The organism is Alicycliphilus denitrificans K601, from assembly GCF_000204645.1.
Lineage (GTDB): Bacteria > Pseudomonadota > Gammaproteobacteria > Burkholderiales > Burkholderiaceae_C > Alicycliphilus > Alicycliphilus denitrificans.
This window is the reverse complement of record NC_015422.1, coordinates 3,780,214-3,835,029: the sequence shown is the minus strand read 5'-3', so window position 1 is coordinate 3,835,029 and position 54,816 is coordinate 3,780,214. Positions and strand designations below refer to the sequence as shown.

General features: G+C 68.8%; 51 protein-coding genes, 1 tRNA gene and 1 pseudogene (2 of these 53 cut by a window edge). 31 read left to right on the top strand and 22 right to left on the bottom strand.

The genetic code is table 11. The features are described 5' to 3' along the window. Both ALIDE2_RS18300 and ALIDE2_RS18295 read left to right on the top strand, forming a co-directional pair. Positions 1 to 99: the 3' end of a DUF47 domain-containing protein gene (locus ALIDE2_RS18300; protein WP_013518079.1), read on the top strand. The gene continues 549 nt to the left of window position 1, outside the view; 99 of the gene's 648 nt are visible here — the last part of the coding sequence; its start codon lies off the left edge, out of view; it ends in the stop codon at positions 97 to 99. 20 nt (positions 100 to 119) lie between these two features. After that, positions 120 to 1,130 carry an inorganic phosphate transporter gene (locus tag ALIDE2_RS18295; protein WP_013518080.1) on the top strand — a complete coding sequence of 337 codons (1,011 nt, stop codon included), beginning with the start codon at positions 120 to 122 and terminating at the stop codon, positions 1,128 to 1,130. Positions 1,131 to 1,183: 53 nt separating this feature from the next. On the opposite strand, the gene ALIDE2_RS18290 is transcribed toward ALIDE2_RS18295, so the two are convergent. Beyond that, entirely contained in the window at positions 1,184 to 1,630 is a 447-nt protein-coding gene (locus tag ALIDE2_RS18290; RefSeq protein WP_013518081.1) for a TM2 domain-containing protein, read from the bottom strand. 22 nt (positions 1,631 to 1,652) lie between these two features. Continuing rightward, complete coding sequence (locus ALIDE2_RS18285; RefSeq protein ID WP_041701081.1) at positions 1,653 to 2,174, bottom strand: GNAT family N-acetyltransferase; 522 nt, start codon at positions 2,172 to 2,174, stop codon at positions 1,653 to 1,655. A 122-nt stretch (positions 2,175 to 2,296) separates the two neighbouring features. Here ALIDE2_RS18285 and rpsP point away from each other — a divergent pair, with 122 nt between their 5' ends. The 7 genes from rpsP to hisC all read left to right on the top strand — a co-directional run bounded on the left by rpsP (position 2,297) and on the right by hisC (position 7,486). Beyond that, positions 2,297 to 2,551 (top strand): 30S ribosomal protein S16, encoded by a 255-nt coding sequence (gene rpsP, locus ALIDE2_RS18280; protein WP_013518083.1) that lies wholly within the window; start codon positions 2,297 to 2,299, stop codon positions 2,549 to 2,551. Positions 2,552 to 2,644: 93 nt separating this feature from the next. Next, positions 2,645 to 3,217 carry a ribosome maturation factor RimM gene (gene rimM / locus ALIDE2_RS18275; protein WP_013518084.1) on the top strand — a complete coding sequence of 191 codons (573 nt, stop codon included), beginning with the start codon at positions 2,645 to 2,647 and terminating at the stop codon, positions 3,215 to 3,217. A gap of 7 nt (positions 3,218 to 3,224) precedes the next feature. Beyond that, positions 3,225 to 3,992 carry a tRNA (guanosine(37)-N1)-methyltransferase TrmD gene (gene trmD, locus ALIDE2_RS18270; RefSeq protein ID WP_013722847.1) on the top strand — a complete coding sequence of 256 codons (768 nt, stop codon included), beginning with the start codon at positions 3,225 to 3,227 and terminating at the stop codon, positions 3,990 to 3,992. A 119-nt stretch (positions 3,993 to 4,111) separates the two neighbouring features. Next, a complete protein-coding gene (gene rplS / locus ALIDE2_RS18265) occupies positions 4,112 to 4,498 on the top strand; it encodes a 50S ribosomal protein L19 (protein WP_013518086.1) in 387 nt (128 codons plus the stop codon). 110 nt (positions 4,499 to 4,608) lie between these two features. Next, positions 4,609 to 5,292 (top strand): CoA pyrophosphatase, encoded by a 684-nt coding sequence (locus tag ALIDE2_RS18260; protein WP_013518087.1) that lies wholly within the window; start codon positions 4,609 to 4,611, stop codon positions 5,290 to 5,292. A gap of 46 nt (positions 5,293 to 5,338) precedes the next feature. Continuing rightward, a complete protein-coding gene (locus tag ALIDE2_RS18255) occupies positions 5,339 to 6,328 on the top strand; it encodes a CobD/CbiB family protein (RefSeq protein WP_013518088.1) in 990 nt (329 codons plus the stop codon). 75 nt (positions 6,329 to 6,403) lie between these two features. Further along, the gene (hisC, locus tag ALIDE2_RS18250) at positions 6,404 to 7,486 is read left to right on the top strand and encodes a histidinol-phosphate transaminase (RefSeq protein WP_013518089.1); all 1,083 of its coding nucleotides are present in this window, start codon (positions 6,404 to 6,406) and stop codon (positions 7,484 to 7,486) included. A gap of 6 nt (positions 7,487 to 7,492) precedes the next feature. Here the strand turns inward: hisC and ALIDE2_RS18245 are convergent, their stop codons facing one another. Genes ALIDE2_RS18245 through ALIDE2_RS18230 form a run of 4 tightly spaced genes read right to left on the bottom strand, consistent with a single transcriptional unit; the run spans position 7,493 to position 11,795 of the window. Then, positions 7,493 to 9,151, bottom strand: a complete 1,659-nt coding sequence (locus ALIDE2_RS18245; RefSeq protein ID WP_013722846.1) for a SulP family inorganic anion transporter — start codon at positions 9,149 to 9,151, stop codon at positions 7,493 to 7,495. A 14-nt stretch (positions 9,152 to 9,165) separates the two neighbouring features. Continuing rightward, positions 9,166 to 10,137, bottom strand: coding sequence for a ribosome small subunit-dependent GTPase A (rsgA, locus tag ALIDE2_RS18240; protein ID WP_013518091.1), 972 nt, complete (start codon positions 10,135 to 10,137; stop codon positions 9,166 to 9,168). A gap of 9 nt (positions 10,138 to 10,146) precedes the next feature. Further along, positions 10,147 to 10,485 (bottom strand): 4a-hydroxytetrahydrobiopterin dehydratase, encoded by a 339-nt coding sequence (locus ALIDE2_RS18235; RefSeq protein ID WP_013722845.1) that lies wholly within the window; start codon positions 10,483 to 10,485, stop codon positions 10,147 to 10,149. Next, a complete protein-coding gene (locus ALIDE2_RS18230; RefSeq protein ID WP_041701080.1) occupies positions 10,482 to 11,795 on the bottom strand; it encodes a M48 family metallopeptidase in 1,314 nt (437 codons plus the stop codon). The genes ALIDE2_RS18235 and ALIDE2_RS18230 overlap by 4 nt, the downstream gene beginning before the upstream one ends. 31 nt (positions 11,796 to 11,826) lie before the next feature. Between ALIDE2_RS18230 and orn the strand changes: the two genes are divergently transcribed. The 6 genes from orn (at position 11,827) to ALIDE2_RS18205 (ending at position 19,275) form a co-directional block, all read left to right on the top strand. Beyond that, positions 11,827 to 12,405 (top strand): oligoribonuclease, encoded by a 579-nt coding sequence (orn, locus tag ALIDE2_RS18225; RefSeq protein ID WP_041701628.1) that lies wholly within the window; start codon positions 11,827 to 11,829, stop codon positions 12,403 to 12,405. Positions 12,406 to 12,528: 123 nt separating this feature from the next. Next, positions 12,529 to 13,662, top strand: coding sequence for a branched-chain amino acid ABC transporter substrate-binding protein (locus ALIDE2_RS18220; protein ID WP_013722844.1), 1,134 nt, complete (start codon positions 12,529 to 12,531; stop codon positions 13,660 to 13,662). A 266-nt stretch (positions 13,663 to 13,928) separates the two neighbouring features. Beyond that, positions 13,929 to 15,701 (top strand): DEAD/DEAH box helicase, encoded by a 1,773-nt coding sequence (locus ALIDE2_RS18215; protein ID WP_013722843.1) that lies wholly within the window; start codon positions 13,929 to 13,931, stop codon positions 15,699 to 15,701. Positions 15,702 to 15,821: 120 nt separating this feature from the next. Then, the gene (locus tag ALIDE2_RS18210; RefSeq protein ID WP_013722842.1) at positions 15,822 to 17,285 is read left to right on the top strand and encodes a sensor domain-containing diguanylate cyclase; all 1,464 of its coding nucleotides are present in this window, start codon (positions 15,822 to 15,824) and stop codon (positions 17,283 to 17,285) included. A gap of 55 nt (positions 17,286 to 17,340) precedes the next feature. Next, a protein-coding gene (locus tag ALIDE2_RS24655) for an IS5 family transposase (protein WP_085945353.1) occupies positions 17,341 to 18,152 on the top strand; the annotation gives its coding sequence in 2 pieces (ribosomal slippage) (positions 17,341 to 17,677 and positions 17,677 to 18,152; 813 coding nt in all). A 196-nt stretch (positions 18,153 to 18,348) separates the two neighbouring features. Next, positions 18,349 to 19,275 (top strand): LysR family transcriptional regulator, encoded by a 927-nt coding sequence (locus tag ALIDE2_RS18205; protein WP_013722840.1) that lies wholly within the window; start codon positions 18,349 to 18,351, stop codon positions 19,273 to 19,275. On the opposite strand, the gene ALIDE2_RS18200 is transcribed toward ALIDE2_RS18205, so the two are convergent. Genes ALIDE2_RS18200 through ALIDE2_RS18185 form a run of 4 tightly spaced genes read right to left on the bottom strand, consistent with a single transcriptional unit; the run spans position 19,242 to position 21,812 of the window. Then, the gene (locus tag ALIDE2_RS18200; protein WP_013722839.1) at positions 19,242 to 20,135 is read right to left on the bottom strand and encodes an MBL fold metallo-hydrolase; all 894 of its coding nucleotides are present in this window, start codon (positions 20,133 to 20,135) and stop codon (positions 19,242 to 19,244) included. The two genes, ALIDE2_RS18205 and ALIDE2_RS18200, sit on opposite strands and share 34 nt — an antisense overlap. A gap of 13 nt (positions 20,136 to 20,148) precedes the next feature. Continuing rightward, positions 20,149 to 20,427 carry a muconolactone Delta-isomerase gene (catC, locus tag ALIDE2_RS18195; protein ID WP_013722838.1) on the bottom strand — a complete coding sequence of 93 codons (279 nt, stop codon included), beginning with the start codon at positions 20,425 to 20,427 and terminating at the stop codon, positions 20,149 to 20,151. Positions 20,428 to 20,472: 45 nt separating this feature from the next. Next, positions 20,473 to 21,126: a 3-oxoacid CoA-transferase subunit B gene (locus ALIDE2_RS18190; protein ID WP_013722837.1), complete on the bottom strand. Its 654-nt coding sequence runs from the start codon at positions 21,124 to 21,126 to the stop codon at positions 20,473 to 20,475. After that, complete coding sequence (locus ALIDE2_RS18185; RefSeq protein ID WP_013722836.1) at positions 21,123 to 21,812, bottom strand: 3-oxoacid CoA-transferase subunit A; 690 nt, start codon at positions 21,810 to 21,812, stop codon at positions 21,123 to 21,125. The genes ALIDE2_RS18190 and ALIDE2_RS18185 overlap by 4 nt, the downstream gene beginning before the upstream one ends. Positions 21,813 to 22,040: 228 nt before the next feature. Here ALIDE2_RS18185 and ALIDE2_RS18180 point away from each other — a divergent pair, with 228 nt between their 5' ends. Continuing rightward, entirely contained in the window at positions 22,041 to 23,024 is a 984-nt protein-coding gene (locus tag ALIDE2_RS18180) for a Bug family tripartite tricarboxylate transporter substrate binding protein (protein ID WP_013722835.1), read from the top strand. A 38-nt stretch (positions 23,025 to 23,062) separates the two neighbouring features. After that, on the top strand, positions 23,063 to 23,359 hold the full coding sequence (locus ALIDE2_RS18175) for a YciI family protein (protein ID WP_013722834.1): 297 nt from the start codon (positions 23,063 to 23,065) through the stop codon (positions 23,357 to 23,359). Positions 23,360 to 23,390: 31 nt separating this feature from the next. Here the strand turns inward: ALIDE2_RS18175 and ALIDE2_RS24650 are convergent. The 5 genes from ALIDE2_RS24650 to ALIDE2_RS18150 form a co-directional block, all read right to left on the bottom strand. Then, positions 23,391 to 24,202, bottom strand: a protein-coding gene (locus tag ALIDE2_RS24650) for an IS5 family transposase (protein WP_085945353.1) whose coding sequence is annotated in 2 segments (ribosomal slippage) — positions 23,391 to 23,866 and positions 23,866 to 24,202 — 813 coding nt in all. Because the reading frame shifts where the segments join, the coding sequence is not laid out codon by codon here. Between the two features lie 71 nt (positions 24,203 to 24,273). After that, complete coding sequence (locus tag ALIDE2_RS18165; protein WP_013722832.1) at positions 24,274 to 25,506, bottom strand: multidrug effflux MFS transporter; 1,233 nt, start codon at positions 25,504 to 25,506, stop codon at positions 24,274 to 24,276. A 187-nt stretch (positions 25,507 to 25,693) separates the two neighbouring features. After that, positions 25,694 to 26,179, bottom strand: coding sequence for a copper chaperone PCu(A)C (locus ALIDE2_RS18160; protein WP_013722831.1), 486 nt, complete (start codon positions 26,177 to 26,179; stop codon positions 25,694 to 25,696). A gap of 79 nt (positions 26,180 to 26,258) precedes the next feature. Beyond that, positions 26,259 to 26,618 (bottom strand): DUF2946 family protein, encoded by a 360-nt coding sequence (locus ALIDE2_RS18155; protein ID WP_013722830.1) that lies wholly within the window; start codon positions 26,616 to 26,618, stop codon positions 26,259 to 26,261. 35 nt (positions 26,619 to 26,653) lie between these two features. Continuing rightward, positions 26,654 to 27,385 (bottom strand): Crp/Fnr family transcriptional regulator, encoded by a 732-nt coding sequence (locus ALIDE2_RS18150; RefSeq protein ID WP_013722829.1) that lies wholly within the window; start codon positions 27,383 to 27,385, stop codon positions 26,654 to 26,656. A gap of 75 nt (positions 27,386 to 27,460) precedes the next feature. On the opposite strand from ALIDE2_RS18150, the gene ALIDE2_RS18145 reads away from it, so the two are divergent. From ALIDE2_RS18145 to ALIDE2_RS18095, 11 genes and pseudogenes are all read left to right on the top strand, one after another. Continuing rightward, positions 27,461 to 29,614, top strand: coding sequence for a TonB-dependent receptor family protein (locus ALIDE2_RS18145; RefSeq protein ID WP_013722828.1), 2,154 nt, complete (start codon positions 27,461 to 27,463; stop codon positions 29,612 to 29,614). Between the two features lies 1 nt (position 29,615). Further along, positions 29,616 to 30,632: an ABC transporter substrate-binding protein gene (locus ALIDE2_RS18140; RefSeq protein WP_013518103.1), complete on the top strand. Its 1,017-nt coding sequence runs from the start codon at positions 29,616 to 29,618 to the stop codon at positions 30,630 to 30,632. Then, positions 30,629 to 31,435, top strand: coding sequence for an ABC transporter permease (locus ALIDE2_RS18135; protein WP_013722827.1), 807 nt, complete (start codon positions 30,629 to 30,631; stop codon positions 31,433 to 31,435). The genes ALIDE2_RS18140 and ALIDE2_RS18135 overlap by 4 nt, the downstream gene beginning before the upstream one ends. A gap of 19 nt (positions 31,436 to 31,454) precedes the next feature. After that, positions 31,455 to 32,315 (top strand): ABC transporter ATP-binding protein, encoded by an 861-nt coding sequence (locus tag ALIDE2_RS18130; protein WP_013722826.1) that lies wholly within the window; start codon positions 31,455 to 31,457, stop codon positions 32,313 to 32,315. A gap of 67 nt (positions 32,316 to 32,382) precedes the next feature. Beyond that, complete coding sequence (locus tag ALIDE2_RS18125) at positions 32,383 to 33,606, top strand: NnrS family protein (RefSeq protein ID WP_193353128.1); 1,224 nt, start codon at positions 32,383 to 32,385, stop codon at positions 33,604 to 33,606. 319 nt (positions 33,607 to 33,925) lie between these two features. Continuing rightward, a complete protein-coding gene (locus ALIDE2_RS18120) occupies positions 33,926 to 35,881 on the top strand; it encodes a TonB-dependent receptor plug domain-containing protein (RefSeq protein WP_013722824.1) in 1,956 nt (651 codons plus the stop codon). A 51-nt stretch (positions 35,882 to 35,932) separates the two neighbouring features. Continuing rightward, positions 35,933 to 40,000 (top strand): cobaltochelatase subunit CobN, encoded by a 4,068-nt coding sequence (cobN, locus tag ALIDE2_RS18115; protein WP_013722823.1) that lies wholly within the window; start codon positions 35,933 to 35,935, stop codon positions 39,998 to 40,000. Between the two features lie 36 nt (positions 40,001 to 40,036). Next, a pseudogene (locus ALIDE2_RS25805) lies at positions 40,037 to 40,429 on the top strand (TonB-dependent receptor plug domain-containing protein); the annotation flags it as partial. 196 nt (positions 40,430 to 40,625) lie between these two features. Then, positions 40,626 to 41,486, top strand: coding sequence for a hypothetical protein (locus ALIDE2_RS18105; RefSeq protein ID WP_238530049.1), 861 nt, complete (start codon positions 40,626 to 40,628; stop codon positions 41,484 to 41,486). 62 nt (positions 41,487 to 41,548) lie between these two features. Further along, complete coding sequence (locus ALIDE2_RS18100) at positions 41,549 to 42,085, top strand: MotA/TolQ/ExbB proton channel family protein (protein ID WP_013722821.1); 537 nt, start codon at positions 41,549 to 41,551, stop codon at positions 42,083 to 42,085. Then, positions 42,082 to 42,405 carry a DUF2149 domain-containing protein gene (locus tag ALIDE2_RS18095; protein WP_013722820.1) on the top strand — a complete coding sequence of 108 codons (324 nt, stop codon included), beginning with the start codon at positions 42,082 to 42,084 and terminating at the stop codon, positions 42,403 to 42,405. Before ALIDE2_RS18100 ends, ALIDE2_RS18095 begins: the two co-directional genes overlap by 4 nt. A gap of 176 nt (positions 42,406 to 42,581) precedes the next feature. Here ALIDE2_RS18095 and ALIDE2_RS18090 read toward each other — a convergent pair. Next, positions 42,582 to 42,657 (bottom strand) — tRNA-Lys (locus ALIDE2_RS18090). Positions 42,658 to 42,741: 84 nt separating this feature from the next. Next, on the bottom strand, positions 42,742 to 43,719 hold the full coding sequence (locus ALIDE2_RS18085) for a GMP reductase (protein ID WP_013518166.1): 978 nt from the start codon (positions 43,717 to 43,719) through the stop codon (positions 42,742 to 42,744). Between the two features lie 201 nt (positions 43,720 to 43,920). Between ALIDE2_RS18085 and ALIDE2_RS18080 the strand changes: the two genes are divergently transcribed. Further along, a complete protein-coding gene (locus ALIDE2_RS18080) occupies positions 43,921 to 46,311 on the top strand; it encodes a UvrD-helicase domain-containing protein (RefSeq protein ID WP_013722819.1) in 2,391 nt (796 codons plus the stop codon). A gap of 21 nt (positions 46,312 to 46,332) precedes the next feature. Here the strand turns inward: ALIDE2_RS18080 and ALIDE2_RS18075 are convergent, their stop codons facing one another. Then, positions 46,333 to 48,282 (bottom strand): PhoX family protein, encoded by a 1,950-nt coding sequence (locus ALIDE2_RS18075; protein WP_013722818.1) that lies wholly within the window; start codon positions 48,280 to 48,282, stop codon positions 46,333 to 46,335. A gap of 267 nt (positions 48,283 to 48,549) precedes the next feature. Between ALIDE2_RS18075 and ALIDE2_RS18070 the strand changes: the two genes are divergently transcribed. Further along, positions 48,550 to 50,166, top strand: coding sequence for a GGDEF domain-containing protein (locus tag ALIDE2_RS18070; protein ID WP_013722817.1), 1,617 nt, complete (start codon positions 48,550 to 48,552; stop codon positions 50,164 to 50,166). 12 nt (positions 50,167 to 50,178) lie between these two features. Here the strand turns inward: ALIDE2_RS18070 and ALIDE2_RS18065 are convergent, their stop codons facing one another. From ALIDE2_RS18065 to ALIDE2_RS18050, 4 genes are all read right to left on the bottom strand, one after another. After that, entirely contained in the window at positions 50,179 to 51,000 is an 822-nt protein-coding gene (locus ALIDE2_RS18065; RefSeq protein WP_013518170.1) for a BPSS1780 family membrane protein, read from the bottom strand. A gap of 46 nt (positions 51,001 to 51,046) precedes the next feature. Further along, on the bottom strand, positions 51,047 to 51,997 hold the full coding sequence (locus ALIDE2_RS18060) for a homoserine kinase (RefSeq protein WP_013518171.1): 951 nt from the start codon (positions 51,995 to 51,997) through the stop codon (positions 51,047 to 51,049). 77 nt (positions 51,998 to 52,074) lie between these two features. Beyond that, positions 52,075 to 52,440 carry a hypothetical protein gene (locus ALIDE2_RS18055; protein WP_013518172.1) on the bottom strand — a complete coding sequence of 122 codons (366 nt, stop codon included), beginning with the start codon at positions 52,438 to 52,440 and terminating at the stop codon, positions 52,075 to 52,077. A gap of 31 nt (positions 52,441 to 52,471) precedes the next feature. Continuing rightward, positions 52,472 to 52,894, bottom strand: coding sequence for a hypothetical protein (locus ALIDE2_RS18050; RefSeq protein WP_013722816.1), 423 nt, complete (start codon positions 52,892 to 52,894; stop codon positions 52,472 to 52,474). A gap of 81 nt (positions 52,895 to 52,975) precedes the next feature. On the opposite strand from ALIDE2_RS18050, the gene polA reads away from it, so the two are divergent. After that, positions 52,976 to 54,816 carry the 5' portion of a DNA polymerase I gene (gene polA / locus ALIDE2_RS18045; protein WP_013722815.1) on the top strand. 925 nt of this gene lie beyond the right edge of the window, so the window shows 1,841 of its 2,766 coding nt (coding positions 1-1,841); its start codon is at positions 52,976 to 52,978; its stop codon lies off the right edge, out of view.

Below are 54,816 nucleotides of genomic sequence, written 5' to 3'. Positions count from 1 at the left end.
ATCAAGCTCAAGGCCATCTACGAACTGCTGGAGACCATCACCGACAAGTGCGAGGACGTGGCCAACCTGATCGAGGGCGTGATCCTCGAGAACTCCTGAGCCCCGCTCAAAGTCTCGCCATGGAAACGGTACAAACCGCCCTGTGGGTCGTGGTCGTGCTGGTGGCTCTGGCCATCCTGTTCGACTTCATGAACGGATTTCATGATGCGGCCAACTCGATCGCCACCGTGGTCTCCACGGGGGTGCTCAAGCCCACGCAGGCCGTCGTCTTCGCGGCCTTTTTCAACTTCGTCGCCATCTTCATCTTCCACCTGAGCGTGGCCGCCACCGTGGGCAAGGGCATCGCCGACCCCGGCGTGGTGGACACCCACGTCGTCTTCGGCGCGCTGGTGGGGGCGATCACCTGGAACGTCATCACCTGGTACTACGGCATCCCCAGCAGTTCGTCGCATGCGCTCATCGGCGGCATCGTCGGCTCGGTGGTGGCCAAGTCCGGCACGGGTGCCCTGGTGGCCAGCGGCATCTTCAAGACGGTGGCCTTCATCTTCATCTCGCCCATCCTGGGTTTCGTGCTGGGCTCGCTGATGATGGTGTGCGTGGCCTGGCTGTTCAGGCGCACGCGTCCCAGCAAGGTGGACAAGTGGTTCCGCCGCCTGCAGCTCGTTTCCGCGGGCGCCTACAGCCTGGGCCATGGCGGTAACGACGCGCAGAAGACCATCGGCATCATCTGGCTGCTGCTGATCGCCACGGGCTACGCCTCGGCCAGCGACACCTCGCCGCCCGTCTGGACCATCGTTTCGTGCTATGCGGCCATCGGCCTGGGCACCATGTTCGGCGGCTGGCGCATCGTCAAGACCATGGGCCAGAAGATCACCAAGCTCAAGCCCGTCGGGGGCTTCTGCGCCGAATCGGGCGGGGCGCTGACGCTGTTCTTCGCCACCATGCTCGGCGTGCCGGTCTCCACCACCCACACCATCACCGGCGCCATCGTGGGCGTGGGCTCCACCCAGCGCGCCAGCGCCGTGCGCTGGGGCGTGGCGGGCAACATCGTCTGGGCCTGGATCCTGACCATACCGGCCAGCGCCTTCGTGGCCGCCGTCGCGTACTGGGTCAGCCTGCAGCTTTTCTGAGTGCTATCGACAAGATAGTTGAAAGTGCTTGCGGGGCGTGTCCTGGGGCGATTTCATTGCGAAATCTTGCGCGCCTCCTCGACCTGGTATTCGAAGTAGCGCTGGAGGCTGAACGCAATGCTCGCCAGCAGCACGGCCGCGCCCACCAGCAGCGACACGGTGACGGCGAACACCGTGAACCAGTTGGTCCGGCCGGCCGGGGAGTCGGGGGCCGCGGCCTTGTTGAAGCGGGCGTTCCACTTCTCGGGGGGCATCAGCCCGTAGACGATGGCGCACAGCGCGCAGCCGGCGATGGTGAAGCCCAGCAGCGGGATCAGCATCCAACTGAGCTGGTCGTCCTGCCCCCATTGCTGCACGCGCTCGATGCCGTACAGCCCCAGCGCCGTCGGCACGGGCAGCAGCCAGCCGAGCATGTCGCCAAAGCCGTACAGGTAGAAGCGGTGCAGTCCCAGGGGGCCGCCCAGGAAGGCGAGCCAGGCGGCAATGGTCTTGTTCTTCATGGCGGGGATTATTGGCGCGGCATCATTCGGGCGCGGTGGTATCGCCCGCGCCCAGGGGTTTCTCCATGAGCACGATGTCGCGCCAGGCGCCGAACTTCCAGCCCACGGAGCGCATCACGCCCACCTCGGTGAAGCCTGCGGCGCGGTGCACGGCGATGGAGCCGGCGTTGGCCGAGTCGCCGATCACGGCCAGCAGCTTGCGCACCCCTGCGGCCTGCGCATGCTCCGCCAGCGCATCGAGCAGCAGGCGGCCCAGCCCGCGGCCGCGCGCGTGGTCGGCCACGTAGATCGAATCCTCGGCCGAGTAGCGGTAGGCTGGCCGGGGCTTGAACCAGTTGCAGTAGGCAAAGCCCGTTACCCGCCCGTCCTCCTCGGCCACCAGGTAGGGCAGGCCCCGGGCCAGCACGTCGGCGCGGCGCGCGGCCATGTCCTGGATGCCGGGCGGATCGATCTCGAACGTGCCCGTGCCGTGCAGCACGTGGTGGGCGTAGATGGCGGTGATGGCGGCAAGGTCGTCGTCCCGGCTGGCGCGTATCGTAGGCATTTGCATGGATGTGGGTATAATTGCAGGCTTTGCTGCGTGTCGCTGGCCGGGTGGCCAAGTCGCGTGTCTCAAACGCCGCAAAACGAATGCAGCATCCGCTGCGACCACCCGAAGGATTCATTATGGTCGTGATTCGACTCTCCCGCGGCGGCTCCAAGGGCCGTCCGTTCTTCAACATCGTCGTTGCCGACAAGCGTGTGCGCCGCGACGGCCGCTTCATCGAGCGCCTGGGCTTCTACAACCCCTCGGCCAAGGGCGGCGAAGAGAGCCTGCGCATCGCCCAGGACCGCCTGACGTACTGGAAGAGCGTGGGCGCGCAAAGCTCCCCCACCGTGGACCGCCTGGTCAAGCAAGCCGCCGCTAAGCAGGCCGCCTGATCCGTCCCACACTCCCGAAAGGGCGGGCTCCGTTGGTGCAGCTGACGGACCCCGCCTTTTTTCGTGCCCGACACCCATCGCCCCGCCACTGCCATGCCTCAGCCGCCCGCCCTGGAACCCGCCGAACTGCCTTCCGACGCCGTGGAGGTGGGCCGCATCGCCGACGCCTGGGGCGTGAAGGGCTGGTTCAAGGTGCTGCCCTACAGCAGCGACCCCGAGGCGCTGTTCGCCTCCAGGTCCTGGTTCCTGCAGCCGGCGCAGAAGGGCGGCAAGAGCTTTTTTTCCGGCACCGTGCTGCTGCCCATCCGCCAGGCGCGCACGCATTCCGACGCGGTCGTGGCCTGGGCCCATGGCGTGGATGACCGCGACGCGGCCGAGGCGCTGCGCGGCGCGCGCATCTTCGTGCCGCGCGAGAGCTTTCCCGCCACGTCCGACGACGAGTACTACTGGGTGGACCTCATCGGCCTGGCCGTGGTCAACCGCGAGGGCATTGCGCTCGGCACGGTGAGCGAGCTGCTGCCCACCGGCCCACAGACCACGCTGGTGCTGTCCTACGAGCACGAGGGCAAGCCGCGCGAGCGCATGATCCCCTTCGTGTCCGCCTACGTGGACAAGGTCGATCTGGCGGGGCGCCGCATCACCGTGGACTGGCAGCCTGACTACTGAACGCGCCATGCGCTTCGACGTCATCACCCTGTTCCCCGAACTGTTCGCGCCGTTCCTCGCCTGCGGCGTGACGCGGCGCGCCTATGCCTCCGGGCAGGTTCAAGTCCACCTGTGGAACCCGCGCGACCATGCCGAGGGCAACTACCGCCGCGTGGACGACCGCCCCTTCGGCGGTGGCCCGGGCATGGTCATGATGGCCGAGCCCCTGGCGCGCTGCCTGGCGGCGATCCGCGCCGACAGGGCAGAAGCTGAGGGCGCGCAGGCGCCGCTGGTGCTGTTCTCGCCCGTGGGCCGCAGGCTGGACCATGCGGCGGTGCAGGGCTGGTCCGCCGGCGTTGGCGCCGTCCTGCTGTGCGGGCGCTACGAGGGCGTGGACCAGCGCTTCATCGACGCCCATGTCGACGTGCAGGTCAGCCTGGGGGACTTCGTTCTCTCGGGCGGCGAGATCGCGGCCATGGCCCTGCTCGACGCCGTGGCGCGCCTGCAGCCGGGCGTGCTGCACGACGATGACAGCCACCAGCTCGACAGCTTCAACCCGGCGCTCGACGGCCTGCTGGACTGCCCCCACTACACCCGGCCCGAGCAATGGCAGGGCCTCGGCGTGCCCGCGCCCCTGTTGTCGGGCCACCATGCGCAGATAGAGCGCTGGCGCCGCGACCAGCGCCTTCTGGTCACGGCGCGCCACCGCCCGGACCTGCTGGAGGCCGCGCGCGCGCGTGGCCAGATCACGCGCGCCGACGAAGAGCTCTTGGCGCGAAGCCGGGCATTGCTATAATCGTTGGTTCTCGATCCTCTGGCCGGCCGCTACGGGTGCATGACACCGCAGTAGCCATGAGGCGCCAATAGGGGCGCCCTGCCAATCCTGGCGCGGACATGATCGCTGGAAACCCAACCATGAATCTGATTCAAATCCTCGAGCAGGAAGAAATCGCCCGCCTGAACAAGGCCATCCCCGAATTCGCGCCCGGCGACACCGTCATCGTGAGCGTGAACGTGGTCGAAGGCAGCCGCAAGCGCGTGCAGGCCTACGAAGGCGTGGTGATCGCCAAGCGCAACCGGGGCCTGAACAGCGGCTTCACCGTGCGCAAGATCTCCAGCGGCGAAGGCGTGGAGCGCACGTTCCAGACCTACAGCCCGCTGATCGCCAAGATCGAAGTCAAGCGCCGCGGCGACGTACGCCGCGCCAAGCTGTACTACCTGCGCGAGCGCAGCGGAAAGTCGGCGCGCATCAAGGAAAAGCTGCCGTCCCGCGTCAAGGTGGCGGCTGCAGACGCAGCGTAATCACGCCACGCCGCGAAGCCGCTACAGTGCGCAAGCCTGTAGCGGTTTTTTTATTGCCCTTGCCATCCGTGAGCTCCTTCCATCCTTCCGGTACCGATGCGGCGGCCGTTATGTCGTCGCTGTCCTCGCTGCCCGACTTCGATCCGCGCGCGGCGCCCCTGGTGGGGGTGGACGACCATCTGCCGGCCGTGCCGCCCGCGGCGCAAAGCCCCGATGCGCTGCGCCGGCGCTTCGCCGCTCCGCCGCCCTGGAACCCGGAGATCGTGCGCGAGAGAAAGTTCGTCGAGCGCAAGCCCGCGCATGCCGCCGTGCTCCTGCCCATCGTGCTGCGCGAGCGGCCCACGGTGCTGCTGACCGAGCGCACGGACCATCTCTCCACGCACAAGGGCCAGGTCGCCTTCCCCGGCGGGCGCAGCGACCCCGAGGACCGGGACGCCGCCGCCACCGCCCTGCGCGAGGCGCACGAGGAAGTGGGGCTGGAATCCAGCCGGGTCGAGGTGCTGGGCAGCCTGCCCATCTACGTGACGGGCTCCTCCTTCATCGTCACGCCGGTGGTGGGGCTGGTGCAGCCGGGCTTTGCGCTGCAGCCCAACCCCCACGAGGTGGCCGACGTGTTCGAGGTGCCGCTGGCCTTCCTGCTTGACCCCGCGCACCACGAGCGCCATGCGTTCGAGTGGCAGGGCCTGCGGCGCGAGTGGTTCGCCATGCCCTACCAGGACGGCGACCGCCAGCGCTACATCTGGGGCGCGACTGCGGCCATGCTGCGCAATTTCTACCGCTTCATGGCAGCGTGAGCGCAATGGCGGCGGCCCTGTAACAAGCGCCGCTATCATTGCCGCCATGAGTTTCTTCGCCATCCTGTTCGCCTTGCTGATCGAGCAGGCGCGCCCGTTGGCCCGCAGCAACCCCATCCATGCCGGCCTGCGTGCCTGGGCGCTGTCGGTGAGCCGCAATTTCGACGCCGGCCAGGCGCAGCATGGCTGGGTCGCATGGGCGCTGGCCGTGCTGGTGCCCCCGCTCTTCGTGCTGGCCGTGCACTGGGCGCTGCTGCACTTCATCGGCTGGCCGCTGGCGCTGGCGTGGAACGTGGCCGTGCTCTACATCACGCTGGGCTTTCGCCAGTTCAGCCACCATTTCACGGGCATACGCGACGCGCTGGAGGATGGCGACGCGGCCGAGGCGCGCGCGCGCCTGGCGCGCTGGAGACAGGTGGACGCGAGCGAGCTGCCGCGCAGCGAGATCGTGCGCCATGTGCTCGAGTATTCGGTGATCGCGGCGCATCGCCACGTGTTCGGCGTGCTGGCGTGGTATTCGGTGCTGGCGGCGCTGGGCCTGGGGCCGACGGGCGCGGTGCTGTACCGGCTGGCCGAGTTCGTCTCGCGCTACTGGGGGTCGCGCTCGCGCGTGGTCACGTCCCACCCGCCCAGCCCGTCGCTGCAGCGCGCATCGGAGCGCGCCTGGACCGTGATCGACTGGCTGCCCGCGCGCCTGACGGCCCTGAGCTTCGCGGTCGTCGGCAGCTTCGAGGAGGCCATCGAGGGCTGGCGCTTCCATGCCCAGCGTTTTCCCAACGACAACGACGGCGTGGTGCTGGCCGCCACCGCCGGCGCCATCAACGTGCGCTTAGGGGGCGAGGCGCTGCGCAGCCGCAGCGATGCCGCCGCACCCCAGGGCCTGGAGGTGGACGCCGACATCGGCGACAGCGTCAGCACCCCCGGCCGAGAGCCCGAGGTGGGCCACCTGCGCAGCGTGGTCGGCCTGGTGTGGCGATCGGTGGTGGTGTGGATGCTGCTCCTGGCGCTGCTGACCCTGGCGCGGTTGCTGGGCTAGAAAATTCAAGTCAAATAGGCATCCAGCGCTTGAATGGAAAGCGCTGGCAGCTATCGAATCAGGAGTCATCCCCTCATGACCGTGCCCTCGCTGTGCAGCCCCGTCGTGGGGCGGCTCGAACCCTACGTGCCCGGCGAGCAGCCGCGCATCGCGGGCCTCGTGAAGCTCAACACCAACGAGAACCCCTATCCTCCGTCGCCGCGCGCCGTGGCCGCCATCGAGGCCGCCGCGCGCGAGGGGCTGCAGCTCTACCCCGACCCGCAGTCGCTCGCGCTGCGCGAGACCATCGCGGCGCATCATGGGCTGGAGGCAGGCCAGGTGTTCGTGGGCAACGGCTCCGACGAGGTGCTTGCGCATGCGTTCTTCGCGTTCTTCCAGCACGCAGGTCAGCCGCTCCTGATGCCCGATATCACCTACAGCTTCTATCGCGTCTACTGCCGCCTGTGGGGCATCGCACCCGAACTGCAGCCGCTGGACGAAGGCCTGGCCATCGACGTGGAGCGCATCGCCGCGCGCGCCGCCGAAGGAGCGTGCGCGGGCATCGTGCTTGCCAACCCCAATGCGCCCACGGGCATGGGCCTGCCGCTTTCGCAGATCGAGCGGCTGCTGGCGGCCTGCCCGCAACGCGTGGTGCTGGTTGATGAGGCCTACGTCGATTTCGGCGGCGAGAGCGCCGTGAGCCTCGTCCCACGCTACCCGAACCTGCTGGTGGTGCACACGCTCTCCAAGTCGCGCTCGCTCGCGGGCCTGCGCGTGGGCGCGGCGTTCGGCCAGCGGCCGCTGATCGACGCGCTGGAGCGTGTGAAGGACAGCTTCAACTCCTACCCGCTCGACCGCCTGGCTCAGGCTGGTGCGCGCGCCGCCTATGAAGACGTGGCGTATTTCGACGAGACCCGCCGCGCCGTGATGCACAGCCGCGAGGGCCTTGCGCTCGCGCTCGAAGACCTGGGTTTCGAGGTACTGCCCTCCCAGGCCAACTTCCTCTTCGTGCGCCACCCTGCGCACGATGGAGCCCGGCTGGCAGCGGCATTGCGAGAGCGCGCGGTGCTGGTGCGCCACTTCGCGCGGCCCGAGCGCATCGCGCAGTACCTGCGCATCAGCGTGGGCACGCCCGCGCAGTGCGATGCGCTGGTGCGGGCGTTGCAGGCGATTGTTTAGCCCGGCTCACGCTACCGCGGCCGCCGCCGCGCTGGCCACGTCGGGCTGCAGGTCGGGCCGCAGCCGCTCGTAGAGCCCGGTGCGGCGCGCGATGTCGAGCGGCTGGCTGATCAGGCCGGAGACGATCAGGCGCACGCCGCGCGTGGCGCAGGCGTGGCTCAGGTGCTCCAGCGCCTCGGCACCGGTCGAATCGACGTAGATCACGTTCTTCAGGTCCAGCACCAGCGCCCTGGCGGGCAGGTGGTCTTCCATGGCTTCGAGCAGCTTGGTCGCGCCGAAGAAGAGTGCGCCGTACAGCCGCCAGACCTGCACCTGCCCGTCGTGCCCGGCCAGCACGGGCATGTCGGCGGCGTCGATGCGCTCGGCCCGCGACAGGCTGGAGATGCGGTAGATGAAGGTCAGGCAGGCGGCGAAGATGCCGAACTCCACCGCCACCGTCAGGTCGAAGATCACCGTCAGCAGGAACACGGACACCAGCGTCACGCGGTAAGGCAGGCGGTAGGTCTTGAGCCGTGTGAACTCGCGCCACTCGCCCATGTTCCAGGCGACGAACATCAGGATCGCCGCCAGCGTGGCCAGTGGAATCGACGCGGCCAGCGGAGCGGCCGCCAGCATCACCAGCAGCAGCGCCAGCGCATGCACCATGCCGGCGACGGGGCTGGTGGCGCCGCTTTTCACGTTGGTCACCGTGCGCGCGATGGTGCCGGTGGCGGGCATGCCGCCGAAGAACGGCGTGACGAAGTTGGCGATGCCCTGCGCCATCAGCTCCTGGTTCGGGTCGTGGCGGTCGCCCACCATGCCGTCGGCCACGCGGGCGCACAGCAGCGACTCGATCGAACCCAATAGTGCCAGCGTGATCGTCGGCATCAGCAGATGGCGCGCCGATTCCCAGCTGAAATCGGGCAGCGTGAACGCGGGCAGCCCGGCCGGAATGCCACCGAAGCGGCTGCCGATGGTCTCGACCGGCATGCCCGAGAGCGCCACCACGGCGGTCGCCAGCACCAGCGCGACGATGGAACCGGGTACGCGCGCGAGCGTGCCGGCCCAGGGATGGCGCCATGCGGACAGCCAGCGCTGCCAGCCCACGACCAGCGCCAGCGACACCGCTGACACGCCGGCGGCCCAGGGGTTGAGGGTGGATAGGTGCTGGTACAGCGCGCCGAGCATGCCGAAGAAGTCGCCCGGCATCTTCTCGATGGCGAGGCCCAGGAAGTCCTTGACCTGCGACAGCGCGATCAGCACCGCGATGCCGTTGGTGAAGCCAATGACCACGGCCACCGGGATGAAGCGCACCAGCGTGCCGAGCTGCAGCACGCCCATCAGGAACAGCAGCACGCCCGACAGCGCGGTGGCGATGATGAGGTTGGCGACGCCGTACTGCTGCACGATGCCGTAGACGATCACGATGAACGCCCCCGCCGGCCCGCCGATCTGCACCTTGCTGCCGCCGAGCGCGGAGATCAGAAAGCCCGCGATGATCGCGGTGAAGAGGCCCGCCTCGGGCGGCAGGCCAGACGCGATGGCGAAGGCCATCGCCAGCGGCAGTGCGACGACGGCGACTGTCAGGCCTGCGCCGAAGTCCTGCATGAAGCGGGCGCGGTCATAGCCGCGCAGTGCGTCCGCCAGGCGCGGGCGGAAGGAGAGCATCCGGGTGGGTGATGCCATCAAAGTACCTTGCGTCAATAGCGCGGCGCTTCGCTCAGCTCGGCGAACAGCTCGCCGTAGATCCTGTAGCGGCTTGCGCTGATGGTGCCGGGGCTGTCGTCCGTCTCGACCTGCGCCCGCACCGCGCAGCCCGGCTCGTGCAGGTGCGTGCAGTTGTAGAACCGGCATTCACCCGCGTGCGCGGCGATGTCGGGCATGCAGCGCGCGAGGTCGGCGGGCGCGAGGTGGCGCAGCCCGAATTCCTGGAAGCCCGGCGAGTCGATGAGCGCCGTGGTGCGCGCCTCGTCGATCCAGTACAGCTGGGTGCTGGTCGTGGTGTGCCGGCCCGAGTTGAGCGCCTGCGAGATCTCGCCCGTCTGCGCCTTTGCGTGTGGCACCAGCAGGTTCACCAGGGTGCTCTTGCCCGAGCCCGAGGGGCCCAGCACCAGCGTGGTCTTGCCCGCCAGCAGCGGCAGCAGCGCGTCGCGGTCCACCGGGCCCGATTCGGTGAGCGATAGCGGCAGCACGCGGTAGTGGTGTTTGGTGTCCTGCTCGCCGCCCATGTGGCGGTAGGGCCACAGGCGCTCCCAGGCGCGCGCGAAGGGCTCGACAAGGTCGCTCTTGTTGAGCGCGATCAGCGGCGTGATCTGCGCGGCCTCGGCCGCGATCAGCGCGCGCGCGAGCTGGCTCTCGGAGAACACAGGCTCGGCTGCGATCAGGATCAGCACCTGGTCCAGGTTGGCGGCGAAGGACTTGGTGCGCACCTCGTCCTGGCGGTAGAACAGGTTGCGCCGCTCCTGCACGCGCTCGATCGTGCCCTCGTCGCCCTGGCCGCGCCCCTGGCCTGGCGCGGCCGGCTGCCACAGCACGCGGTCGCCAACCACGGCCTGGCTCTTCTTGCCGCGCGGGTGGCAGATGCGGCGCTGGCCGTCGGCGCTCTCCACCACGCAGTGGCGGCCGTGGCTGGCCACGACCAGGCCTTCCAGGCGTGCGCCCGCCTCAGCCATGGCGGCGGCTCATGGGGCCAGCAGGGCATCGATGCGCGCGGCGCAGTCGATGTCTGTGGCCGAGATGCCGCCCACGTCGTGCGTGTTCAGGCGCACCACGCAGCGGCCATAGTGCACCGACAGGTCGGGATGGTGGTCCTGGGCGTGGGCGATGAAGGCCACGGCGTTCACGAAGGCCATGGTCTCGTGGTAGTCGGCGAAGCGGTAGGTCTTCTCGATCGCCACGTCGGCGCCGTCGCCGCAGAGCATCCAGCCCTGCAGTTCGGCCAGTCTTGCTACAACTTCGGTAGCTGTCAGGGCACGCCTGGTATGCCCGGACCAGTCTTTTTTAGGAAACATCGATGTCATGGCTGCATGGTCACGGGCAGACGCGCCAGGCGCTCCGTGGCGGGTGGGTGGGAGTAGTAGAAGCGCGCGTACACCGGGTCTGGCGTGAGCGTGGAGGCGTTGTCCTGGTAGAGCTTGAGCAGCGCCGAGGCCAGGTCCGCCCCGTTGGCCTGGGCCGCGGCGTAGGCGTCGGCCTGGAACTCGTGGCGGCGCGAGATCCGCGCCAGCAGCGGCGTGAGGAACACCGTGAACACGGGCGCGGCCAGCAGGAACAGCAGCAGCGCCAGGCCGTCGTTGGGCGCAGAGCCCGGCACGCCTGGCAGCATCAGGTTGGGCTGCACGCCCAGCCCCGTGTAGAACCAGCCGCGCGCCGACAGCCAGCCCAGCAGCGCGAAGCCCGCCAGGCTGATGGCGAACATGCCGGCCAGGCGGCGCGCGATGTGCTTGTGCTTGAAATGGCCCAGCTCGTGCGCGAGCACGGCCTCGACCTCGCCCGGGGCCAGCTGCTTGAGCAGCGTGTCGTAGAAAACCACGCGCTTGGCCGCGCCGAAACCCGTGAAATAGGCGTTGGCGTGCGCGCTCCTGCGGCTGCCGTCCATCACGAACAGGCCCTTGGCCGCGAAGCCGCAGCGCTGCATGAGGGCCGTCACGCGCGCCTTGAGGGATTCGTCCCCCAGCGGCTGGAACTTGTTGAACAGCGGCGCGATGAAGATCGGGAAGACCACCATCAGCAGCAGGTTAAAGCCCATCCACGCGCCCCAGGCCCAGAGCCACCATAGCCGGCCCGCCGCGCCCATGAGCCAGAGCATGAGCGCGGCGATCGGCAGGCCGATCACGGCGCCCAGCAGCGTGGACTTGAGCAGGTCGGCCAGCCACAGGCGCGGCGTCATCTGGTTGAAGCCGAAGCGCTGCTCCAGGCGGAAGGTTTGGTACAGCTGGGCCGGCAGGTCGATGGCGCCGCTGACGAGCGCGAAGGCGGCCAGCAGCGCCAGCTGCTGCACCATGCCGCCGCCCAGCCAAGCCAGCAGGGCCTGGTTCAGCGCGTCCAGCCCGCCCAGCAGCGTCCAGCCCAGCACCGCGGCGGTGGCCAGGGCCATCTCCAGCAGGCCGAAGCGCGCCTTGGCGATGGTGTAGTCGGCGGCCTTCTGGTGCGCGGCCAGGGTGATGCGGCCGGCGAAGGCCGCGGGCACGGCGCCGCGGTGGCGCGCCACATGGCGGATCTGGCGCGAGGCCAGCCACAGGCGCAGCGCCAGGCCCGCCAGCAGCAGGGTGGCGAATACCAGCGTCGTCAGGGTCGAGGGCGTGAGCAAGGGTGCGGGGGAGGGCGGCATGAACGCGGAAGTTTACGGCGACAATTCCGGCATGTCCGAAACTGCCACACCCAACGCTCCCGTACTTGCCAAATCCGACCAGAACCTCGTCTGGCTCGACTGCGAAATGAGCGGACTCAACCCCGAAACCGAACGCCTGCTGGAGATCGCCGTGGTCGTCACCGGCCCGGGCCTTGAACCGCGCGTCGAAGGCCCGGTGCTCGTCATCCACCAGCCCGACACCGTGCTCGACGCCATGGATGCCTGGAACAAGGGCACGCACGGCAGGAGCGGCCTCATCGACAAGGTGCGCGCCTCCACTCTCACCGAGGCCGATGCCGAGCAGCAGATCATCGACTTCCTGTCGCGCTACGTGCCCAAGGGCAAGGTGCCCATGTGCGGCAACAGCATCGGCCAGGACCGGCGCTTCCTCGTTAAGTACATGCCCAGGCTGGAGGCGTTCTTCCACTACCGCAACGTGGACGTGAGCACGCTCAAGGAACTGGCCAGGCGCTGGAAGCCCGAGGCCTACGACTCCTTCAAGAAGGCGCAGCGCCACACGGCCCTGGCCGACGTGCACGAATCCATCGATGAGCTGGTGCATTACCGCCAGCACCTGCTGGCGTTGTAAGAGCGAGTTCCCCGGGGAGATAATCCGCCGCTGTCTGTACCCAGACTTCCCGCCCACGGGGGCAGGGCGACCGGCCCGGCATCCCGAGGCATTCCTTGCGTAGTCTCAATCGGAGCATCCGCCATGCAATTCCCCTCCCTGAAATCCACCCTCGTGGCCGCCGCGGCCCTGGCTTGCGCCGCAGGCGCCCTGGCCCAGGAGCAGATCGTCAAGATCGGCCACAGCGGCCCCCTGTCGGGCCCCAACACCTTCGCGGGCCGCGACAACGACAACGGCGTGCGCCTGGCCATCGAGGAGCTGAACGCGCGCAAGATCAGCGTGGGCGGCAAGACGCTGAAGTTCGAACTGGTGTCCGAGGACGACCAGTGCGACGCCAAGACCGGCGTGGCCGTGGCGCAGAAGTTCGTCGATTCCGGTGTGCGCTACGTGATGGGGCCGTACTGCTCGGGCGTGACGATCCCCGCATCGCGCGAGTACGACAAGGGCGGCGTGATGGTGTCCACCGTGGGCACCAACCCCAAGATCACGCAGGCGGGCTACAAGAACCTGTTCCGCATCGTCGCCAGCGACGTGCAGGCAGGCGCCAGCATGGCCACCTACGCCGCCAACGTGCTCAAGGCCAAGAAGGTCGCCGTGATCGACGACCGCACGGCCTTCGGCCAGGGCTTGGCCGACGAGTTCGCCAAGGAGGCGCAGAAGCTCGGCATGACCGTGGCGGGGCGCGAGTTCACCACCGACAAGGCCACCGACTTCATGGCCATCCTCACCAACATCAAGGCCAAGCAGCCCGAGGCCATCTTCTACGGCGGCTACGCCCCGCAGGCCGCGCCTATGGCGCGCCAGATCAAGCAGCTGGGCATCAACGCCAAGCTGCTCGGCGGCGACACGCTGTGCAGCCCCGAGATGCCCAAGCTGGGCGGCGACGCCGTCAACGGCGTGGTCTACTGCGCCTATGCCGGCATGCTGATGGAAAGCGACGCCGGCGCCCGCGCCTTCCAGGACAAGTTCAAGAAGCGCTTCAACCAGGCTCCCGACGTGTATGGCCCGTTCTACTACGACCAGGTCATGAACATCGGCGAAGCCATGCAGAGGAGCGGCTCGATCGACGTCAACAAGGTCGGCGCCTACATGCACCAGCACACCTACAAGGGCGTGATGGGCGAGTACGCGTACGACGACAAGGGCAACCGCGTGAAGGCGCCCGTGGTCGTCATGACCTTCGAGGGCGGCAAGGCCAAGCCCTTGGCGAGTTACTGAGCGACGTGCACGGCTTGCGGGAAAACCCCAGCCGTGCCATAATCTGCCGCTTGCACCGTCACCAGGCGGTGCAATTTTTTTGTGCATCTCCCTTCACACACCGGGCACAGCACGCCAGCGTAGTCTGAAATACGCGGCGCCTTGCATCCATTGCCCACCCAGGCCGTCCGCTGCGGCCCTTGGTTTCGTTTGATGGTTGATGTTTTGTAACCATCGAGCGAAGCCTGCCCAGGTAGCGCCTGCGGCCGTCTTCGTGTGAGCAAACCATGACTGAAAACATGCAGCTGCAGGGCGATTGCGCGCCTGCCGATTCCTCCTTGCCTTCCTCCAACCCTGTGGCCGCGGCCGCGCTGCCCGAAGGCTTCGTGCGCCTGGGCCTGGCGCCCGAACTGGTGCAGGCTGTGGCAGACCTGGGTTACACCCAGCCCACGGCCGTGCAGGAAAAGGCCATTCCCCTGGCCATGGGCGCGGCCGACGTGGCGGGCCGCTTCATCGACCTGATGGTCTCCAGCCAGACCGGCAGCGGCAAGACCGCGGCCTTCCTGCTGCCCGTGCTGCACACGCTGATACAGCAGCAGGCCGATGCCGATGCCGCCGCGCGCGCCGAATTCGAGCGTGCCGCCGCCGATGCCGCCGCGCGCGGCGAGGCCCCTCCGAAGCGCTCCAAGCGCAAGAACCCCACGCATCCGCGCAACTTCAAGGCCGCCACGCCCGGCGCCCTGGTGCTGTGCCCCACGCGCGAGCTGGCGCAGCAGGTGGCGCACGACGCCATCGAGCTGGTCAAGCACTGCAAGGGCTTGCGCATCGCCAACGTGGTGGGCGGCATGCCCTACCAGCTGCAGATCGCCAGGCTCCAGAACGCCAACCTGGTCGTCGCCACGCCGGGGCGCCTGCTCGACCTGCAGCGCTCCATGCAGATCAAGCTCGACCAGGTGCAGTTCCTGGTGGTGGACGAGGCCGACCGCATGCTGGACCTGGGCTTCTCCGACGACCTGGCCGAGATCAACCAGCTCACGAGCGAGCGCAAGCAGACCATGATGTTCAGCGCCACCTTCGCGCCGCGCATCCAGCAACTGGCCATGCGCGTGATGCATGAGGGCGGCGCTAGCGTGAAGAAGGTGCAGATCGACACGCCGCAGGAGAAGCACGCCAACATCAAGCAGATGCTGTACTGGGCCGACAACGCCCAGCACAAGAGGAAGCTGCTGGACCACTGGCTGCGCGACGCCTCTATCGGCCAGGCCATCGTGTTCGCCAGCACCCAGGTGGAGTGCGACGGCCTGGCCAACGACCTGCAGCAGGACGGCTTCTCGGCCGTGGCCCTGCACGGCGCACTGAGCCAGGGCCTGCGCAACCGCCGCCTGATGGCGCTGCGCAACGGCCAGGTACAGATCCTGGTGGCCACCGACGTGGCCGCGCGCGGCATCGACGTGCCCAGCATCACCCACGTGTTCAACTTTGGCCTGCCCATGAAGGCCGAGGACTACACCCACCGCATCGGCCGTACGGGCCGCGCCGGCCGTGACGGCCTGGCCGTGACCTTTGCCGAGTTCCGTGACCGCCGCAAGATCTTCGACATCGAGGGCTACAGCCGACAGCAGTTCAAGGCCGAGGTGGTGGCTGGCCTGGAGCCCACCCAGCGCTTCCCGCAGGGCGGCCGCCCCGACTTTGGCGGCAGGGGCCGCGAGGGCGGACGTGGACGGGACCAGCGCTTTGGCGGTGGCGGCCGCGGCCATGGCGGCGACCGCGGTGGCTTCGGCGACCGCGCGGGCTACGGAGGCTGCCGCGATGGCGACGGCTATGGCCGCAAGAGCGGCTTTGGCGAAACGGCCCGTTTTGGCGATGCGCCACGTTTTAGCGAAACGCCACGTTTTGGTGAAGCGTCCCGCTTTGGCCGCGGCGAGGGCGCGGCCCCGCGCGGCGACTTCGGCCGCAAGGCCGAGTTTGCCCGCGGCGGCTTTGCCAAGCCCCAGGGAGCCGGCAAGCCCTTCACGCCGCACGACGCGCGCAAGCGCCCGGCGCCGCGCGGCGGCCGCTGACCGCACCGGCGCCGTACCGCACGCAGGCAGCCAGAGCCAGCCCCGTCTCCGAGGCTGGCTTTTTTTGTGCCCGGGCGGCCCCGCAGGTGCCCCGATAATCCCCCGCACCTGGAGGAGTGCATGTTGCCACCCGTTTCTTCGAATACCGACTTCGAGCACATGTTCGAGATCGCCCCCGTCTCGCTCTGGCTGGAGGATTACAGCGACGTCCGCCGGCTGCTCATGCAATGGCGCGACCAGGGGGTGGTCGACGTGGAGGCCCATCTGCGCGAGAACCGGGAGTGCGTGCGGGCCTACGGCGCCGGCATCCGGCTGCTGCGCGTGAACCAGCGCACGCTGGAGCTGTTCGCCGCGCCCGACCAGGCCACGCTGGAGGCGTCACTGGACCGGGTGTTCCGCGACGACATGTATGAAAGCGCCATCGCCGAGGTGCAGCAGCTGTGGAGCGGCTCGCCCGAGTTTTCCAACCAGACCGTCAACTACGCGCTCGACGGGCGGCGCCTGGACGTGCGCATCCGCGGCCGCATCCTGCCCGGCTACGAGCAGTGCTGGAGCCGGGTGCTGGTGTCGCTGGAGGACGTGACCGAGCAGGTGCAGTCGCGGCTGCGGCTGCAGCGCAGCGAGGAATATGCGCGCGGGCTGTTCGAGCACTCGCCCGTGTCGCTGTGGGTCGAGGACTTCAGCGCCGTCAAGCGCCTGCTCGACGAAGTGCGCATGCAGGGCATATACGACTTCAGGACCTTCCTGAAGGTGCACCCCGAGTTCGTGCAGCGCTGCATGCGCGAGATCCGCGTGCTCGACGTCAACCATCTCACCCTGGAGATGTTCGGCGCCGAGAGCAAGCAGGCCCTGCTGGCCGGGCTCGACCGCGTGTTCCGCGGCGAGATGCACGATTCGTTCTCCGAGCAGCTGATCGACCTGTGGGACGGCAAGCTGTTTCAGCAGCGCGAGGTGGTCAACTACAACCTCTCCGGCGAGCCGATCCACATCCACATGCAGTTCGCGGTGCTGGAGGAGCGCAGCCACGACTGGGGCATGGTGCTGCTGTCGCTGGTGGACATCACGGCGCGCAAGAAGGCCGAGGCCTATCTGGAATACCTGGGCAAGCACGACGTGCTCACCGGCCTGCGCAACCGCGCCTACTACGTGGAGGAGATGAGCCGCCTCGCGCGCAAGGGGCCCTGGCCGGTGGCCGTGGTCGCCATCGACCTCAACGGCCTGAAGGCCATCAACGACGAGCAGGGCCACACCGCGGGCGACGCCATGCTGCGCCGCGTGGGCGAGGTGCTTGCCAAGGCCGTGGATGCCCCGATCTGCGCCGCGCGCATCGGCGGCGACGAGTTTTGCGTGCTCATGCCCATGACCGACGCGCGCGGCGCCCAGGCCATGGTGGACCGCATCGGCAGCCTGCTGGAGCTCAACAACCAGTTCTACCCGGGCCAGGCCCTGAGTCTGTCCATGGGCGTGGCGATCGCGCAGTCGGGCGAGCAGATCGAGGCCGCCGTGCACCGCGCGGACCAGGCCATGTATGCCGAGAAGGCGCGCTACTACGCGGCCATGGGGGTCGACCGCCGCAGGGACTAAGAGCGGCTAACAAAACCATGTCATCATGAAGCACCTGATCGGCGTTTGACGCTGCATGGGTCGAAACAAGAACAAAGAGATCAGCGCCGCGCTGTTCAAGAAGGTCGCGCCGCTGTTGCCAGTAGTCGTCGCCTCGGCCAAGGGCGGTCGTCCACGGGTGAGCGACGAGATGGCCCTCAACGGCATCCTGTTTGTGCTGCGCACCGGCATTCCCTGGGAAGAGCTACCCCAGGAGCTGGGCTTCGGCAGCGGCATGACCTGCTGGCGGCGTCTGCGTGACTGGCAAGCCGCAGGCGTGTGGCATCGCCTGCATCTGCTGTTGCTAGATGAGTTGCGCGGCGCCGGCAAGCTGGACTTCAGCCGTGCCAGCATGGATGCGGCCAGCGTGGCCAGCCCCCGGGGGGCCAACACACTGGCCCCAACCCGACGGACAGGGGCAAGCTCGGCAGCAAGCGCCACATCATCACGGAGCGCCAAGGCATCCCTCCGATCTTTTGCGTCACGGGCGCCAATCGGCATGACTCGGTCGTGTTCGAGCAACTGGTCGATGCCTTGCCGACGGTGCGCGGCTGTCGTGGCCGGCCCAGACGCTGGCCGCACAAGTTGCATGCCGACAAGGGCTATGACTTTGCGCGTTGCCGCGCCCACCTGCGCAAGCTGGGCATCACGGCGCGTATTGCCCGGCGTGGCGTCGAGCGCAATGACAGGCTCGGGCGTCATCGTTGGGTGGTCGAGCGCACGCACGCCTGGTTGGCTGCCTTGGGCAAGCTGCGGACTCGCTTTGAGCGCCGCATCGACATTCATCTCGCGCTGCTTTCTCTGGCTTGCTGCATCATCTGCGTTCGCCATCTTGCACCGTTTTGTTAGCCGCTCTAAGCCCATCACAGACATCTTGCCAACTCCCGCCGCACAGCTTGGGGCGATTGTCGGATTGGCCAACCACTTGGCCAGGTGTTCGAGCACCAGTTCGTTCAAGAACCGCCACGCTTTCAGTGCAGAATGCGGACCATGCGCGGCATCCACATCTACTCTGGCGCAACTTCAGACCCTTAGCCCAAATGCCATGCGCTATGACTTGCATGACTTTCGCGTGTTCTCCAACATTGCGGAAGAGAAGAACCTCACCCGCGGCGCCGCTCGGTCTTATCTCTCGGTGCCTGCAGCCAGCCAACGCATCAAACACCTGGAAGAGGCGCTGGGCTTGAAGCTGCTGCTGCGTAGCCCGCAAGGCGTTGAGCTGACCGAGGCGGGCAAGGTATACCTAGAACACGCACGCAAGATCTTTGCGCAGATAGAGTTGCTTAACAGCGACCTGCAACTGCTAGGTTCCGGAGTCAGCGGCCGGCTCAAAGTACTGGCGAACACAACGGGCATCACCGAGTTCCTTCCTCCGGTTCTGCACGACTACCTTCCCAAGTTCCCCCGTGTGAAGATCGATTTGCGCGAGCGGCTCAGTGAGGAAGCTGCGCGTGCCGTGCTCGATGGCGCTGCGGACCTTTGCCTGATCTCGGGTAACGTCCCGACTGAAGGACTCGAGTGTCGAGTGTTCCTGACCTCCCGGCTTGTCGTCGTGACGCCGCCGGCGCACCCGCTGGGTGCGCGCTCCAGCCTGCACTTCGCGGACATCCTCGACGAGGAACTGGTGTCCCTGCTCGATGGCGCCGTGACGCAGGAGTTCCTGCGGCAGCAGGCGCTGCGGCTCCATCGTGAACTGAAGGTCCGCGTTCAGGTGGCAGGCTTTGAGGCCATTTTCCGCATGGTCGAAGCCGGCGTCGCCATCGCCGTCGTTCCCGAAGTGCTGGTGCAACGCATGAACGAGCGCGGCACCGTAAACGTGTGCCAGCTCGAAGACGAATGGGCCTATCGCGAATATCAGCTATGCGCGCGAAGCTTCTCCGCGCTCCCGCTATACGCGCGGGAGTTCATTGAGACAGTCGAACGTCACGCGCGCACGCTTCAGCGCGACCGCGCTACAGGCTCGAACTTGTAGCCGCCCTGTTCCCGCCGGATGTAGCCGGCGTATGGATCGCCAAAATGCACCGGCAACAGGAGTGCGCCGGACTGAGCCAAGTCCTCCAGCATGGCTCGCCGCGTCTGGCGAGCCTTGTCAGGCCAGATGCAATAGCCGGAGTTAATGTCTGGCAACACAATCTGCATGGGATTGTGGAATACATCGCCGCAGAACACCGCCTGTTCGCCGCGCGACCGTACCCGGAACGCGACCTGCCCCGGACTGTGTCCGCAGGCGTCTTCGACTTGCAAACAACCGGCAATCTCATCGCCAGGACGGATCATTTGCACCAGACCTTCAGCGACCAACGGCTGCACACTATCGTCGAAGGCCGCGCCGAACACATCCAGCGGCTGCTCCTTGTTCTTGCCTTCCAGGCAGAAGCGGTAATCGTCATGCGGTAGCAGATACTTGGCGTTCGGGAAAGTCGGCGTCCAGCGGTTGTCCTGCCAGCGCGTGTTCCAGCCGACATGGTCCATGTGCAGATGCGTGATCGCGACATGAGTCACGCGGTCAGCCGGGGCGCCGGCCGCTTCCAGCCACTCGAGAACGAGTGTGTTGAGCTGGTGCATGCGGGCCATACCTTCGCGCGGCTTGCGATTGCCGACGCCGGTATCGACGACAATGATGCTGTCGCCCGCCTGCACGACCCACAGCTGCACCGTCAGCACCAGCTTGTTCATTGCTGGAACCCAATGCTCAGGCGCCATCCAGCTACGGTGGCTCTCCAACTGCTCTGGGGTCATATCGGGCAGCAGGAACTTAGGGTCGTGCGTCGGGCCGGAGTATTCGTGGATGCGAGTGATGCGCACGTCACCGACCTGGTAGGTATCCAACATGGGCGGTTTCCTCTCAGGCGATCGAAGACGGATGCCGCGCTAGCGGCGTGACCTCGATCTGCAAGTACGGAAAGAGCGGAAGTGAGCTTAGTACCTCATGCAGCTCGTCATTGCTGGCACAGTCGAAGATGCTGATATTGGCGTATTGGCCGACCACACGCCACAGGTGCAGAAACTTGCCCTGCTGCTGCAGCTCGATGGCACGCGCTTTCTCGCGCTCCTTGAGCGATTGGACAAAGGCAGGATCCAGGTCGTGCGGAATGCGCACTTCCATGCGGGCACAGAACAGCATGCAAAGTCTCCTCGTTGAAAGCTGTGAGATAGGGATGCGGGGAAATCAGGCGATGAGCGCCGGCTCAAAAATCAGGTCTGCGCCGGTGGATGCGGCCAACTGCTCGCGCGTCACGCCAGGCGACAGCTCAATCACATGCAAACCATCGGCATGCACCTCCAACACCGCAAGGTCGGTGTAGATGCGTGACACACAGCGGCTGCCGGTCAGCGGATAGGTGCATTCGCGCAGGATCTTGTGCACACCGTTCTTGCCGACATGCTCCATGGTCACGAACACGCGCTTAGCACCGACGGCGAGATCCATAGCCCCCCCCACGGCCGGAATGGCGTTCGGATCGCCCGCATGCCAGTTGGCGAGGTCTCCACGCTCGGAAACCTGAAAGCCTCCCAGGACGCAGATGTCCAGATGGCCTCCACGCATCATCGCGAACGAGTCGGCGTGGTGAAAGAGCGCTGCGCCGGCCAGCAGGTGAATCGGCTCCTTGCCCGCATTGATGACGTCGGGATCGAACTGTCCTTCACCCGAACGGTGCCAACGGCCGAGCACGCCATTTTCGCTGTGCAGGATCACCTCGCGGTCGGCGGGGATGTGGTTGGCGACCAGGGTTGGCAGCCCGATGCCGAGGTTCACATAGGAACCCTCGGGAATGTCCCGCGCGACGCGCGCGGCGATTCGGTTGCGGACTTCGTTCATCATGCGGCCTCCCGGATCTGGATGGCGGCGCTGCGCTCGACCACGCGGCGTACGTATATACCCGGGGTCACGACGCTTTCTGGGTCGAGCTCACCGAGCGGGACGATGCTTTGCACGGACGCGACAGTGCAGCGTGCGGCCATGGCCATCACCGGACCAAAGTTGCGCGCCAACTTGCGGTAGGTTAGATTGCCCCAACGATCCCCGCACTCGGCTTTGACCAACGCGTAGTCCAAGTGTAGGGGCAGCTCCAGCACCTGTGGCTTACCGTTCAGCACGCGGGTTTCGCGCTGTTCAGCCAGCACGGTCCCGTAGGCAGTCGGTGTGAAGAATGCGCCAATGCCCGCCCCGGCGGCTCGGAGCCGCTCGGCCAGCGTGCCCTGGGGTACCAGTTCCAGCGCCAACTTGCCGCTGCGATACAGTCCATCAAACACATAGGAATCGGCCGACCGTGGAAACGAGCAGACCAGCTTGCGCGCCAGCCCTGCTTGCAGCAGGCGGGCCAAGCCGACTTCGCCACCGCCTGCGTTATTGCTGACGATGGTGAGTTCGTGCGGCGCGTGGTCGATCAATGCATCGATCAGGTCCAGCGGCACGCCAGAATTGCCGAATCCACCGATCCCCACGACTGCACCGTCCGGAATGTCGGCCAGCGCTTCGGCTGCGCTGGAGAACTGCTTGTTGATCACCTGTGATGTCCCTTCGTTGTGTGATGCGATCGTTGTCGGGACGGCATGTTGATCGCAGTGGCGCGACCCGGCAATTCGACTTTGCGAAAACCAGCGTTTCATCTTCTGGAGCACGGACGTTTGCGTGGCTGAAACATCGTCTTCGACAGAACGCAATGGCCGGCGCGCGCAGAGACTCCTAGCATCCCGCCGCTCGATCATCAATCCAAACACAGGAGACTTCATCAAATGAACAAGACACTCGCATACTGCCTGCTGGCAGCCTTGGGGTTGACAAGTGCCGCAGCACCGGCGTTGGCACAGGATTGGCCCAGCAAGGCCATCACCTTCGTAGTCGGCTATCCGGCCGGAGGCCCGGTGGACGCGCTGGCCCGGGCTCTGGGCCAGCGCCTGTCGGCGGAGCTTAAGCAGCCCGTCGTAATCGACAACAAACCGGGGGCCAACGAAATCGTAGCATCGCAGTTCGTTGCCAGGTCCAAGCCCGACGGCTATACGCTGTTCGTCTCGACCGAAGCGCCGCTGACGCAAAACCAGTTCCTGTACAAGAAGCTGGGCTACGTTCCAGAAACCGACTTGGTGCCCATCAGCCAGCTGATCCATGTGCCCATGGTGCTGGCCGTCCGGCCGGACTTCCCGGCTGAAACCGCCAAGGAATTCATTGCTCGGGCGCGCGCTCGCTCGAACTCGGAGCCCGTCAACTACGCATCGGCCGGAGTCGGTGGCGTGACCCATCTGCCCATGGCGATGCTCGGCAAGAATGAAGGCTTCCGGTGGAACCACGTGCCATATAAGGGCGCCGCGCCCATCTTGCCCGACCTGATGGCAGGACAGGTGGATGCGACCATGCTGGCCGTGGCCTTCCTCGGCCCCTACATCGTCGACAAGAAGATCAAGGGTCTTGCCGTTTCGGCCGAGCAACGGCCCAAGGCACTGCCCCATGTCCCGACCTTCAAGGAGCTCGGCATCAAGGACGTGCAAGCTGGCTTCTTGATCGGACTGACGGGCCCCAAGGGCTTGCCGCCGGCATTGGCCGTTCGACTGGCGAATGCGGCACGGGCCGTGCTGCAGGAGCAGGACTTCCGCGACAAGTACATCGACCCCTACGCCTACTCGGTGGTGGCCTCCTCCCCCACCGCATTCGCTCTGTACCTCCGTAACGACCGCACGGTGCAGGAGGAACGCGTGCGCGCCTCCGGTGCCACCCTGGATTGAACCATCAACGGCAATTGCCCCCCTCTGAAAGACTGAGCATGCCTTACCACATCGAAACCTGGGATGACATCGAACGCAGCCACTTGCGGAAGGAGTTGCGCCAAGTCCATCTGGCCTATGTACAGCAGCAAGCCGGCATCGTCCTGGCTGCGGGCGCCAAGCTCAACGACGACGGCACCGATGCCGGCGGCGGTGTCTATATCGTCGATGTGGATACGCGCGAGGAGGCCGAGCGCTTCATCGCCGGCGACCCCTTTCATGCCCACGGGCTGTTCCGCGAAGTGCGCGTGCAGCGCTGGCGCAAAGCCTTTTTCGACCGGCAGTGCCTAGTCTGAGCATACAGATCAAGGACTGTTCTTAGAGCGGCTAACAAAACGGTGCAAGATGGCGAACGCAGATGATGCAGCAAGCCAGAGAAAGCAGCGCGAGATGAATGTCGATGCGGCGCTCAAAGCGAGTCCGCAGCTTGCCCAAGGCAGCCAACCAGGCGTGCGTGCGCTCGACCACCCAACGATGACGCCCGAGCCTGTCATTGCGCTCGACGCCACGCCGGGCAATACGCGCCGTGATGCCCAGCTTGCGCAGGTGGGCGCGGCAACGCGCAAAGTCATAGCCCTTGTCGGCATGCAACTTGTGCGGCCAGCGTCTGGGCCGGCCACGACAGCCGCGCACCGTCGGCAAGGCATCGACCAGTTGCTCGAACACGACCGAGTCATGCCGATTGGCGCCCGTGACGCAAAAGATCGGAGGGATGCCTTGGCGCTCCGTGATGATGTGGCGCTTGCTGCCGAGCTTGCCCCTGTCCGTCGGGTTGGGGCCAGTGTGTTGGCCCCCCGGGGGCTGGCCACGCTGGCCGCATCCATGCTGGCACGGCTGAAGTCCAGCTTGCCGGCGCCGCGCAACTCATCTAGCAACAGCAGATGCAGGCGATGCCACACGCCTGCGGCTTGCCAGTCACGCAGACGCCGCCAGCAGGTCATGCCGCTGCCGAAGCCCAGCTCCTGGGGTAGCTCTTCCCAGGGAATGCCGGTGCGCAGCACAAACAGGATGCCGTTGAGGGCCATCTCGTCGCTCACCCGTGGACGACCGCCCTTGGCCGAGGCGACGACTACTGGCAACAGCGGCGCGACCTTCTTGAACAGCGCGGCGCTGATCTCTTTGTTCTTGTTTCGACCCATGCAGCGTCAAACGCCGATCAGGTGCTTCATGATGACATGGTTTTGTTAGCCGCTCTAAACCTGGCCGGCGCTCACGAATGCGCCGCCGTGCGCCCGATCTCGGGCCAGCGGTGGTGCAGGTAGACCCATGACAGCAGGCCCACGCCCATCATCAGCAGCGACGCCAGGGCCAGCAGCACGGTGGAGTGCATTACCAGCGGCGCCACCACGCCCGCCACCAGCCCGTTGGCCGTGGAGCCCACGAAGGCCTGCAGCGACGAGGCCATGCCGCGGCGCTGCGGGTACAGGTCCAGCACCAGCAGCGTGACCACGGGCACCATCAGCGCCCAGCCGAACGAGAAGATGCCGATGGGCCACATCGCCCACGCGGCGTGGGCCGTGAACAGCAGGTTGGCGCCCAGGTTCAAGAGCCCCATGGCCAGCATGATCACGAAGCCGTGGCGGATCTGGCGCTTGGGCGGGATGCGGCCCGCCAGCCGCCCGCTCATCCAGGCGCCGCCCATGATGCCGGAGATGGTGGTCATGAAGAACCAGAAGAACTGCGTGGGCGCGAGGCCCAGCAGGTCGCCCAGGAAGGCAGGCGCCGACAGCACGTACAGGAACATGCCGTTGAACGGCACGCCGCTGGCCAGCGCCAGCAGCAGGAAGCGCGGGCTCGTGCCCAGCTCCCAGTAGCCGCGCAGCAGGTGGCCCAGGTGCAGGCGCTGGCGGCCCTGCGGCGGCAGCGACTCGGGCAGCAGCCGCCAGTTGGCCAGCCACAGGAGCATGCCCACGCCGGTCAGGAACCAGAACACGCTGTGCCAGCCCAGGTGCACCGACAGCCAGCCGCCCACCATGGGCGCGATGGCCGGCGCCACGCCGAAGAAGATGGTCACCTGGCTCATCACCCGCTGGGCCTGGGTCGGCGGGAAGATGTCGCGGATCACCGCGCGCGACACCACGATGCCCGCGCCCGCCGACAGCCCCTGCAGCGCCCGGAAGACCACCAGCTGGCCGATGCTCTGCGACAGCGCACAGCCCATCGAGGCCAGCGTGAACACCGCCAGCCCCCACAGCACCACGGGGCGGCGGCCGAAGCTGTCCGACAGCGAGCCGTGGAACAGCGTCATGAAGGCGAAGGCGAACAGATAGGCCGACAGCGTCTGCTGCATCTGCACCGGCGTGGTGGCAAGGGCCTGGCTGATGGCCGGGAAGGCGGGCAGGTAGGTGTCGATGGAGAACGGCCCCACCATGCCCAGCAATGCCAGCAGGATGGCGAGGGCCCAGCGCGGGCCGCGCCAGAGGTCGGGGGCGTCAGGGTGCATGGTGGCAGGCGTGTGGCGCGGACGCCGTGCAAAGCGGCCGATTATGGGTCAAGCCGCGGGCGGCATGTGTCCGGCCCGGGTATTGGAAACTATTCTTTTGATAGCTGCCAGCGCTTGATGGTAAAGCGCTGGAGCCATAAAAAACTCAAGAATCCACGCCGGGGCCGCGTGGCATGCACGGGCGCAATCAGTGGCCGCCGTGCTTGCCATGCCCCCCGGCCGGCGCGGCCGCGGCGCCCAGGGCGCGCACGGGGGCCTGCAGTTCCTGCGACTGGCGCTGGCCGTCCTTGCCCTCGAAGACCAGGGTCAGCGGCACGGTGCCGCCCTGGGCCACGGGCTGCTTCAGGTCCAGCAGCATGATGTGGTAGCCGCCTGGCTTGAGCTCCACGGCCTGGCCGGCCGGCAGATCCAGCGCGGGGATGGCGCGCATCTTCATGACGTTGTCCACGAGCTTCATCTCGTGCACCTCGGTCACGCCCGCCACGGGGCTACTGGCGCCGACCAGGCGCATGTCCTGCGTGGCCGTTAGCCGCATGAAGGCGCCCGTGGCCTTTTGCTGGGGCACGGTGGCGCGGACCCAGGCGTCCTGCACGCTGACCTGGGCATGGGCCAGGCCGGACAGCAGCAGGGCGGCGGCGAGCGCCAGGCGGGGGGTGAGTTGCTTGGTTTGCATGGCAAATTCCTGTAATCGAAAAATGGGGACACGACGCAAGGCCGCCGCGTGGGGCGGTGGCCTGCAAGGCTTGAGGGTTTCAGGCCTGTACGGGCGGGGCGCGCGGCGGAAACGGCGCGCGGCTCAGCGGTGGCACGTGGGCCTGGCGCGGCGCCGGCGCGGCGCAGGGCGCCAGCTCCCGGGGGGCTGCCAGGGCCTGCACCGTGGCAGGGGGCAGCATGGACGGCAGGCACAGCGCGCATTCCAGCCCATGCGCACGCGTGTCCGTGGCGGAGTCGTTGCCGCCCTTCGCCACCCAGCGCGGGCCATCCGTGGCGCTGCAGACCCGCTCCATGCCTCCGGCATGCACCAGCGGGGACAGCATCGCCACGCCCAGCGCCACGGCAAAGCAGGCCAGCAGCAGGCGGGCCAGGTAGCGGGTGCGGCGCAGGGACTCCATGGAGGAGCATTATCGGCGCCCGCCGGGAGGGTTCTCTAGAACGGATCCGCCCCCGGAGGCACCAGCCGCCGCAGCGCGTTGCTGTCGCACAGGCGCCAGCTGCGGCTCTCCCCGCGGATCCAGCCCCTGGCCTGCCACTGCGCGAACAGGCGGCTGAGCGTTTCGGCGCGCACGCCCAGGCGGGCGGCCAGCTGGCGCTGGCTGGTGGGCAGTTCGATGCGCTCTCCCTGGCTGCCGGCCAGTGCCAGCACATAGGTGGCCAGGCGCTGCGGGGTGTTGCTGCGGGTGAGCCAGTCCACCTCGTTCACGCGCCGGTACAGGCGCAGGCTCAGGGCTTCGAGCAACCGCAGCGCCAGCGCCGGGTGGCGTTCGCACGCGGCGCGCACGGCCGTGCGCGGCAGGCGCCACACGCGCGTGGGGCCTGCCGCGCGCGCCGTCATGGGGTACAGGCCGTGGGGCATGAACATGGCTGCCTCGGCCACGAGGTCGCCGGCCTCGAAGCGGTGCAGCATGCGTTCGTTGCCGCAGGCGGCGAAGCGCAGCACCTCGACCGCGCCGTGCTCCACCAGCAGGCAGTGGCTGGCCACATCGCCCTCGAAGAACAGCGTCTGCCCGTCGCCATGGCTGCGCAGCCGCGCGTGCTGCGCCAGCTCGGCCAGCGCCGCCGCCGGCGCGCCGCTCAGCATGGGATTTGCGGCCAGCAGCGCCTGCATGCGGGCGCAGTCCGCGGCCGCGACACGACCGGCGGGCACGTTGATAAAAGTCATTCCGCATTCCCCTTAAGTGCTGGCATGCTGCGCGAATACGAATAAATCCCATTCATTTTAATTTCAACTCGTAGCATGACCTCTGTCCCGACCCCCGTCTGCCCGCTGCCGGTCCGTGTGCTGGCGCATTCCATGGCGTGCGCGCTGGCGCTGCTGGCGTTGCCGGCGCATGCGCAGCAGCCTGCCGCCGAGCTGCCTGCCGTCACCGTGCGCGCCGATGGCGCGGGCGAGGGCACGGCGCCGCTGCGCCCCTCGGCGCAGGCCGAGCGCGAGCGCCTGGAGCGCGTGCCCGGCGGCACCAACCTGGCCCTGCCGCAGCAGGAGTCCCGCCTGGCCACGCTGCGCGACGCGCTCGACTACCAGCCCGGCATCGTGATCCAGGACTTCTTCGGCGCCACCGACCAGCCGCGCCTGTCGATCCGCGGCTCGGGCATCCAGAGCAACCCGCTCAACCGCGGCGTGCTGCTGCTGCAGGACGGCATGCCGCTCAACGAGGCCGACGGCTCCTTCATCATCGGCCTGATCGAGCCGCGCAACGCCGCGCTCATCAGCGCGCGCCGCGGCGCCAACACGCTCACGCCGGGCGCCACCACGCTGGGCGGCGAGGTGGACTTCCAGTCGCTCACGGGCGCCGACGAGCGCGGCAGCGTGCGCGCCGAGGCCGGCAGCTTCGGCCGCAAGGCGCTGCAGGGTGCCGTCGGCCTGCAGGGCGCGCAGTGGGACGGGCGCATCAGCGTGAGCGGCGACCGCTTCGACGGCTACCGCCACCACTCCGCCTCGCAGCGCGAGGCGCTGCACGCCAACCTGGGCTTCCAGGGCGCGGGCGGGTTCGAGAACCGCACCTACCTCTCGTGGACCGACCTGGACTTCGACATCCCCACCGTGGTTCCCAAGGACCGCGTGCGCACCAACCCGCGCGGCGTGATGGGCGACGGCAACACGCCGCAGGACCAGCTGCTCAACGTCTACAAGCGCGACCCGCGCCGCGAGGCCACGCAGCTGCGCCTGGCCAACCGCTCGCGCTGGGGCAGCGACGCGCTGCGCCAGGAGCTGGGCGTGTACTGGCAGGACACGGACGACCTGTTCAACAACCAGACCAGCTATGCCATCACCCACAGCCGCACCACGGGCGCCCAGTGGCAGGCCAGCGGCGGGGCGGGCGGGCCGCTCGCCTGGCGCGCGGCGCTCGGCTGGTCGCGCAGCAGCATGGACCGCGACCTGGACGCGACCAACCCCGCCAACGGCACGCAGATGCAGCGCTTCGGCGCCTACGACCTCACGGCCGACAACCTGCAGGCGCAGTTGGGCGCCGACTGGCGCCTGGCGCCCGCCTGGACGCTCGTGGGCCAGTGGGGCTGGAGCCGCCAGTCGCGCGATGCCGCCAGCCGCCTGGACGGCCGCGCGCTGGACCAGCAGTGGACCTTCTCCACGCCCAAGATCGGCGTGAACTGGACGCCCGCGCCCACCGTGCGCTGGTGGGCCAACCTGAGCCGCAGCCAGGAGGCGCCCACGTTCTGGGAGATCGTCGCCGCCAACGTGGCGCCCAACGCCCCGGCCGCCGCCAGCAGCGAGCTGGTGCGCCTGAAGCTCCAGCGCGCCACCACGTTCGAGGTGGGCGGCCAGGGCCGCTGGGGCGAGGGCACGCGGGCGCTGCACTGGCAGCTGGCCGTCTACCGCAGCCAGGTGGCCGACGAGCTCATGAGCACCACCGACGAAAGCGGCATCAAGGTCGGTACCTACAACTACGCCGGCGGCACGCGCCACCAGGGCGTGGAGGCGGGCCTGTCGGGCAGCTGGCCGCTGGGCGCGGCCGGGGGGCTGGAGTGGCGCGGCTCGTGGACCTACAGCGACTTCCGCTTCAAGGAAGGCATCTACGCCGGCAACCGCATCGCCGGCGTGCCGCGCCACCTGATCAACGCCGAGGTGCTCTGGCGCGTGGCCACCGGCTCCGGCACCTGGCGCGTGGGTCCCAGCCTGCGCTGGATGCCCACGGACACGCCCACCGACCATGCCAACACCGCCGGCAGTGAGCAGGACGCCTACGCGCTGCTGGGCTTCAAGCTCGAATGGAGGAGCGGCCCCTGGACCGCCTACCTGCTGGCCGACAATGTGACCGACCGGCGCTACGCCAGCAGCTACGCCATCCGCAACCAGGCCACGGCCGCGCAGCCGGGCTACCTGCCGGGCCTGGGCCGCAACGTGGCGGCCGGGGTGACCTACAAGTTCTGATATGTCATCCTTTTCCTGTCTGAACCGCCGCGCGGCGCTGCGCGCGGCCGGCGCGCTGGCCCTCGGCGGCCTGCCGGCGGCGCGCGCGGCCGCCGCGCCGCTGCCGCGCATCGTGCTCTCCGGCCCGCCGGCCATCGTCTCGGCGCCGCTCATCCACATGGCCGAAACGAACGCGCTCGCGGCCGTGGCCGCGCAGACCAGGTTCACGTCCTGGCGCGACCCCGACCAGCTGCGCGTGATGGCCCTGGGCGGCAAGGCCGACGTGCTGGCCATGCCGAGCAACGTGGCGGCCAACCTCTACAACCGCGGCGCGGGCGTGACGCTGCTCAACATCTCCACCTGGGGCGCGCTGTGGATCGTCACGCGCGACGGCGCGCGCCGCACGCTGGCCGACTTCCGCGGCGAGGAGATCGCCGTGCCGTTTCGCGGCGACATGCCCGACCTGATGCTGCAGCTGCTCGCCGCCAGGCAGGGGCTGGACGCGCGGCGCGACTTCCGCGTGCGCTACGTGCCCACGCCCATGGAGGCCATGCAGCTGCTCATCACGCGCCGCGTGCGCCACGCGCTGCTGGCCGAGCCCGCCGTGTCGATGGCGCTGCGCAAGACGCAGTCCTTCCCCGTGGGCCTGATCGCCCCCGAGCTGCACCGCGGCGCCGACCTGCAGCAGGAATGGGGCCGCGTGTTCCAGCGCGCGCCGCGCATCCCGCAGGCCGGCATCGCCGCCGTGGGCGCGGTGCGCGCGCAGCCCGCGGTGCTCGCTGCCGTCGCCGAGGCCTATGCGCGCTCCGTCGCCTGGTGCCGTGCCAACCCGCTGGAGTGCGGCCGCATGGTGGCAGCGCGCATGGACTTGCTCACGCCCGAGGCGGTGGCGGACGCCGTCGCCACCAGCCAGCTCGACGCCGTGCCCGCGCAGCGCGCGCGCGCCGAGATCGACTTCTTTTTCCAGCAGCTGTTCGCGCGCGACCCGGCGCTGCTGGGCGGCAAGCTGCCCGACGACAAGTTCTTCCACACGCCATGAAGCTGCTCTGGCGCCTGCTGCGCGGCATGCCCGCCTACCTGTGGAGCGGCTGGGGCGCGGCGGCCAGCCTGCTGCTGTTCGTGGCGCTGTGGGAGCTGGGCGCGGGGCTGTACGGCCCGCTGATCCTGCCCACGCCGCTGGACACGCTGGCCACGCTGCGCGGCCTGGTGCGTGCCGGCGAGGCCTGGCCCGAGCTCGCCATCACCGCGCGGCGCGCGCTCACGGGCCTGCTGCTCGCGGCCGGCGTGGGCAGCGCGCTGGGGCTGCTGGCGGGCCTGTCGATGACGGCCTCGATGATGGCGCGGCCCTGGGTCACGCTGCTGCTGGGCATGCCGCCCATCGCCTGGCTGGTGCTGGCCATGCTGTGGTTCGGCGCGGGCGACGGCACGCCCGTGTTCACCGTGTTCGTGGCCTGCCTGCCGGTGGTCTTCATCGGCGCGCTGCAGGGCACGCGCACGCTGGACCACCACCTCAAGGACATGGCGCGCGCCTACCGCCTGCCGTGGCGCATGCGCCTCTTCGACCTGTACCTGCCCCACGTGGCGGCCTACCTGTTCCCCGCGTGGATCACGGCGCTGGGCTCGTCCTGGAAGGTGGCCGTGATGGCCGAGCTGCTGGCCACCAGCGACGGCGTGGGCGCGGCGCTGGCCGTCACGCGCTCGCACCTGGACACGAGCGCGTCGCTCGCCTGGATCTGCGCCGTGGTGGGCAGCCTGCTGGTGCTGGAGTACGCGCTGCTGGAACTCGTCAAGCGCGAGCTGGAGCGCTGGCGCAGCGCCGGCGGCGCGCCGCCCTCGGCCTGAACGGAAAACACAAAACCCCATGACGACCTCGCCCGCCACCCCACCGCCCTTGCTGCAAGTGCGCGGCCTGCACCATGCCTACGGGCCCACGGCCGTGCTGCAGGACATAGACCTGGACCTGCCCGCCGGGCGCATCGCCGCGCTCGTGGGCCCGTCGGGCTGCGGCAAGACCACGCTGCTGCACCTGTGCGCGGGGCTGCTCGCGCTGCAGCAGGGGCGCATCGCGCGGCCCGAAGCGGCCGTGGCCGTCATGTTCCAGCAGCCGCGCCTGCTGCCCTGGATGGCCACGCTGGACAACATCGCCCTGGGCCTGAGGGCGCAGGGCGTGCCGCGCGCGCAGCGCCGCGAGCGTGCGCGCGCGGCGGCGCTGGCGCTGGGCCTGCCCGAGGCGTCGCTCGCGCAATACCCGGCGGAGCTGTCGGGCGGCATGCAGAGCCGCGCCGCGCTGGCGCGCGCGCTGGTGCTGGAGCCGGCGCTGCTGCTGATGGACGAGCCGTTCTCCGCGCTCGACGTGGGCCTGCGCGGGCAGCTGCACCAGCTGCTGCTGGCGCGCCAGGCGCAGTCGGGCATGGCCGTGCTGCTGATCACCCACGACCTGATGGAGGCCGTGCGCCTGGCTGACGAGGTGCTGGTGCTGGCCGCCGCGCCCGGGCGCATCATCGCGCGCTACCGGCCGCCGGGCGAGGCGCGTGCGCGCGGCGAGGCCCTGGTGCACCGCTGCGCGGCGCAGCTCCTGCAGCACCCCGAGGTGCGCGCCGCGTTCGGCCTGCCGGAGCAGGACGCCCCGGACGCCGCCGGCACCCCGCCCGACGAGGAGGGCGGGGGCGCGTGGCTCCAGGCACCGCGCTGCGCGGCGCCCCGCGCCAGCCATGGCTGCTGAACAAGAATATCGATGAAAAATGCCTTCAAGGCTTGCTGGGAAAGCACTGGCAGCTCCCTTTTTTGAAATGCAAACCCCACGCAACCCCTTGCGCCGCGCCCATCCGGTCTGGATGTGCGGCATGCGCCCGTTCTTCCTGCTGGCCATGGTCTCGGCCCTCGGGCTGCTCGGCCTGTGGGGCCTGGCGCTGGGCGCGGGCCTGCCGCCGCCCCAGGTGGCGGGCGGGCCGATCGTCTGGCATGTGCACGAACTGGTGTTCGGCTTCGCCATGGCCGGTGTGGCCGGCTTCGCGCTGACGGCGCTGCCCGAGTTCACGGGCGAGGCGGGCGCCTCGCGCGGGCAGCTGCGCGCGCTGGTGCTGCTGTGGCTGCTCGCGCGCGCGGGCTTCTGGGCCTCGGGCTGGGCCGGCGCCGTGGCGCTGTGGCTGGCGGGCGCGGCGCAGGTGGCGCTGCCCCTGGCCGTGGCGGCGGTGCTGGCGCGGGCGCTGCGCTCGCCGGCGGGCCGCGCGCACGCCTCGTTCGGCTGGGCGCTGCTGGCGCTGGCGGGCATGGCGCTGGGCTTCTACGCCGACGCGCTTGGCGGCGCGCCGGGCCTGCGCTGGCTGCACGCCACGCTGGGCGTGCTCATGCTGCTGATCGTGGTGGCCGCGAGCCGCATCTCCATGCGCATGGTCAACCGCGCCATCGAGCAGGTCACGCCGGGCGCGCCGCCGTACCTTGCGCGGCCGCCGAAGCGCCACCTGGCGGCGCTGTGCATCACGCTGGCCACGCTCGCGCAGTTCGCGCGGCCGGGCAGCGCCCTGGCGGGCTGGCTGGCGCTGGCCGCCGCCGCCGCCATGTTCCATCTGATGAGCGACTGGCACGTGGGCCCGGCGCTGTGGCGCAGGCGCTTTCCGCTGCTGCTGTACGCCATGTACGCGTGCATGGCGCTGGGCTACGGGGCGCTGGGGCTGGCGTACCTGGGCGCGCTGCCGGGCACCGGCGCGGGCTGGCACCTGCTGGGCGCGGGCGCGGTGGGGCTGGGCGTGTTCGTGGTGATCGCCATCGCCGGGCGCGCGCATGCCGGCCTGCTGCCCGACCCCGGCCCGTGGGTGCCGCTGGGCGGCGCGCTGGTGCTGGCCGCCACGGCGCTGCGCGCGGCGGCGGCCGTGCTGGGCTGGGGCGGCATCGCCCTGGCCGCCGCGGCGGCGCTGTGGTGCCTGGCCTATGGCGTGCTGCTATGGCGCGTGGGCCCGGGCCTGTGGCGCCCGCGCACGGACGGGCGCGACGGCTGCGACGGCCCCGCGCCGTAGCGCGGGCAGGGGCCGTACCGGTTTGCCACGGTGTTGCACGGCCGCAACGAAACCCGGCGCCGCGGCGGCGGATGCGCCGCACCTGCTCCTCGCCTTTGATCTGGGTTAAAGAATTTAGATACGAATGACTATAATTCGTATTAACAAGTTCCTGTCCCGTGCACCCATCCGGCATGCCGCCTGCTCCCGACCCCGCAGGCGCTTTCGGCCGGCTGCCGCTGCGATGGCGCTTGTCATCTATCACCAACCCTTCCGCCCAGCCCCGCGCGAGCCCTTGCATGCCAGCGTCCAGCCATCGCGGTTCTTTGCCAGGACGCTCATGCTTCTCACACACTCCTTTGCCTTGCGCAGGCTTTGCCGCCCGCATCCCCTGGCCGTGGCCTCCACTGCCGCGCTGCTGTGCCTGGCCGGCGCCGCGCGCGCCGAAGTCGTGGCCGCCGCGCCGCTGCCCGCCGTCACCGTCACGGCCACGCTGACCGAGCAGGACGCGCGCACCGCGCCGGCCAGCGTCACCGTCATCACCGCCCAGGACCTGGCCGAGCGCAATGCCGCCGACCTGCTGGACGCCGTGCGCGGCGCGCCCGGCATCACCTTGAGCGCGCGCCAGGTGGGCGGGCGCAAGACGCTCGCCCTGCGCGGCCTGGAGGGCAAGCACACCCTCACGCTGATCGACGGGCGGCGCATCAGCGCCAGCGACGACGTGATCGGCCACTCGGACTACCAGTACGGCTGGCTGCCGATTTCGGCCATCGAGCGTGTGGAGATCATCCGCGGCCCGATGTCGGCGCTCTACGGCTCGGAGGCCCTGGGCGGCGTGGTGAACATCATTTCCAAGAAGCCCAAGGACCGCTGGATCGGCTCCGTCGGCGTCACCGGCTCGCACGCCGTGGGCAGCGACGGGGCGAGCGAGGCCGGCACGTCGATCTTCGCCGCCGGGCCGCTCACCGACCGGCTGCGCATGTCGGTCAACGCCGAGTACGCGCACCGCGATGCCGTGCCCGAGAAGGAAGACCCGCGCTACAGCGAGATCGAGGGCCGCAAGCCGCACAGCCTGGGGCTGAACGCCGAGTTCGACCTCGCGCCCGGCCACGTGCTGGAGGCCGGCGTGACCGACGGCAAGGAGCAGCGCTTCTACGACGACGTGAGCGGCGCCAAGCCCTACTTCAACCGCTACGACCTGGACCGCCGCCAGACGCACGTGGGCTGGAGGGGCGAGGTGGGCGGCTGGAAGACGCAGCTGCGCGCCTATCGCAGCGAGTTCAGCGTGCGCAACTCGCGCACCAACGGCGTGGCGCCCACGCGTCCGCAGGACATGACGGACGACGTGGTGGACGGCCATGCCAGCACGCGCTTCGGAAGCCACCAGTTCACCGTGGGCGGCGAGTGGCGCAACGAGGAGCTGGTGAACGCCGGCCTCACCACCGGCAGCGACGACGTGACGCACAAGGCCCTGTTCGTGCAGGACGAGTTCGCACTGGGCAAGAACCTGATCGCCACGCTGGGCCTGCGCGCCGACCACCACGGCATCTTCGGCTCCGAGCTGAGCCCGCGCGCCTACCTCGTCTGGGAGGCCGGCAGCGCGCTGGTCGTCAAAAGCGGCTTCGGCCACGCCTTCAAGGCGCCCACGCTCAAGCAGATATCGCCCAACTACGTGGGCGCAGAGGGGCCGCACACCTTCATGGGCAATGCCGATATCAAGCCCGAGACGTCGAACTCGTTCGAGATCGGCGCCGACTGGCAGGTGAGCCCCGCATGGTCGCTGCGCGCCACGGCCTTCCACACCGAGGTCAAGGACCTCATCACCTACCGCCTGCTGCAGCAGATCGGCCCACGGCGCATCTACCAGTACGACAACGTGGACGCCGCGCGCATCCAGGGGCTGGAGGCGGGCTTCACCTGGGCCATCACGCCGCAGCTCGCGTGGAACACCGACGCCACCTTGCTGCGCACGCGCGACAAGACCACGGGCAAGCGCCTGAGCGACAGGCCCAGCACCAGCGTGGCCTCCCACCTGGCGTGGCGCGTGGCCGGCTGGGATGCGCGCCTGGGCCTGCAATACACCGGCAGCCAGGACAGCTCCGGCTACCGGCTGCCCGCCTACACCCTGTGGAACGCCAGCGTGGGCCGCGCCTGGAAGCTCAATGCCACGCAGAGCCTGAACCTGCGCGCCGGGCTGGAGAACATGGGCGACGTGCGCCTGGCCGAGAAGTCGCCCAACTTCGGCTACGCCGAGCAGGGCCGGCGCGTGTTCGTGACCGCGCGTCTCGACTTCTGACTACGAAAGTAATAGCTGCTGGCGCTTGTCCATAAAGCGCAGGAGGCCAATTTGACTGGAAACCACAAGCTCCGCTGGCTGCTGTGCGCCGCGCTGCTCCTGCTGGCCGGCGCGGCGCGCGCCGCGTCGGTGCTGTTCATCGCCACGGGCAACGTGCCGCAGGGCAAGTTCCACCAGCTCGCCGAGATCGCGCGCCCGCACGGCCTGACCGTCGAGGTGCGCTACCTGAACAGCCTGCCGGCCGACGTGGATGCCGGCCTGTGGCGCGGGCGGGACGCCGTGTTCTTCGACAGCTACCAGCAGGACGAGGTGCGCGACCGCCTGGTGCGCGCGCTGCCCGGCCTGGCCGCGCCCAACGCCTGGCTGTACGACCAGCGCCCCGCCTGGGGCGGCGGCCTGCCAGAGGCCGTGGCGCGCAGGCTCATCGATTACTACGCCAGCGGCGGGCGGCAGAACTACGAGGGTTTCTTCTCCACGCTGGCGGCGCAGCTTGCCGGCGGCAACGCCATGGCGGCGGCGCCCGAGCCCGTGGTGTTCCCCAAGACGGGCGTGTACCACCCGCGCCTGCCGGGCCTGGTCACGGCCGACGTGCGCGCCTACCTGCGCGGCCAGGGCGTGGACCCGGCCGCGCCCGGGCGCAAGCCCGTGGTCGCCATTGCGCTGCACCAGCAATACATAGGCTCCATGCAGACGGCCTACATCGACGACATGGTCGCGCGCATCGAGGCCGGTGGCGCCGTGGCCCTGCCGTTCTACACGCCGATGATGGGCGAGGGCGGCTTTCCCAAGGTGCTGCAGCCCGCCGGCCCGGGCACGCCGGTGCTGGCCGACGTGCTCATCAACACCCAGATCACGCTCCTTGCCGACGAGCGGCGCACGGAGTTCGAGCGCATGGGCATCCCGGTCATCCAGGCCATGACCTACCGCCGCGGCGACGAGGCCGACTGGGCCGCCAACCCGCAGGGCGTGGCCACCATGGACGTGCCGTTCTACATGGCGCAGGCCGAATACGCCGGCATCACCGACATACAGGTCGCATCCGCCACGCGCAAGGGCGACGAGCAGATCATGCCCATCACGCCCCAGGCCGCGGCCGTGGCCGCCAAGGCGCTGAACCTGGTCAAGCTGCAGCGCAAGCCCAATGCCGACAAGCAGGTGGCCGTGATGTTCTGGAACTACCCGGCGGGCGAGAAGAACCTGTCGGCCTCGTTCCTGAACGTGCCGCGCAGCCTGCAAAGCACGCTGGCCGGCATGGCCGCCGCGGGCTACCGCACCGAGGTGCCCGACGAGACGCACCTGATCACCCTGCTGCAGCGCCTGCTGGCCCCGGCCTACCGCGGCGGCGAACTGGAGCCGCTGCTGCGCGACGGCCTGGCCGCGCTGCTGCCGGTGAAGGACTACCGCGCGTGGCTCTCCAGCCTGCCGCAGCCCACGCAGGACGCGCTGCGCAGCGCCTGGGGCGCGCCCGAGAAATCCCATTGGGTGATGCGCCAGCGCGGGCAGGACTATTTCGTCATCCCGCGCCTGCAACTGGGCCAGATCACCCTGCTGCCCCAGCCGGGCCGCAGCGGCATGGCCCCCGGCAGCCAGGACGCGCGCGCCAAGGAGAAGGAGATCTACCACTCCACCACCGACCTGCCGCCGCACCACTACCTGGCCACCTACCTGTGGACGCGCCAGCACAACGACGCCCTGGTGCACTACGGCACGCATGGCACGCAGGAATGGCTGCCGGGCAAGGAGCGCGGCCTGTCGGTGTACGACGCGCCGCTGCTGGCGCTGGGCGACATTCCCGTGGCCTACCCCTACATCGCGGACAACATCGGCGAGGCCACCCAGGCCAAGCGCCGCGGGCGGGCAACAATAGTCAGCCACCAGACCCCGCCGTTCGCCCCCGGCGGCCTGCACGACGCGCTGACCCAGATGCACGACCTGCTGCACCAGTGGCAGGCGCAGGACGAGGGCGCCGTGCGCGAGCGCATGGCCGCCGACCTGCTGGCCGCAGCGAAGAAGGAGCGCGTGATCGCCGACATGGGCTGGACCGAAGGCCGCGTCAAGGAGCGCTTCGCCGACTTCGTGCAGGCACTGCACAACCACCTGCACGAACTGGCGCAGACCGCCCAGCCGCAGGGCCTGCACACCCTGGGCCGCGCGCCCGAGGAACTGCACCGCCTGGGCACCGTGCTGCTCATGCTGGGCAAGAACTTCTGGGAGGCCGCGGCGCGGCACGCGGGCGTGCCCGCCGCCGACCTGGACGAGGCCCTGGTCGGCCCCTGGGACAGGCTGGAGAGAACCGCGCCTTACCAACTGTTGCGGCGCCACGTGGTCGCAGGCGAAAGCCTGGATGGCCTGAGCCCGGGCCTGCAAAAAGCGCTGCAGGATGCGCGCCAGGCCTATGCCAACCTGGGCGCGCAGGGGGAGCTGCCCGGCCTGCTGGCCGTGCTGGACGGGCGCTACCTGCCCACCTCCTACGGCGGCGACCCCATCAAAAGTCCCGACGCCTACCCCACGGGCCGCAACCTCTATGGCTTCGACCCCTCGCGCGTGCCTACCAGGCAGGCCTGGGAGGCCGGCAAGCAGGCCGCGGAGAACATGCTGGCCGAGCACAAGAAACTGCACGGCAAGCTGCCCAGGAAGCTCACCTTCAGCCTGTGGTCCGTGGAGACCATGCGCCACTTCGGCATGCTCGAAGCCCAGGCACTGTGGCTGCTGGGCGTGGAGCCCGTGTGGGACAGGGGCGGGCGCGTCACTGGCGTGAAGCTGGTCGAGCGCGAGCAACTGGGCCGCGCGCGCGTGGACGTGGTGCTGTCGGCCACCGGCCTGTACCGCGACCATTTCCCCAACGTCATGCAGCAACTGGCCCGCGCCGTGCTGCTGGCGTCCCGCGCCAGGGATGAGGCCGACAACCCCGTCGCCGCCAACAGCCAGCGCATCGCGCAAAAGATGATGGCCGCCGGCGCCGATGCCAAGGCCGCCGAGCTGGCCGGCGCCACGCGCATCTTCGCGTCCGAGAGCGGGCGCTACGGCACGGGGCTGGACGATGCGGCCCTGGCCACCGACACCTGGAAGGGCAAGGCCGAGGGCGACCGCAAGCTGGCCCGGCTGTATCTGGACAAGATGCAGTACGCCTATGGCCCCGACGAGTCGCAGTGGGGCCAGGCCGGAGTCGCCGGGGCCGCCGCGGCAGGCGCGGGCAAGGCTGGCAAGGCCGTCAACCTCTACGCCGAGCACCTGAGCGGCACCGAGGGCGCGGTGCTCTCGCGCAGCTCCAACCTCTACGGCATGCTGACCACCGACGACCCCTTCCAGTACCTGGGCGGCATCGCGCTGGCCGTGCGCCACCTGGACGGCAAGGCGCCCGAGCTCTACATCAGCAACCTGCGCGGCTCGGGCAGCGGCCGGGTCGAGGGCGCGGCGCAGTTCCTGGCCAAGGAGCTGGCCACGCGCCAGTTCCACCCTGGCTACATCCAGGGCCTGATGAAGGAGGGCTACGCCGGCACCCTGCAGGTGCTGGACGCCACCAACAACTTCTGGGGCTGGACGGCCACCGCGCGCGAGATCGTGCGCGACGACCAGTGGCAGGAGATGGTCGATGTCTACGTGCGCGACAAGCACCAGCTGGGCCTGAAAGACTGGTTCGAGACGAAGAACCCCCACGCCCTGGCCCAGACCATGGAGCGCATGCTGGAGGCCGCGCGCCAGGGCTACTGGCAGGCCGACGCCGCCACCGTGCGCGAGCTCAAGGAGCGCTGGCGCGACCTGGCCCAGCGCTTCGACGTGCGCACCGACAACGCGGCCTTCCAGCGCTACGTGGGCGCAGGGCAGGGGGCTGCGGGCTACGGCCTGGCGGCAGGCACGCCCGGCGCCACTGCCGCCGCGGCGCCCGCGCCCAGCGCGCAGGCGGCCGAACCCCCGCCCCAGGCCGATCCCTCCCCCGTGCCGCCCCCGCCGCCCATCAGCGGCATGCGGTTGGAGCAGGTACGGGAGCAGCCCCGCGACAGCGCCGTCCCCGCATGGCAGGCGCTGTGGGTGGCGCTGGTGCTGGGCGCCGTCATGCTGGGCGGTGGCTGGTGGCAGCGCAGGGGAAGGGTTTCAAGCAAATTGGCCTTTTGCGCTTGATACATAAGCGCTAACAGCTATTTATTTGGTAGCAAAATGTCTTTTCATACAACGGCGCACCGCTGTGCCGCCGGACTGCTGCTGGCAGCCGCCTGGGACAGCGCACAGGGCCAGCAGGGCGCGCCCGAACGCCAGTTGAGCGAGGTGACCGTGCACTCGGAAGGTAGCGCGCTTGACGAGCAGCGCAGCGCCGCCACGCAAAAAACCATCATCGACCGCGATGCAATCCGCGCCCTGGGCGGCCTGACCGTGGGCGAGCTGATCCGCAAGCTGCCCGGCGTAGACGCGGGCGAGCATGGCGCCGACGGCGGCATGAATGCGCGCGCCAGGGGCATGTCGCGCGCTGCCGTGCAGTTCCTCGTGAACGGCGAGCGCCCCACGGCCAACGCGCGCTTTGCGCTCACCGAGGTGGGGCGCATGCCCGCCGAGGAGTTGGAGCGCGCCGAGATACTGCGCGGCGGCTCGGCCGAGTTTGGCGGCGCCGCGCCCATCACTGTCAACCTCGTCATGCGCCGCCCGGTGGCGCGCGCGGCCACCAGCGTCAAGCTGGCGGCGGGCCAGCTCACGCTGTGGCCCAGCCTGTACTACAACGAAGGCGACCGCGACACGCGCCCCCAGCGCTTGGATGGCAGCCAGCGCCACGACAGCGAGGACAACCGCATCCGCATCGCCCGCCTGCGCAGCGAGGCCGAATGGCGCGCCTGGGGCGGCAAGTGGACCGGCCGCGCGGCCATCATGCAAGGCCAGCGCAACGCCGACCGCCTGCGCCAGGGCGGCACGGCGGCCTGGCAGGAACCTGCCGCATCTGGCCTGGACGCTCAAGGGCCAGACCGCGGCGCTGGGCCTGAACGAAACCCAGCGCGCCACCCTGGCGGCGCTGGCCTTCGAGGTGCGCGACCAGCTGCAGTCCCGGCTGGAGCAGGCCCGCGCCGCCGAGCAAGGCATCGCCCAGGCCGCGCTTGCGGGCGCCACCGTGCAGCAGCTCGCAGAGCGGCTCGACCGCCTGCAAACGCTCAAGCGCGAGGCCGCGCAGGTGCAGATCGATGCGGCCCAGCGCATCCGCGCCCAGCTTTCTGCGGCGCAGTACGCCCAACTGCGCCAGCGCGCCCAAGCCTCCCTGGCCGCTGCCCCGGCACCGGCCGAATATGCGCTGCTGCTGCCAGGCCATCTGCCGCACCTCATGCCGTTCGTGGCCCAGCTGGGCGCATCGGCCGAGCACCAGCAGTCCCTCTCGCGCTACGCCGACGAACAGGTACGCCCCGCGCTGCGCCCGCGCCTGCAGCAGGCACAGCAGCTGGAGCAGGAGATCGGCCGCGCCGTGCTGGACGGCCGCAGCGCCGGGGAGCTTGCGCCCCAGCTCGGCCGCCTGGCCCAGCTCAGGCGCGAGGCCGCAGAAATCCACCTGCGCTGCATCGCCCATGTGCGCCAGACCCTGCCACCCGAACAGTACGCGCGCCTGGTGGCGCTCGCCACGGCGAAGGCCTGAGAGGCCGAGCGTCTTTCACTCCAATTCCGCATTTCCCGCTTTTATCTTGCCGAGAACCATCCATGAGCCATTTGCTTGAATCCCTGATGTACCAGGCCAGCCAGGTCTTTCTATTCCCGACCCTGGTGGTCATCACCGTGCTGTTCGTCTACGCCTTCTTCCTGCTGGGCATGTTCGCCATGCAGTGGTGGCAGCGCCGCAAGGCGCAGGGCGGGCAGCCCACGCGCGGCCACCACCTGCTGACCTGGGCGCGGACCCGGCCGGGCGCCAGCGCCGACGAGCTGGACGTGAAGGCCCACCAGCTGCTGGAGCTGCCGCGCATCGCCACGCGCGTGGCGCCCATGCTGGGGCTGATCGCCACCATGATCCCCATGGGGCCGGCGCTCAAGGGCCTGTCAGACGGCAACCTGGGGCAGGTGTCGGACAACCTGGCCGTGGCCTTCGCGGCGGTGATCCTGTCGCTGATTGCCGCAGCCATCACCTTCTGGGTGGTGTCGGTGCAACGGCGCTGGCTGGCCGAGGAGCTGGTGTGGCTGCAGCGCCAGGGCGTGCGCACCCCGGCCGCGGGCCACATGGTGGAGGCAGGAGGCGAGGCATGAAGTTCCTGGACGAAACCGAGGCCGACGACCCCATCCTCTCGGTCGTCAACCTGATTGACGTGTTCCTGGTGGTGATCGCCGCGCTGCTCATCACTGTGGCGAAGAACCCGCTGCTCAGTCCGTTTTCCAAGCAGGACGTCACCGTCATCACCGACGCGGGCAAGCCCAGCATGGAGGTCATCCAGAAGCGCGGCGAGAAGATCGAGAAGTACAAGGCCAGTGGCGAGATCGGCGAAGGCGACGGCGAAAAGGCCGGTGTCGCCTACCGCATGAAGGATGGCTCCATGGTCTATGTGCCGGAGACGGGGGAGGGGCATTGATGTACCGAGGGCCGCAGCACTGCGGGCCACGAGAGCGGCCATGCCGCTGCCGGCTTGACTGGCGGGCGCTGCGGCTCCCTGCCCGCGGGGGGCCGCCAAGCATGGAGATATTCCCACCGTGGGAATAAAAGCAAAACCCCGCTACCGTAAAGATAGCGGGGTTTCGTTGTGTTTGTTGGTGGGCCCTGAAGGATTCGAACCTTCGACCAACGGATTAAGAGTCCGCTGCTCTACCAACTGAGCTAAGAGCCCTCTCTTTTCAGAGGCGCCGCGTTGCAGCGCAGCCCCGGATTATGCACCAGTTTTTTGTGCCTCCAGAAAAATTGCTGCAAAAAATCACATCAGCAGGTGCTCGCCCGCGTTGTCGCCGCCCAGGATCACGTAGTTCACCTTGCGGATGTCCATGAGCTTCCTGCCGCCCGCGTAGCTGATGGAGCTCTGGATGTCCTGCTCCATCTCGACCAGCGTGTCGGCCAGCCTGCCCTTGATGGGTTCGAGGATGCGCTTGCCTTCCACGTGCTTGTATTCGCCCTTGTTGAAGTCGCTGGCCGAGCCGTAGTACTCCTTGTACAGTTCGCCGTCCACTTCCACGGTCTTGCCCGGCGATTCCTCGTGGCCCGCGAACAGCGAGCCGATCATCACCATGGTGGCGCCGAAGCGCACGCTCTTGGCGATGTCGCCGTGGCTCCTGATGCCGCCGTCGGCGATGATGGGCTTGGTGGCCACGCGCGCGCACCACTTCAGGGCCGACAGCTGCCAGCCGCCCGTGCCGAAGCCGGTTTTGAGCTTGGTGATGCAGACCTTGCCCGGGCCCACGCCCACCTTGGTGGCGTCGGCGCCCCAGTTCTCCAGGTCGATCACGGCCTCGGGCGTGGCCACGTTGCCGGCGATCACGAAGGACTGCGGCAGGTGCTGCTTGAGGTAGGCGATCATGTCCCTGACGCTGTCGGAATGGCCGTGGGCGATGTCGATGGTGATGTACTCGGGCGTCAGGCCCTCGGCCTTGAGGCGGTCCACGGTGTCGTAGTCGGCCTGCTTGATGCCCAGCGAGATCGAGGCGAAGCAGCCCTGGGCGCGCATCTCGCGCACGAACTGCAGGTTGTCCAGGTCGAAACGGTGCATGACGTAGAAGTAGCCGCTCGTAGCGAGCCAGGCGCAGATCTTCTCGTCCACCACCGTCTTCATGTTGGCCGGCACCACCGGCAGCCTGAAGCGCCGCCCGCCCAGCTCCACGCCGGCGTCGCACTCCGAGCGGCTTTGCACGCGGCACTTGCGCGGCAGCAGCAGGATGTTGTCGTAGTCGAAGATTTCCATGAGGTTCCAAGCTCCTGTAGGGGCCGCCCGCAAGGGATTTCGCGGGCGGAAAGGGCGCTTGGCTTGCGGCCGGTTTTCATGGTGCGCAGGCGCAAAAAAACCGGGCGCAAGAAACTTGGGCCCGGTAATTGATTGTATACCTGTGCCGCGCGGCTTGCCTTTCAAGCCTGCGGGCGGCAAGGGGGTTTCTACAATCCCGGGATGCACTCCCCAGAATCGTTTCCGCCGGCGCCTGCAGCGCTCCTGCAAGGCCTGAATCCCGAGCAGCTCGCCGCCGTCACCCTGCCCGCGGGCCATGCGCTGATCCTGGCGGGCGCGGGGTCGGGCAAGACGCGCGTGCTCACCACGCGCATCGCCTGGCTGCTCTCGACCGGCCATGCCACGCCGGGCGGCATCCTGGCCGTCACCTTCACCAACAAGGCGGCCAAGGAGATGCTCACGCGCCTGTCCGCCATGCTGCCCATCAACGTGCGCGGCATGTGGATCGGCACCTTCCACGGCCTGTGCAACCGCATGCTGCGCGCGCACCACAAGCTGGCCGGCCTGCCGCAGTCGTTCCAGATCCTGGATACGCAGGACCAGCTCTCGGCCGTCAAGCGCCTGTGCAAGCAGTTCAACGTGGACGAGGAGCGCTTTCCCCCGAAGCAGCTCGCATACTTCATCGCCGGCTGCAAGGAGGAGGGCCTGCGCCCGCGCGACGTGGAGGTGCACGACTCCGACACGCGCAAGAAGGTGGAGCTCTACCAGCTCTACGAGGAGCAGTGCCAGCGCGAGGGCGTGGTGGACTTCGGCGAGCTGATGCTGCGCTCCTTCGAGCTGCTGCGTGACAACGACCCCGTGCGCGTGCACTACCAGCGGCGCTTCCGGCACATCCTGGTGGACGAGTTCCAGGACACCAACAGGCTGCAGTACGCCTGGCTCAAGCAGCTCGCGGGCGACGTGGTGGACGGGCGCCTGGTCACCCAGGGCGGCGTGATCGCCGTGGGCGACGACGACCAGAGCATCTACGCCTTCCGCGGCGCGCGCGTGGGCAACATGCAGGACTTCGTGCGCGAGTTCGACGTGCGCCACCAGATCAAGCTGGAGCAGAACTACCGAAGCTACAGCAACATCCTCGACTCGGCCAACGCGCTGATCGCACACAACAGCCGCCGCCTGGGCAAGAACCTGCGCACCACGCAGGGGCCGGGCGAGCCCGTGCGCGTGTACGAGGCGCCCACCGATCTGGCCGAGGCGCAGTGGATCGTGGACGAGATCCGGCAGCTCGTGCGCGAGGGCCCGATGCCGCGCAGCGAGATCGCCGTGCTCTACCGCAGCAATGCGCAGAGCCGGGTCATCGAATCGGCCCTGTTCAACGCCAGCGTGCCCTACCGCGTGTACGGCGGCCTGCGCTTCTTCGAGCGCGCCGAGATCAAGCACGCGCTGGCCTACCTGCGCCTGCTGGAGAACCCGCACGACGACACGAGCTTCATGCGCGTGGTCAACTTCCCGCCGCGCGGCATAGGCGCGCGCACGCTGGAGCAGCTGCAGGACGCCGCGCGCGGCAGCGGCTGCTCGCTGCACGACGCGGTGAGCAGCGTGCCCGGCAAGGCGGGCGCGAACCTGGGCGCCTTCGTGGCCATGGTGGATGTGATGCGCGAGCAGACCCAGGGCCGGAACCTGCGCGCCATCATCGGCCAGGTGCTGGAGTCCAGCGGCCTGCTGGAGCACTACCGCAACGAGAAGGAGGGCGCGGACCGGCTGGAGAACCTGGACGAGCTCATCAGCGCGGCCGAGAGCTTCGTCACCCAGGAGGGCTTCGGCCGCGACGCCGTGGCCCTGCCGCTCGACGAAACGGGCGCGGCGCTCACGCAAAGCCCCGCCAGCCAGGGGCTGGACCCGAACCGGCCGCTCCTGCAGCAGCCCCTGGTGGACACCGACACGGGCGAGACGCTCTCGCCCCTGGCCGCCTTCCTCACGCATGCGGCGCTGGAGGCAGGCGACAACCAAGCCCAGGCCGGGCAGGACGCGGTGCAGCTCATGACCGTGCACGCCAGCAAGGGCCTGGAGTTCGACTGCGTGTTCATCGGCGGCATGGAGGAGGGCCTGTTCCCGCACGAGAACGCCATGAGCGACCAGGGTGGCTTGGAGGAAGAGCGCCGCCTGATGTACGTGGCCATCACCCGCGCGAGAAAGCGCCTGTACCTGAGCCACGCGCAGACCCGTTTGCTGCACGGCCAGACGCGCTACAACGTCAGGAGCCGCTTCTTCGACGAACTGCCCGAGGAGGCGCTCAAGTGGCTCACGCCCCGGCAGCAGGGGTTTGGCTCTTATGCTCCTGATTCAAGAGCTGCAAGCGCTTATGGTGCGGGCGCCAGGGCCGGTTTTGGCTTCAACGCCGCGGCCTTCGCCAGCCCACCCGTGCCGCCGCGCAAGGAGGAGCCCGCCCACGGCCTGCGCGTGGGGCTGGCGGTGTTCCACACCAAGTTCGGCGAGGGCAAGGTGCTGGCCATCGAAGGCCAGGGCGACGACGCGCGCGCCCAGGTGCACTTTCCGCGCCACGGTACCAAGTGGCTGGCGCTGTCGGTGGCCAAGCTCACGGTGGTCGAGTAGGCAGCCGGGCGCCGCGGGGCCTCAACCCAGCCTGGGCTGGCTGGGCGTACCCGTGAGGTAGCCCACGGCCGCGCCGGCCTTGCCACGGTAGTTGGCGCGGATCAGCGGGTCGAGCTGATCCTTGACCACGCCGTGGATGCCGCCCCAGTCGCCCGCGTGCTGGAAGTTGCTCATGATGTAGGTCCAGCCGTTGATCTCGTCCACCGCGTGCAGGCCCGTGGATTCGCCGCCCGCGGGAATCGACATGATGCGCGAGAGCTGCTTGGTGTCCACGTTGTAGGCCCACAGGAAGTTGTTCACGTGCTGGCCGCTGTCCTCGCCGATGAACAGGGTGCGCAGCTTTTCCGAGAACTTCAGGTTGTCGGGGTTGGCGATCCTGTCCGGGTTGGCGGTGTTGCCCAGCGCGTCGGCGGCGATGTCCTCGCCGGCCAGCAGGGCCTTGGTGTCCACGGGCATCCATTCGCTGTTGATGGCCTTGCCGTCCGTGTCCTTCTGGCCGCCGCGCAGGCTCAGCGCCATGACCACGCCGGCCTTGAGCTGCCTGGGGATGGAGATGCCGTTGCCCGGCACGTTGGCCGCGTCGCCGGCCACCATGGACTTCTCGCAGTTCTGCAGCGCGGAGTAGGCCACCTTGTCCCTGGCGTTCACGGTCGTGCCCTCCATCTTGGTGAAGCCCATGCTCGCGCCCTTGTACGCGGCGTAGCGGTGGGTCTCCAGGAAGGCGGCGGCCTTGTCCATGCCGGGGTTGATCTTGATCCACTCGGCCTTTCCGTTCGCCACGATCCTGGTGTAGCTGGCGTCGCCCGGGTCCTTGGCCTGCACGCTCATGATGTCCGCGGGCTTGAGCGTGTTCGCGAGTTGCTCGATCTCGGCGCTGGTGGCCGAGCCGAGCCTGATCCACGTGAGCGGCGCGGCGCTGCCCGATGCCGGGTCGATGGAGAAGCCCGCGCCCACCCTGGCGGCGTAGAGCGTGCCCGAGGACAGGTCCTTCTCGCGGTCGGCCACGAACACGAAGTAGGCGCTGTTGGTTGCGTCGTCGCCCATGAGGGCCGTGCGCTGGTCGGGCATGACCTGCACCAGCTCGTGCGAGATGCGGCCCATGCAGAAATGCTTCTTGATGCTGGCCGAGCCGTCGGGATTCACGGTCACCTCGGGCATGTGGCCGTAGTGGTAGGGGTTGGCCCTGGCGGCGTCGCCGTACAGGTTCTGGCTGTAGGCCTTGAACATGGCGTTGCTCCCGATGGTGAAGGCGTCGGGCTCGTACTCCTCGCTCGAAAGGTGCGTTCCCCAGGGCGACAGGCTGGCGCCGCAGGTGATCCACAGGCCGTACACCTTGGAGGTGTCCACGTTGTGGTACTTCACCAGGCTCAGCTTGCCCGTGGCCTGGTCCTGGTCCAGCGTGAGCACGGCAATCGGCGAGGGCAGCTTGCCGTACATGTCGGTCTTGCCGTCCTGTGCCCAGGTGGTGTATTCGAACTGCACCACGGCGAACACGGGCTTGCCCTTCACGCCGTCCACCTTGGCATTGGGAACGGTGAGCAGCGAGGAGCCGTCGGGCGCGTCGGAGAAGAACTGGCGCTCGCCGCCCGCCACGGTCGCGTCGATGATGGGCTGGTTGCGGATGTCGTAGTACCCGCCCGCCAGCAGCTTGCCACCCTTGCCGTCGCTCACCATGTCGCCGGTGATGAAGAAGGGCTGGTAGGCTAGCGCGAAGCTTTGCGTGGAGCCGTCGTCGAACGTGGCCTTGAGCGCCGAGCCCACCGTCGTGGTGGCCATGGCGGCGGGGTTGGCCAGCGTAGGCGCGGCCATGCCCGTGAAGCTGGCGGACTTGAACGCGGCCGTGCTGTCGCTGCCACCGCCGCACGCGGCCAGCAGGCCGGTGGCCGAGGCGCCCGCGCCCAGGGGCAGCAGCGGCAGGCCGGCGAGCATTTGCAGGGTCTTGCGGCGGGAAGGCGTGGGGGTGTGGGGCATGGTGCTTTCTGGAAGAGTGAACGGGGTGCAGCGTCAGGGGAAGGCGGCGGGTGCCGTCTTCCTGCTGGCCCATGGTAGGAAGCGGCCATGACGGCGGCGTGACGGGCGCATGACATGCGTGTGACGGGCGCGCCACGGATCCGCCGCGCGGCGCTTCGCACCAGCCCCGCCGGCCCTGGCGATGGCACAATCTTTGTATGCGCCCAGGCGGCCCTAGTATTCAGCGGCTTGCTACAAATTTTTATGATTCTGGCGAGTTGTCCCTCCATGGCAGGTGAGCCCCTGATGGGCGAGAAGCGGTGGTCCGGCCATGCACTGTGGCGGCACATCGGTTCGCGCGGCCTTGGCCATCTGTGGCGCGCGCTGTGCGTGGCCCTGTGTGCCTGGTGCATCGCGCCGCTGGCGCAGGCCGCGGCCTGCGAGGGAGGGCAGCATGTGCGCCTGACACGGCCCGTGGAGTTCAGCGCCGAAGACCTGGCCTATTTCCGCGCCATGGCGCCGCTGCGCGTGCTGTCGGCCGATGCCCCGCCGATGTCGCGCTACGACGAGCAAAGGCGCACCTACACTGGCATCAGCGTCGATGTGTGGTGCTTCATCGCCGCAAGGCTGGGGCTGCGCTACGAGCTCATACCGGGGCGGGACCAAACGGTCGCCCAGAAGATCCTGCAGGTGCAGGAGGGCGCGGCCGACGTTTTCATACCGCTGAGCCTGCAGAGCGAGCGAGCGCAGCGCGGCCTGTTCACGCTGCCCTATTACGAGAGCTACTACGCCGTCATCGCCCGCAAGGGGTGGCGCCTGCCGATACGCGACATCGTCGATCTGGCGCAATACCGCGTCGGCGTGGTGCGCGGCGTGGCGCTGGAGCCCACGCTCAAGGAGATCGTGCCGCCGCACCAGCTCTTCAGCTTCGACGAGACCAGCAGCGCGGGCCTGTTCCTGGCCCTGCGCGACGGCAGCATCGACGTGGCCGTGTTCAACAAGAGCATCTTTGCCGAGAAGCGCTACCTGCACGAGTACTTCGACCTGGAGGACGTGCTCACCCTGTACGGCAACCCCCGCGCCTACCGGTTCTACTTCAGCCCCACGCCGCAGCATGAGCGCGTCGTGGCGGCGTTCGACCGCTACCTGGCCGCCATGGACGTGACCGAGTCCATCGCCGTGCACGAGGAGGGCGAGCGCCAGTTCATCGAGCGCTATGTGGCGCAGCGCGGCCAGCGCATCTTCCTGCAGGTGGCCAGCGTGTCGGCCGTGGTGCTGGCGCTGGTGCTCTACCTGTCCTTGCGCAGGTACCGCCGGCTGGTGCGCTTGCTGGAGCGCAGCAACAGCCAGATACGCCGGCAGCAGCAGGCCCTGCAGGCGGCCAACCAGGAGCTGGAGCGGCAGAGCCAGACCGACGGCCTGACCGGGCTGGCCAACCGCCGCGAGTTCGATCACGCCCTGCGCCGCGAGCAGGCACGCCAGCAGCGCACGGGCGCGCCGCTGAGCCTGCTGATGGTGGACGTGGACCACTTCAAGTGCGTCAACGACCACTACGGGCACGCCATGGGCGACGACTACCTGCGCGCCATCGCCCGGGTGCTCAAGACCGCGGTGGGCCGGCCCACCGACCTGGTGGCGCGCTATGGGGGCGAGGAGTTCGTCTGCCTGCTCCCCGACACCGCCGCCGAGGACGCGCTCAAGGTGGCCGAGCGCATCCGCCAGGGCGTCGCCGAGCTGGGTTTGCCCAATGCGCTGGCCGCCATCCCGCGGCTGACGCTGAGCATCGGCATCGCCACCGCTTCAGGCACGAGCGCCGCTTTGCAGCAGCTGCTGGCCCAGGCCGATACCCAGCTCTACGCGGCCAAGCATGCCGGGCGCGACCGGATCCACGCCGTGGTGCTCTGACGGCTGGCGTGGTCAGCTGGTCAGCGGAGGCTCGTCGCTGCTCTCGGGGCCGGCCTGCTGCGGCGGCTCGAAGCTGTCGCGGAAGGTGAACACCACCGAGGTCAGGAACATGGCGGCGAGCATCATGGCCGTGGCCACCATGATGCTGCTGGCCATGCCTGCTCCCATGCCCACCACGGCCAGCAGCGTGACCAGCAGGCTCATGGCCAGGCCCGCGCCGAGGAACACGCCCATCCACGACAGGCCGTACACGGTGAAGGCGCCGAAGTTGCGCCAGCAGGCCACGATGCTGAAGAACAGCGCCTTCACGGGCGCCACGTTGTGCCAGTGCACCAGGCCGGGCGCATGCCAGAACAGCAGCGACAGCGGCACGTACAGCAGCAGCGACAGCCACATGGCGGCCTGGAAGTCTCCGGCTTCGGCCACCTCGCGCGTGAGCGGCTCGCCGCCCAGGTACACGCGAGCGAACTGGCCGCCGTCGATGAGCGCCGACAGCGCCATCACCGCCAGAAAACCCAAGGCATAGAACGCGCCCAGGGTCATCATGGCCTGCAGGCGCTGCCTGCCCGTGCGAAAGGCCACCAGCAGCAGGGCGGGCGTGGGCGTGCGGCCCTGGCTGGCCTCGGCCGCGGCCACCATCATGGCCAGGGTGGCCGAGGGCAGCAGGGAGAGCGCCACTGCAGGGCCGACCAGCGGCAGCATGGTGGCCAGCGACATGGCGGCCATGGTCATGAAGAACAGCGCGGCCAGCGCCATGGGCTGGCGCCAGAACACGGTGATGCCCTGGCGCACCCATTCGAGGCCCGTGCGTGCGGGGACGATGTGCAGTTTCATGGTGTGGCGACTCTACCCCAGAGGGCGGCTCCGGCAGGCAGGTGCGTCAAGGATGTACGGGGTGCCGCACGCGCTCGCGCAGCACGCGCTCGAAATGCGCGGGGTCGTGGGGCTTGAGCATGCTGGCCTGGCGCGGCAGGTGGAAGTCCCACAGGCGCGATATCCAGAAGCGCAGCGCGCCGGCGCGCAGCATGGCGGGCAGCAGCTCGCGCTCGGCGGCGGTCAGGGGGCGCACGGCCTGGTAGGCGGCCAGCATGGCGGCGGTGCGTTCGCCGTCGTGGCGGCCCGTGGGCAGGTCTATGCACCAGTCGTTCAGGCACACGGCCAAGTCGAACAGCCAAGTGTCCACGCCGGCGAAATAGAAGTCGAAGCAGCCCGTGAGCTCGGTCCCCTCGAACATCACGTTGTCGCGGAACAGGTCGGCATGGATGGGGCCGCGCGGCAGCGCCGCGTAGCCGCTGCCGGCCGCCACGTGGTTCTGGTAGGCGAGCTCCGACTGCAGCAGGGCCGCCTGCCCGGGGCCGACGTGCGGCAGCACCACGGGGACGGTCTCGTTCCACCAGGGCAGGCCGCGCAGGTTGGGCTGCTGGCGCTCGTAGTCGCGCGCGGCCAGGTGCATGCGCGCCAGCAGCGTGCCGACGGCCGCGCAGTGCGCCGCCTGCGGGGCCAGCTGGCTCTTGCCGCGCAGCTTGGTGGCCAGCGCCGCGGGCTTGCCGGCCACGGTGTGCAGGATCTCGCCGTGCATGTCGGCCTGCGGGTCGGGCACGGGAATGCCGGCGTGCGCCAGGTGCTTCATCAGGTGCAGGTAGAAGGGCAGCTGCTCGAACGTCAGGCGCTCGAACAGCGTGAGCACGTATTCGCCCTGCTCGCTGGTGACGAAGTAGTTGGTGTTCTCTATGCCGCCCTCGATGCCGCGCAGCGCGAGCAGCTCGCCCAGTTGCAGGCGGCGCAGCAGGTCGCTCGCCTCTTTGCTGGAGACTTCGGTAAAAACGGCCATGGGTCAGTGAAAAGCGTGCGGCAAAAGCAGGGACGGGCGCGCGCCTGTCGGCGGCGGGGCTAAGGAGGGGCTTTAGGTCAGAACTTGCGCAGGTTCCACACGCGCGGCGCGGTCACGGTGTCGGATTCGTTGAAGTTGCCGGGCCGTGCGCGCGCGCCGTCGTTGGACTGCACCTCGTAGGACGGCATGGGCGTGCCGGTCTTGGGCTGCACCGTGATGCTCTGCGTCTGGCCGCCCACGCGCAGCTCGTCGATGCGGCTGCCGGCGTCCTCGACCACGATGCGCTGCACGCGCTGCTCGAGGCGGCCGTCGGCTTTCTGCTCTTTTTCCAATAGCTGACCGCGCTCGCCCGTATTGGGATGAGCTTGGTTTTGGCCCGAATTCTGGGCCAGGGCGGGGGCGCTGGCGATGGCCAGCAGCAGAAGGCAATGAACGGCGCGCATGGCGCGATTGTAGGTCGTGGGCGCCACGCGGTCAGCGCTGCGGCGGGCAGTTGCCGGCCGTGCAGGCCACGGTGTACCGGGCGATGAAGCTGCGGAAGTTCTTGCCGAGCCTGCCCATCTCCGCGCACGTGTCGCCGCGCGCGTCGAAGGCGAAGCCCTGGGTGCCCTCGGCGTTGAACAGCTCCACGCGGGTCAGCCCCACGGCGGCGAACTGCGCCGGCTCGTACCACTGCTGGGCGCAGATGTTGTGGAAGACGAAGGTGCCGTACATCAGCTCGGTGACCTCGGGCTTGTTGAGCTGCGCCCGCAGCACGCCGGCGTCGAACCGCGCGGCCGTGATGCCCCCGCCCTTGACGGACTTCTGCAGCAGGGGCGGCACGTTGTTCCTGGGTTCGGCATCGGCCAGGGCCGGCATGGATGCTGCGCAGGCCAGCAGCGCAAGAATGTGTTTCATGGGCGGAAAAAGCGTCGGGTAATGAGGCGAGGCACGCGATTGTGCCGATTTTCCCGCGGTGCTTGTGTGCACAATCGCCCCATGAGCGACACCAAAACCCTGGTGCTGGTCGATGGTTCCAGCTACCTCTACCGCGCCTTCCATGCCATGCCCGACCTGCGCGCCGTGCCGGGCGACCCCACGAGCGCGGCCACGGGGGCGATACGCGGCATGATCAACATGCTGCAGGCGCTCAAGAAGGAGGTGCATGCCGACTACGCGGCCTGCGTGTTCGACGCCAGCGGCCCCACCTTCCGCGACGCCATCTACCCCGACTACAAGGCCAACCGCGCGCCCATGCCCGAGGACCTGCGCGCGCAGATCGAGCCCATCCACGAAGTGGTGCGGCTGTTGGGCTGGCCAGTGCTGGCCATCGAGGGCGTGGAGGCCGACGACGTGATAGGCACCCTGGCCAGGGCCGCGGCCGGCCAGGGCATGCGGGTCGTGATATCGAGCGGCGACAAGGACCTGAGCCAGCTCGTGGACGAGCACGTCACCATCATCGACACCATGAACGGCAAGCGGCGCGACGTGGCCGGCGTGACGGCCGAGTTCGGCGTGCCGCCCGCGCTGATGGTGGACTTCCAGGCCCTGGTGGGCGACGCCGTGGACAACGTGCCGGGCGTCCCGAAGGTCGGCCCCAAGACGGCCGCCAAGTGGCTCGCGGAATACGGCTCGCTGGACGCGCTGGTGGCCCACGCCGGCGCCATCAAGGGCGTGGCCGGCGAGAACCTGCGCGGCGCGCTGGACTGGCTGCCCACGGCGCGCGAGCTCGTCACCATCAAGACCGACTGCGACCTGAGTGGCCATGTGGCCGGCCTGCCTGCTATGGATGCGATAGCTTTTAGCGCAGAGCAGACGGGCAATTTGGCCGATTTTTATCAAAAATACGGCTTCAAGAGCCTGGCCCGCGCGCTCAAGCCCGAGGCCGCTCCCGCCGGCGCCAGCGGCGACCTGTTCGACGCGCCCGATGCCAGCACCGTCGCCACCCGGGCCCAGCACCGCGACGTGGCCTACGACATCATCCTGACCTGGGCGCAGCTCGACGACTGGCTGGCGCGGGTGAGGGCCGCGCCGCTGGCGGCCATCGATACCGAGACCACCTCGCTCGACGAACTGCGCGCCGAGATCGTGGGCATCTCCTTCAGCGTCGAGCCCGGCGCCGCCGCCTACATCCCCCTGGCCCACGACGGCCCGGACACGCCCGCGCAGCTGCCGCTGGCCGAGGTGCTGGCGCGCCTGAAGCCGTGGCTGGAGGACCCGAAGCACCCGAAGCTGGGCCAGCACGTCAAGTACGACCGCCACGTGTTCGCCAACCACGGCATAGAGGTGCGTGGCTATGTGCACGACACCATGCTGCAAAGCTACGTGCTGGAGGTGCACAAGCCCCACGGCCTCGCGAGCCTGGCCGAGCGCCACACGGGCCGCACCGGCATCAGCTACGAAGACCTGTGCGGCAAGGGCGCCAAGCAGATTCCGTTCTCGCAGGTGCCCGTGGACAAGGCCGCGGCCTATTCCTGCGAGGACTCCGACCAGACGCTCGACGTGCACCGCGTGCTCTGGCCGCAGCTCGAGGCCGACGAGAAGCTGCGCGGCATCTACGCGCTGGAGATCGCGTGCAGCGAGACGCTGTTCCGCATCGAGCGCAACGGCGTGCTCATCGACGCGGACAGGCTCGCCGCCCAGAGCCATGCGCTGGGCCAGCGCATCCTGCAGCTGGAGCAGGAGGCCTACGACATCGCGGGCCAGCCCTTCAATCTGGGCAGCCCCAAGCAGCTCGGCGAGATCTTCTTCGACAAGCTCGGCATGCCCGTCGTCAAGAAGACGGCGACCGGCGCGCGCAGCACCGACGAGGAGGTGCTGGAGAAGCTCGCCGAGGACTA

What these genes read in the sequence shown, in the direction of transcription:
- ALIDE2_RS18295 (WP_013518080.1), top strand. Translation starts at nt 120, where the DNA reads ATGGAAACGGTACAAACCGCCCTGTGGGTCGTGGTCGTGCTGGTGGCT.
- ALIDE2_RS18290 (WP_013518081.1), bottom strand. Translation starts at nt 1,630, where the DNA reads ATGAAGAACAAGACCATTGCCGCCTGGCTCGCCTTCCTGGGCGGCCCC.
- ALIDE2_RS18285 (WP_041701081.1), bottom strand. Translation starts at nt 2,174, where the DNA reads ATGCCTACGATACGCGCCAGCCGGGACGACGACCTTGCCGCCATCACC.
- rpsP (WP_013518083.1), top strand. Translation starts at nt 2,297, where the DNA reads ATGGTCGTGATTCGACTCTCCCGCGGCGGCTCCAAGGGCCGTCCGTTC.
- rimM (WP_013518084.1), top strand. Translation starts at nt 2,645, where the DNA reads ATGCCTCAGCCGCCCGCCCTGGAACCCGCCGAACTGCCTTCCGACGCC.
- trmD (WP_013722847.1), top strand. Translation starts at nt 3,225, where the DNA reads ATGCGCTTCGACGTCATCACCCTGTTCCCCGAACTGTTCGCGCCGTTC.
- rplS (WP_013518086.1), top strand. Translation starts at nt 4,112, where the DNA reads ATGAATCTGATTCAAATCCTCGAGCAGGAAGAAATCGCCCGCCTGAAC.
- ALIDE2_RS18260 (WP_013518087.1), top strand. Translation starts at nt 4,609, where the DNA reads ATGTCGTCGCTGTCCTCGCTGCCCGACTTCGATCCGCGCGCGGCGCCC.
- ALIDE2_RS18255 (WP_013518088.1), top strand. Translation starts at nt 5,339, where the DNA reads ATGAGTTTCTTCGCCATCCTGTTCGCCTTGCTGATCGAGCAGGCGCGC.
- hisC (WP_013518089.1), top strand. Translation starts at nt 6,404, where the DNA reads ATGACCGTGCCCTCGCTGTGCAGCCCCGTCGTGGGGCGGCTCGAACCC.
- ALIDE2_RS18245 (WP_013722846.1), bottom strand. Translation starts at nt 9,151, where the DNA reads ATGGCATCACCCACCCGGATGCTCTCCTTCCGCCCGCGCCTGGCGGAC.
- rsgA (WP_013518091.1), bottom strand. Translation starts at nt 10,137, where the DNA reads ATGGCTGAGGCGGGCGCACGCCTGGAAGGCCTGGTCGTGGCCAGCCAC.
- ALIDE2_RS18235 (WP_013722845.1), bottom strand. Translation starts at nt 10,485, where the DNA reads ATGACATCGATGTTTCCTAAAAAAGACTGGTCCGGGCATACCAGGCGT.
- ALIDE2_RS18230 (WP_041701080.1), bottom strand. Translation starts at nt 11,795, where the DNA reads ATGCCGCCCTCCCCCGCACCCTTGCTCACGCCCTCGACCCTGACGACG.
- orn (WP_041701628.1), top strand. Translation starts at nt 11,827, where the DNA reads ATGTCCGAAACTGCCACACCCAACGCTCCCGTACTTGCCAAATCCGAC.
- ALIDE2_RS18220 (WP_013722844.1), top strand. Translation starts at nt 12,529, where the DNA reads ATGCAATTCCCCTCCCTGAAATCCACCCTCGTGGCCGCCGCGGCCCTG.
- ALIDE2_RS18215 (WP_013722843.1), top strand. Translation starts at nt 13,929, where the DNA reads ATGACTGAAAACATGCAGCTGCAGGGCGATTGCGCGCCTGCCGATTCC.
- ALIDE2_RS18210 (WP_013722842.1), top strand. Translation starts at nt 15,822, where the DNA reads ATGTTGCCACCCGTTTCTTCGAATACCGACTTCGAGCACATGTTCGAG.
- ALIDE2_RS18205 (WP_013722840.1), top strand. Translation starts at nt 18,349, where the DNA reads ATGCGCTATGACTTGCATGACTTTCGCGTGTTCTCCAACATTGCGGAA.
- ALIDE2_RS18200 (WP_013722839.1), bottom strand. Translation starts at nt 20,135, where the DNA reads ATGTTGGATACCTACCAGGTCGGTGACGTGCGCATCACTCGCATCCAC.
- catC (WP_013722838.1), bottom strand. Translation starts at nt 20,427, where the DNA reads ATGCTGTTCTGTGCCCGCATGGAAGTGCGCATTCCGCACGACCTGGAT.
- ALIDE2_RS18190 (WP_013722837.1), bottom strand. Translation starts at nt 21,126, where the DNA reads ATGATGAACGAAGTCCGCAACCGAATCGCCGCGCGCGTCGCGCGGGAC.
- ALIDE2_RS18180 (WP_013722835.1), top strand. Translation starts at nt 22,041, where the DNA reads ATGAACAAGACACTCGCATACTGCCTGCTGGCAGCCTTGGGGTTGACA.
- ALIDE2_RS18175 (WP_013722834.1), top strand. Translation starts at nt 23,063, where the DNA reads ATGCCTTACCACATCGAAACCTGGGATGACATCGAACGCAGCCACTTG.
- ALIDE2_RS18165 (WP_013722832.1), bottom strand. Translation starts at nt 25,506, where the DNA reads ATGCACCCTGACGCCCCCGACCTCTGGCGCGGCCCGCGCTGGGCCCTC.
- ALIDE2_RS18160 (WP_013722831.1), bottom strand. Translation starts at nt 26,179, where the DNA reads ATGCAAACCAAGCAACTCACCCCCCGCCTGGCGCTCGCCGCCGCCCTG.
- ALIDE2_RS18155 (WP_013722830.1), bottom strand. Translation starts at nt 26,618, where the DNA reads ATGGAGTCCCTGCGCCGCACCCGCTACCTGGCCCGCCTGCTGCTGGCC.
- ALIDE2_RS18150 (WP_013722829.1), bottom strand. Translation starts at nt 27,385, where the DNA reads ATGACTTTTATCAACGTGCCCGCCGGTCGTGTCGCGGCCGCGGACTGC.
- ALIDE2_RS18145 (WP_013722828.1), top strand. Translation starts at nt 27,461, where the DNA reads ATGACCTCTGTCCCGACCCCCGTCTGCCCGCTGCCGGTCCGTGTGCTG.
- ALIDE2_RS18140 (WP_013518103.1), top strand. Translation starts at nt 29,616, where the DNA reads ATGTCATCCTTTTCCTGTCTGAACCGCCGCGCGGCGCTGCGCGCGGCC.
- ALIDE2_RS18135 (WP_013722827.1), top strand. Translation starts at nt 30,629, where the DNA reads ATGAAGCTGCTCTGGCGCCTGCTGCGCGGCATGCCCGCCTACCTGTGG.
- ALIDE2_RS18130 (WP_013722826.1), top strand. Translation starts at nt 31,455, where the DNA reads ATGACGACCTCGCCCGCCACCCCACCGCCCTTGCTGCAAGTGCGCGGC.
- ALIDE2_RS18125 (WP_193353128.1), top strand. Translation starts at nt 32,383, where the DNA reads ATGCAAACCCCACGCAACCCCTTGCGCCGCGCCCATCCGGTCTGGATG.
- ALIDE2_RS18120 (WP_013722824.1), top strand. Translation starts at nt 33,926, where the DNA reads ATGCTTCTCACACACTCCTTTGCCTTGCGCAGGCTTTGCCGCCCGCAT.
- ALIDE2_RS18105 (WP_238530049.1), top strand. Translation starts at nt 40,626, where the DNA reads ATGGCAGCCAGCGCCACGACAGCGAGGACAACCGCATCCGCATCGCCC.
- ALIDE2_RS18100 (WP_013722821.1), top strand. Translation starts at nt 41,549, where the DNA reads ATGAGCCATTTGCTTGAATCCCTGATGTACCAGGCCAGCCAGGTCTTT.
- ALIDE2_RS18095 (WP_013722820.1), top strand. Translation starts at nt 42,082, where the DNA reads ATGAAGTTCCTGGACGAAACCGAGGCCGACGACCCCATCCTCTCGGTC.
- ALIDE2_RS18085 (WP_013518166.1), bottom strand. Translation starts at nt 43,719, where the DNA reads ATGGAAATCTTCGACTACGACAACATCCTGCTGCTGCCGCGCAAGTGC.
- ALIDE2_RS18080 (WP_013722819.1), top strand. Translation starts at nt 43,921, where the DNA reads ATGCACTCCCCAGAATCGTTTCCGCCGGCGCCTGCAGCGCTCCTGCAA.
- ALIDE2_RS18075 (WP_013722818.1), bottom strand. Translation starts at nt 48,282, where the DNA reads ATGCCCCACACCCCCACGCCTTCCCGCCGCAAGACCCTGCAAATGCTC.
- ALIDE2_RS18070 (WP_013722817.1), top strand. Translation starts at nt 48,550, where the DNA reads ATGGCAGGTGAGCCCCTGATGGGCGAGAAGCGGTGGTCCGGCCATGCA.
- ALIDE2_RS18065 (WP_013518170.1), bottom strand. Translation starts at nt 51,000, where the DNA reads ATGAAACTGCACATCGTCCCCGCACGCACGGGCCTCGAATGGGTGCGC.
- ALIDE2_RS18060 (WP_013518171.1), bottom strand. Translation starts at nt 51,997, where the DNA reads ATGGCCGTTTTTACCGAAGTCTCCAGCAAAGAGGCGAGCGACCTGCTG.
- ALIDE2_RS18055 (WP_013518172.1), bottom strand. Translation starts at nt 52,440, where the DNA reads ATGCGCGCCGTTCATTGCCTTCTGCTGCTGGCCATCGCCAGCGCCCCC.
- ALIDE2_RS18050 (WP_013722816.1), bottom strand. Translation starts at nt 52,894, where the DNA reads ATGAAACACATTCTTGCGCTGCTGGCCTGCGCAGCATCCATGCCGGCC.